The organism is Calothrix sp. CBUCES-K 9914 (assembly GCF_059640475.1).
Genome location: NZ_JBXXZH010000008.1, coordinates 1 through 57,671, shown reverse-complemented (window position 1 = coordinate 57,671; position 57,671 = coordinate 1). Strand labels below are relative to the sequence as shown.

Below are 57,671 nucleotides of genomic sequence, written 5' to 3'. Positions count from 1 at the left end.
GTTAAAGGGAGATTCTAAACTTGTTTGAAACTTTATAATTCCACCCTGAGTAGTTGCTTGCTTCTGAGTTATAGTACCTACCTTCAAATTATTAAGACTAAAGTTATGGATTGTTTCTAAATGCTTTAAATTTAGTAAATGGTATACTTGACACAAATATGGAAATGGTAATATATACTCTTGACTAATTAGATGCGATGAACGTAAGTAAAGGGGCGCCTCTTGAATTGTCTCCGGTTTCAAGAAAAGCCATGCAGAAAACAGAAAACAAGTAATCACAGTAGAAAATAATTCTTGACTGTGAGCGGATTTAATTGCAAATAATACCACAATTCTTTCTAATACAGCAAATAACCACGCTGTCGTGCCAAATAACCAAACTCCATTTTTGAATTGATTGATAAACATTACTTTTTCTTCAGCTACCAACTTTCTTTGTAACTTATTCATATAGTTTTATTTAAAATCTTTAAACTTTATAAAATTTCAATACTGGTTATTGATCAATAAAACATTACTTGTTCACATTTTTACTTCATACCATTTTCACTGATGATCTTCTTTGATTGCAAGTCAAAAAATATACATTTGACTCTAGTACTATATGTTCTATATATAGAGTCAAAGCGCTATTATCAAACCTTGAGAGCGATTTTTATATATGAATAGGTATCATTACTTCATTAACAATTTACAAAAATATTGCCAAGATTACAATTTTTGCTATTTGTCTAATATGAATCGATAACGTATAATAAACTACATCACAAGTAGAATAAAAAGCAATTCTGCCAAACTTTATCCGCAACTATCTTTATCTCGGTATCAAGCTAAAGATAGCGCGCAAATAGTTATAACGGATATTTCAGATAATTAGCTTATCGGGTGTCATCACATACCTAAATATTGCATCTACATAACTAAAACTCATCTTTTTGACAATGTAAGTATTTACTTACTATCTTATCTGGCGCTAGCAGATGCATATCTATCTAGCGACCTATATTTTGTTGTATCTTATGATAGTTTTTTAATTGTTTAAAATTCTGTGCTAACTTGATACTAGGCGTCAAATTCAGTTTGCTTAACTTATTTTTTACACTAATAAAATTAATTTATCCAATTTTTTTGAGTTTTTTATTCTAGACATTTAATAGTGATGTGTTCCTATTTTTTGAAATTGTCATATTAATCACTACTTAAATCTATGTCTAAATTACTATTTGATGATTGGAGAATTTATGAATGTATTGACTATCACAGAATGAGTCGAGCGCTACTTGTGTAGATTAATAAGGGGACAGTACCCCATTAGCAATGCACGGAAAAGAAAACTATTATAGCTAACATACGGACTTGTAATAGGGATGGAGTTTTAGGACAATTGCTTTTTGGCGATCGCTTACCACTACTGTCAGTTGGAGGATGTGAAAATATGCTTAATTGTCATATATTCTATTTCAGTACTTGTGACGTTGCTTTCTTCAAAACACCTCTATTGTCAACAAACTAAGCTTGTTGACATCTTACTGCGCCTATGTTTCATATACGACATTAAAAAGGTTGTATTGCATACGGAAGTAAAACTCACATAAGCTAGACTATTGTTCTATAACTTTAACTGACTCGTTGTATGGCAATATAGCTATATATTTGCTGTTTGTACACAGCCCGTGTAAATCTTATATATTACATCTACTAATGACTCAGGAATCTCAACCAAATCTCATAAAAATACTCGAATTACCGACTAACTGGCAGTCTCAGGACGGTAACGCACGAATGCATGACTTGAGTCTCCTAGCTGCTGCTCGTGAAAGCTCTTTTGATTTTGCGGGAGCGCTCTCGTACCACCAGTTAATCTTAGAGCTTGCTCTTCAGAGAGACGATAAAAGCCATCAAGAAGTTTCTTTGTATAATATTGCAAATTGTTATCGTCAGTTAAGTAAATTTAATTTGTCGATTAGTCACTTTTCACGTGTTGTAGAAATTACGCGCGCAACAGGAAACCGTGTACTACAAGTAGCTGGGTTCTGGGGACAGGGTACTTGTTACCAAAATCTAGGGGAGTATCAAAAAGCAATTGAGTATTTTAAGCTACAATTAGCGATTGCTTGCGAGATGAACGCGCGTAACTGGGAAAAAAGCGCACTCTCGTCACTAGGTAATGCTTATCAGTTTTTAGGGGATTTTGAAAAAGCTCTTGACTACGAGCAAAAAGCGCTGTCTATCGCGCGGTGTTTGAGAGATACCAAAGCAATTGGTGATTCACTCGTTAACCTAGGCAGTATTTATCTTCAGTTACGTGCTTGGGAAATGGCTATTGGTTTTTGCTCTGAAGCACACTCAATAGCTAGTGAGAATGATAATAAAGACTTAATGATGGTAAGTCTTCACAGTCTTGGGCAAGCTTACAAAGGGCTAAACTTATATCAAAAGGCATCACATTTCTTATCGTCTGCGTTAGAACTATCAATATTGATTGGTGAAAAACGTGTCCGCAGCGCTATTTTACAAGGATTGAGCGATGTTTGCAGTCAAACTAATCAGTTCGAGCAGGCAATTAAGTACAATTCTGAGTCTTTAGATATTAGCCGTGAGATAGGTAATCGATTTGGCGAAGCTGCGGCTCTGTCAAGAATTGCAATTACGTATCAGCATCTCGGTAATATCAATAAAGCTTTGACTTATTACGAACAGTCGTTGGCTATTTTACAAGATATTGGTGCCAAACAGAGTCAGCAGCAGTTATATTTTAATATTGGCACTATCTACTACCGCGAACGCATGTACGTTAAAGCTGTAGGATTTCTACGTACTGCGTCAACCCTTGCCCAAGAACTGAAAATGAATGCTGAACAAGCAAAAAGTGAATTTGTGCTTGGTATTGTTTTCCACAAGCTACGTCAACATCGCGATGCAATTCATCATTATCGCCAAGCTTACCAAATTTATAAAGGCTTAGGAGATGAAAGCCAAGCTCAACAGATGCTGCAAACGATGCATAAATTAGGCGCCGAACCTTCTGCTTGAACACACGTCCCGTAGCATAGGCGTCCCGCCTGTGCGATTGGGCGCGTATGTAATTAGTCAGGCGGGACGCCTAACCTACAGACGAGGGGTATACTTAATGATTTAATGACTAATTCAGTTTATGTATACTGAAATTCATTCAGAAGCTTAATAAATATTATATTTTATACAAATACGACTTTTAAATTTTAATTTATGCTGAAGACAGTTTTAATCTAGTAATGGGTGATACGACTTTTATGATACTGTTAAGAAATTTAAAAAGTGCCAAACTGGCAACAGTGAATGGTCAGATTTGTTATTGATTGACTAACCAGGTATTTTGAGTAATGTGTCTACTTACTGAAAGTAGTAAAAAAGCTCTCTGAAGTCATGAAGCATTCTTTCACATAATCAAACCACACTAGTTTAAATTCGCGTTTTATGATTTGTTCTGCGACCTCTGATTAGCTCACCGCAGTGGACAAACGAAGTGGATTTAAAATAAAGTCACAGTTAGTTAACTACAGTAACGTTTATAATTTCCGTGTTTAACATGATAGGTCAGTTACTCGCAGGGCATTACAAGGTTCTGAAAGTGTTGGGTGAGGGAGGATTTGGAACGACCTACATCGTTGAGGATATTCATCTACCTGGTCATCCACAGTGTGTCCTCAAGCATCTCAAACCTACATGTACAGACCCACAAGTTCTAGAAATGTCAAGGAAGCTATTTCAGCGTGAAGCTGATAGCTTACAGCAGTTGGGTAATTATGACCAGATACCTCGACTGTTAGCTTATTTTGAACAAAATCAAGAATTTTACCTTGTGATTGAGCTAATTCTTGGACATACTCTTGCCCATGAATTAATTCCAGGGCAAAAGTGGACTGAGGGTCAAGTTATCTCGATGCTTACCGAGGTTCTAAATATTCTTGAAGTTGTTCATGAGCAAGGTGTGATACATCGCGATATCAAACCTGATAATATTATTCGGCGATCAGTTGACCAAAAATTGGTGCTGATTGATTTTGGCGCCATCAAACAGTTGCGGCAAGCGACGGTATCAAATCAGCAGCGAGCTACGATTACTGTAGGTACTCCAGGTTACATGCCTTCAGAGCAAATTAGGCGTTTACCGCGTCCAAGCAGTGATATTTATGCTTTGGGAATGATGGGTATCCAGGCTTTAACAGGAGTTAATCCCCGCGAATTACAAGATGACCCAAGTACTGGGGAAATTTTGTGGCAGCATTTAGTACCCGTAACACCTGGTTTGGCTGAAGTGTTAACGAAAATGACGCGCTATCACTTCAAAGACCGCTACCAGTCGGTTAAAGAAGTAAGTTCTGTACTCCTTGAGCTACGCAATATTGTTTCGGCGCCAACAGTCACACCAATGGCTTCTTTAACAACGCCAACCGCAGCAACTCATGAAACTATACACGAGTTGACATTGGAGTGGCACGAAAACGGAGAAATCAGAACTTGCACGATTGAAGAAAATCAGCACTGCAAAAATCCAGGTAGAATCAGAATTGGGCGTGACCCGCAGGTTTGCGATATAATTATACCTGATGTTTCTGTATCTGGGTTGCACGCTGAAATATTTTTCAATACGGCAAAGCAAAGATTTTACCTAAGAAATTTACGCCAGCAAAATCCTCCCATAGTCGATGGAAAATTGCTTTTAGCTGGTGAAATGCCTTTGACTAATAAAAGTAGTATACGTTTGGGTCGGCAGCAGATTAAAGTTAGCGCTATTAACATCAAACGAGTTGAAATTGATTATTCCTCAGATGAAAATTTCGGTAACACTGCCCAAAAAAATGCCCAAGCTTACAAAACAAATTCTCAAATATCCGAAATAGCAAGCAAACCGCTATCAGAACCAGTAACAAAAACTGCACCACCGCAAAAACTCCTGACTCCACAGCGTAACAAAAACGCATCTGCACCCCCGATGATTTCGTCAATTCCACAACGAAAACCTTTAATATTGGGGATGAGCATGGCAGCGGTTATTAGTACAGTTGGTGGTTTGGTTTGTCTCCAAACTGGTAACGCAGGCAAAAATTATTCAGAACAGAGTTTTGTTTCACAACAGCCAAAACTTTGTCGAGTAATTGCTCCTACCGGAGGTAATTATGTCGCAAAGCTCCGTCCAGAACCGCAGACCGAAGTCGGCGCCCTCAAGCAACTCAATCCTGGTGATAAAGTCTTATTTATGCAGGTTAAAGGGGATTTTGTCCAGGTTCGATTAGCTGACGGTACTCAAGGGTGGGTATTTAGCGACCAAATACAACGCTGTGATACATTACACGGTAAGCGTTAGATATGGGTTGCCTTTCTTGGTTCGGATTTTTAGGTGCGATTGAATACTGAGTAGGTCGCACCAAAAACCTTATATGCGTATTCATGTCAAGTATCTTGAGTAAGTTTTCAAGACGTGGCTTTTTTACTAGTATTGTTTTTATCTTAAATTTTTATTAATTACTGAAATTGCAGTAAGCAAAAATACTTAGAGTGTGGTTAAAATTGTAAAGGTTTATACAATCTTAACTGTAGGAACAAAAAATTATCGCTTACTTCTGGATTTTTATCCTCGGCGCGCGTTTTTGCATTGGATAATAAGTTAGACTCAGGGATTACGCTGAGTGCTAATGTAGCTTATAGTAAGCAGAAGATAGCAAACAATGGGAGATAGGGTATGCACTTAGAACAGGTTAACGCTTTTTACGACTACGTTGCTTCCGACCAGGCAGTTTACGAGCAGTACTATAACAGTTGCTGCATTCGTGGTGTATTTGGGGTTTGGAGTTGGGATAAGAAAAAAATCGTTGATTTTGCAGCAACACTTGGCTATGAATTTACTCAAAGCGAGCTTGATTACGTTTTATTCGACAGCGGTGCTGGTGCTGTTCAACATTCGTCTGCCTATTAACCAAAGGACTTGCGTCTCAAGAAGGCGCCAATCCAAATCATAAAATATTTTTATAACAAGCAGTATTAGATTTTGATGATATAGCTTAAAGTGTAGAGATATTACATTGTGATGTCTCTACTTTGCCATCAAAACCCAATCCAAAATCCAAAATCGAATGGGCGACTTTTTTCTATTTAAATACGGTTCAGAAATATTGCAGCGCACGGGTGAGCATTTACTTTTGGTAGGGATATCGATTGGGTTGGCAACTAGTATTGGTATTCCCTTGGGTATTTTAATTACTCGTAAAGCTGTATTGCGGCAACCGATTTTGGGCATAGCCAACATCCTGCAAACAATTCCAAGCTTGGCCTTATTCGGTCTACTAATTCCTGTTCCTATCATCGGTGGTATCGGCGCCACTCCTGCAATTGTGGCATTAACGTTATATTCATTTTTACCTATAATCAGAAATACTTACACGGGAATAATTGGAGTTGATAGTGCTATAACCGAAGCTGGACGAGGAATGGGGATGAGTGATAGGCAATTATTAATGCAGGTAGAATTACCGTTAGCAATGAGTGTAATTTTAGCGGGAGTACGGGTAGCGACGGTTATCGCCATAGGAATCGCGACAATTGCCGCAGCAATTGGTGCAGGTGGGTTAGGAGTATTTATTTTTCGGGGAATTGCAGTAGTCAATAACCAGCTAATTTTAGCAGGCGCCGTTCCCGCCGCAGTAATTGCTTTTCTGGCGGATTTAGGAATCGGTTTAGTCGAAAAGCGGTCAAAGCTAGATTGACTCGAATTTTAACCTCGTCACTCGCACAGCGAGAATTCAAAATTCATTCATGTCCCTATACCGGGAAAATTCAAAATTCGCCACTTTTAAAGCGCGCTTCTCGTTGCGACCAAGAGTATAAATAGTACCCCTGTGGGTACTGATTTATTCAGTAAAACACTGGTATTTTTTAAAAGTCACTTGTTTTTAAAGCAAATTAATTACATAGGAAAAGCTTTATGCCTGTAAACCCTGCGATTTCACCAAATTTATACCAACTTCAAGGTCAACAGATTCACATCACTTATTCGACCTCAAGTTTCGACGGAAAACCTCGTTTCGACTATCAGGATGCTTACAATTCATTACACTTTGTGGGCGATGAGATTCGTACTGCAATCTCAGAAATTGGTACGCTAGTGAGCGTTAGCATCCGCAAAACGATAGATACTGGTTCTACCTCTTTTACTCTCCTATTGCCCAATATAAATCTAGAACACACGAAGCAAGCTTTTATCACAACAGAGGGGATAACTACGATACATCGCTTTTCCGTAGTCCCGATGTTTAGACAGGGACAAACACAATTGTATGATGTGACCCAGCTTTCTGGGACAGCTCAGGCTGTAGACTTTTAAAAGTGAGCAACGCGATTTTTTGGACTTTGGGGCTTGGTATCTGCGGACAGATTTCTGAACCGAAGCTTAGATTAAAATGGAAAAGCAGGGGCACATAGCCTTATATAAATATCTCTTTTGTCATCGGAAAAATTCCTCCTACCATGAAGTATTCGTGTATTGTCAATCATTAAAATATCTCCTTTTTGCCAATTAACTTCTGTAGTTATTCTTTCAGCAATTTCATTAAGCTCAGACATAATATCATCAGAAATTTCTGAATTATCCTCAAACTTAATATTGTTTGGGTTTAACTGCTTGGCTGGCAATAAACTATTAATAAAGACTTGATATTTTCCACATCTACTCGTAACTTCGCGCTGGAATCCGACGGGCTTGCGTGCGACGGTCAGACTCTCGATTGCGGTTCGGCAAAACGCAAGCGGTGGTAAATACATTTCATGAATGCGACTTCATACCACCATTTTTGTTGCGCTGCTGTCCAGACTTCTTTGCTACCACATCCTGCACAAGTAAACGGTTTATCTATATAGTATCGGCGCCAAAAGAATTCTGGCTTACCGTAACTGTTATGTGGCGCCAGGGCTGTGCAATCAACAGAAAGTCCTCCATGTAATGCCTGGGCGCCTATATTTTCTTGAAGAAACTGGATCAATTTGGTTTGGCGAGCACATAAGCGCGCTTTGAGTTCCTGACGACGTTTTTTACCACTTTTCATTTTATTCAGATTAATTAAGCTATCTACTGCATTCAGATAGAGTAAGCTTCTTGCCTTGGTTTATAAAGTACAAGCTTCTCCTGTTCATCTGGGTCATTGATAAATTCAACAGTATTTCTACCTTGACACTTATAGCTGAATTTGATACAGATATTTTTATCAGTACCATCGGAATAAAAACCGCCCAACTTCCATGAGAAATTTAACTTTGCTATCTGCCACAACTCTAGTTGCCACATCTGGCTTACTTTTTGGTACAATGGATTGTGCCTCTGCTCTGAATTGGAACTGGAATTATTCGGGTACTGGCATCACGGCAAGTGGTACTTTTATCACCAATGATACACTCAATAATTTAGGTTTTTACCAAATTTCTGGAATTACAGGTACACGAAACGGTGAAACAATAACTGGTTTGCAAGCTACTGGAACTCCAATACCAGGAAACGAACCTTTTGGTGTTGACAATTTAATTAGTCTTAATAGCCAGCAATTAACAGGTAACGGTTTTGGTTACTCTACATCTGGAGGAAACTTTGCTAGCCCATTTTTTGCTGATTTTCTATCAACACCAGGTTACTTGGAAGTTTTTTCTGCACCACCATTGATACCAGGTTTTGAAAACCTTGGACTAGAAGATAGTGAGTTACCTATTCGTTTTTCTGCATCTATAGTAACTGTTCCTGAACCTACCTCTATCCTCAGTTTACTTGCTCTTGGCGCCCTTGGTGCTAGTTCTACGCTCTTAAGTAAACGTAAAGCTTAATACGCAAATCACGTATAATATAAAAAGTAAAGAGGCACCTGCAAACGATTCCCAAAGGGAAGTAACAGGCGCCAATTAGAAAAAAAGCTACCAGTATGATTACACAAAACCAGGGAATTAACATCACTAGTTCAAATACACCTTCTGTACCAGTTGTCTTGAACTACAATTTTGATTACGAGCGCTTTAAGAATCTTGACTTATACTCCAAGCTAGAAATCAACAACTAGAACAGCGTGTAGCAGACTTAGAGAAAGTTCTAGAATACTCGAATAAGGGTAGTTTGGCGCCATTACATAAAGTTGATGAGAAAGTCAAACCAGACTTTGTTCTACTGTTACCTGTATTAATGTCCGAAGTTAAAGAATTAAAGAGTGTAATGAAAACTCAAAACCAGGAGTTAGAGCAACTTAAGGCTGTCAATGCTTTTCAACTGGAGGAAATTAATAATGGTCACCAGTCCTTAGCAATAGATACTGGTATAGAAGAAATCATCAAAGAATTTGGTTATGTCGGAGAGAGTTTAGGATGGAATGGCTGGAATCGTTATGGCTACGGCACGGTTGATGGTAGGCTATACAAGGGTATTAGTGGAATGAAAAGTTTTGTTGCTGACTTGAAGCAGGAGTATTGTGAGGCACCAGAAGTTGTGTTTCAAAATTGATAGAACGGCGGCTAATACATAAACTTGGCGCACGTTATGAAACGCTGTGTACCGGAGGTAAATTTGCTGTTTGTTGAATGCGCGTTCATGTCTCGCTTGTGAAATTGTCCGGTCAGCTTATAAATTCTCCCGTAAGGTCGTAGAGTGGCGCCACCTAAAGTAAATAATTATTGCCATAAAGTAAACATCGTCTATACAATAAAGAAATTCCGTAACAATTGTAAATTAATTTCGTAACTCAACTGTGTCAACATGGCGAAAAAGAAAATAACCAAGTCCCCAGAACCCAAGGTTTCAGCTAAAAAAACTAAACAAAGTAAACCCTCTCCTAGTGAGGTGCCTGCCCAGAAAGTAAAACAAGTTTTGCCCGAAGTTGAAGAGGCGCCAGCTAAAAAAGCTAAACAAATCGAGGCTCTAGAAGGTAAGGCATTAACTGATAAAGTTAAAGAAATGCCCAATAGTAGCAAAGAAGAAAAAGCTAAAGCATGTGGCTACTATAGCGTCACCAAAGACGGCGTAGAGCGAGTTAACATGATGAAATTTCTCAATGCTCTACTTGATGCCGAAGAGATATCATTTGATACCCCCTCGGATAAACAAAGTCGCGGACGTAGTGCTAGTTACCGAATTTCAGTACAGTCTAACGGCGCTCTGCTAATAGGTTCTACTTATACAAAACAATTAGGCTTGAAGCCAGGAGATGAATTTTCTCTCAATATAGGTAGAAAACACATTAAGTTGATAGCAATTTCTGAGCAAGAAAATGAAGACGAAGTAGCTGCTTAACAGTAAATGTCAATCAATGGTTCCGTGGCGCCTGAGAGTTATGTATTTTAGGGCGCCTAAAAGTCATGTCCATCCTACAAAGACAATGCAAAGCCATTACTTACCTAGGTATCGATAAGTTTAGAGGTAGTGTTCCTGCATGGTAGGTGATTAATTTCAGGCACATTTGCTTTTCGTGGAAACGCTTTAGAGATTGACAGAGTGCAGCTACTTCAACAAGCACTAACAGGTTTTGATGCGTCCGTTGGAACTAAACTTACGTCTTTAGGAAGCGGTTCTTTACGCGGTTATGCTGGGTTGTACTATTATACTGGAGTTTAGACTAAATAATCTAAAACCCTTGTGTAGTATGTAAAATTAACGCAGCAAAAACCTTTCTTATTAGTCCAACAAACAATTAATGAATTCATCCAAAATCTTTATAGAAAGGCGCCTGTATCAGTCGTAGTTACAACATAAATTCATATAGGCGCCAGTGTTGTTTCGACAAGATCACTGAGTAGGTATTTGGACAAGTCTTGCATCTGTAATGCTAATTCCAGATGCCCTTTCAATTGCCCAGAAGATAGTCTGTCCAGTTAAAATTCGGATGCGTTTTGGTGTAACTGTCTTTTCACAAATGGTAATCAACGTCCCCTTTTCTAAAGTCTCTAACCAATTTTCACACTCTCCTCTATTTTTCGAGTCGAGGGAGTAAACTTCAATTACACCCGATACTTCTCCATTATTGGCATCCACCCATTCGTACTCACCAGGCATACCAAAAGCATGAGTAAAAACAGCTTCTTTCATAAGTGCCGAACTGTTGAATGTATCACATTCGTTAGAACCGCGTACTGTAAAGCCAGGAGTAGATGAGTCAGAAGCACGCCACAACACAAAGTCACCTGCTTCAATCTCTAAGTGAGGAGGGTCTGCTACAAACTTTTGCCCTTCTCGTCGAACCGTAACATTGTGTTGCTGACCTTTTTGCTTACCAAAAACGCACCTATTAACTTCAATGATGAAGACTTCTCCATTTACGGGTAAGCAAGCTCCGGCAGTAGTTGTAATGTGATACCGGATTTGACCTGGTGAAGAGAACTTCTGCAAGTAGCAATCAGTATATCGTAGTGAGCGGCTGTCTAAAGTATTCATAGTAAATCTCCTGTTAGGGTGAAATTTCAGCCGTTAATACGAGTTCATCTTCGTCGCTGCCTATAACAGCAGCAGTAATAGCGTCCAATGTAATATTGACTGCGGGATTAAGAGGAGGCTCTTCTTCTAAGACTTCAAATAGTTTTGGACGCTGGTAGATATTGAAAGTTAAACCTGAAATAAACGGTGTCAGGATAGCTCCCAAAAATCCGATGACACCAGCGACACCAATAGTTGCTACGATTGCTGCAACTACAGCAGCTAAGAAAGGACCAATAAAGGGTATGGCTAAGAGAATAGGAGTAATTGCTGCTGTAATGGCTGCTAAAATTGCTGCTGCTGCTGGACTGATTTGCAAAAAAGGAATGCCAACAATAACAATGTCCACTTTCCAATCACTTCCATCTAAGTAGACCTTCAGTCTAAAGTCACCAGTAAATTTTAAAACATCAGAGTAAGTAATTGTTGGTGTACTAATCGTTGGCCATTCAATACATATTTTTGGTGTGCAGACATCGCCAATAAAGGGAATTGGGATGCAAACTTGTGGTAAACAAAATTCTGGTAGGAAGTCGCCTAAGTCAATGGAAAAACCAAAGCTGAGAGAGTAGTTCAACTCGCAGTCAACAATCCTAATGATATCCGGAGGGATGAGGTCTACAGTTCCGTTTGATAAAGACACACTTGCACCCCATGATGCCGTAAAAGGTCCAAGGGTGCTTGATCCACTGTCTGAGAGGGTTCCCAGAGTTACTTCGGCATCATGCACAATTTTTGTTGCAGCCGATTCATCTGCTGCTACAGTAATATCTGGCATGGTTCCTCCTATACATTTCCGTACAATTTCTCTTGGTTGTCTTCGGTTTCTGGTCCACGTGTGAGAGTTAGGGAGAAAGCTCCTGCTCTTAAAGCTTCAAAGGGAAGTTGCACATTTGCCAAGACTGCCCGCAACAACATCAGAATAAGACACTCTAACACCGACTCCAAGGATAATGGTGTAACATCTACAATCTCGACAGCATCAACCGCAATACCAATTACCCCTGTGCCCACTCCAGAAATGGTAACTGTGGGTCTGCCAACAGCCCAAACATCAAGAGATGTAGATATGGGAACTACAGATACAGATGGGACGTGAGTCCTAGGAATATCAGGGTCGTTAACCCGTCGGATGCATCCAATTGCTAATTGAACTGTTGTGCGAATGCTAAACTGCCCAGGATTGATGGTTACAGGCGCCGTTCCACCGGTGCTATCAGGAAAAAGGTCTATTTTAGGGATGGTAAAGCTAACTATGTAAGAAATACCGCCTGGAACTCCAGGAAAATCAATTGCTGAAACTTGCGTAACAGATGCTGTTGTTGCTGTTACAAAAGGTAGCGAACCATAGTTAAGATAACGAGGTCTGGCTGAAAAGAATGCCACTAGAAAATCATTAATACCATTCTCATCGACTCCAGCAAAAATTTGCTCAATTTCTGTTAAACTCACTACAACCTCCTGATTGTGAAGGTATAATTCAATAAAGTTTCTACCTAACCGTAGACTAAATTCTTTTCAATACCGATACAGAGTAGATGCACTCATGACTTACTACTTTAGAGCGTATATTCAATTTACCTGTGCTTAATACTCATAAAAGCACCTTAAGACAAGCGGGAGCAATGTTATTAAATATAGTGGTAGTAAAAAATATTTATAGACTACCAAAGCGCAAGACTTCACTCACCGTTAACCGCACAACAGACACCAGCATATTAAAGATAGTCAGAATAATTCAAAAATTCAACTTACATGTTTTATTTTTGATTTAATTCTAAACAAAGAGTTTCTACTACCCATTTAAACAGCTTTTACACAAGGTAGTATATGTCTAAAGGCTGATATTATCTAAATTTTAATACATTGTAATATTTACATACATTTGCTCATAGAAACACCATAAAGGATAGAATGGTGCCAGCAATTAGAACAACATTATAACTTGTAACGTATTTATAACTATTTCACAGGCGCCGACACTTATAAATACCCAAGTACTTGGTAACAGGTGCCTTTAATTCTTTTGTTCGGAAATATTGGTATATGGAAACATAAAACTATCTGTACAACGTATGAAGTCTTTATTTTTGTGTTTCAGCACATGGGAACGTTTAACACTGACTGCCACAAGCGTCGAACCCTCTGCCTTGAATCCACAGACACCATCTTTACTTGAAAGTGATTAATCAATAAGCAAGCGCGCGTTCTTTTCATTGTTCCATCTGGTTGAAGAAGGCGCCGACTCCATAAGCTCAAAGAAAGCTTACAGGCGCCTACCTCCATCAACATGCAAAATTTCACCTGTCATAAAACCATTGGTCATCATAAATACTACAGATTGAGCGACTTCTGGAGCGCTTCCAACACGTTTAGCAGGAAGAGTTGCAGCTTGAGATTGAATAACTTGTTGATAACTTTCACTCCTCTGCATTGGCAAGCAGAGGAGTATCAATATAACCAGGGCAAACTGCATTTACACGAATTGAAGATAATTCTAGAGCCAAAGTTCTTGCCAACGTTATCTCTTTTTAGCGCTTATCGACATAAAATTCGAGCAACAGATTTTTGAAAGAGTAAAACTTCTCCTTATCTTGAGTGCCATAATACCCAGTTGATCCAGAAGTCGTGTTTTTAGTTAGGGTGACTTGAAAGATCGGGTTATGCTCGTAGGTCTCTCCATAAGTGGAGATGGAGCGACTATCGAATAAATCGTCAGCAACTTTTATCAACTCGCGCTCTTTTGAGCGATGATTATTGTCGGGGCTGCTCAAGATGTCTCGACTAGGAGACTTGGCTTGGTCATAGTGTTCTAAACCTGTCAAGGGAGATTTCCATCTGGCAATAGAGGCGGTCATCGTTAAGGGGTTGTATTGGTCGCCAAGAGTCAAGTAAGTATATTTGACCCCACATACTCTCCAATAATCGATATCGGCACGGGTACAAGCACCACTCGTTTGACTAGCGTCTTTAAGGTCAAAAATATTGACTCCTCCTTGTCCGACTACAGACATTTTGACGTTGGGGGTGTCAACATCGGTGACCACTAAGGCTGTATTCTCGTCTGGTGCGTAAGCATCATCAATCGAATTGTTTGAGGCCAATCGGACGAACCGCCCCTGCCGACCTCGTTCGGCAAAGTGGGTATCAAGAATGCCATATTTAAAGAAGCCAAAGCCCCCTTCTGGATAATAGGAGAGGTCATCCTGGTGGGGGCAGTAGTTTGCTTTAGAGAGAGCTTCTCTGTTCTGTTCGCATAGTTTTTTATCTGCGAGAGCTTCATAGCTTTCACCACCAGTAATCATGGGTAGCTTAACTGCGTTATTCCTGACGTAGCTGCCACCTACTTGAATCGCCGTCCCAGCACTAGTCCCAAAAATTGCTGCTCCCGAATCATAACTTTTGCGAATGGCTGCCAGTACAGGGCTATCAGTGTTGTCTTTATTAAGGAAAGCATCAATAAGGCGGGATTGGTCGCCACCACCGAAGAAAAAGCCTGTCATGTTGTTAATTTGTTTAACTACTTCTGGGCTATTTTTGTTAGAAATATGGTCTATATCAATAGGGATCACAGTCGCATCGATAGCTCCCAATTTTTTGAAAGCTTTAACGTAGTAAATCCCGTTATCTCGGTAATTACTAGCTTTACAGGGGTCGCCAGCATTTTTGTCATCGATAGGAGAGCCAGATGCTGCTGTAATCACCCCAATTTTTGCCACGGATGAACCCCCTGCCAGTTCAATCATTTTCTGATAAATAGCTTGAGTATGAATAAAGCCGGGATCGTTCGTACTTGGGTCATCGGTACAACTTTGTAGAACCGGCTTCAAACCACCTCCGATGAGAACGAGAGATTTAGCTGAAGCAGGCAGGCAAGTTCCCAGACTAAAACCCTCAAACATTAATAAGAGAAGAGATAATAGTAGAAATTTTCGGAGTTTTTTCATATCGCGCTCCTTGCTAAAGTTTTAGCGATTTTTGTCTATATTCTTGAATCACTCGTAGTTCGTCGTGATATTTCCGCACACGGAACTATTTCTTAGCATACAAATAAACATATAAGTTAGGGGTAAACACCCACTACCCTCCTACGGCAAAACTGCGTTTACGCTCAAATTCCCTATCACAAGCGGATATCTTTCGGATAACAAAAAAACTATTAACACTCGTGGCGCCGAACTTCAAAGCTAATTAACTTTTATCCATCAGTATATTGAGGAAGCAATATTACAATACTAGGTTTCTCGGTTTAACTTAGGCGCCGTGGTTTTATACTATAAACAAATACATAAATACTGATATTACTCCTTGTAGGGAATGTAACTAATACGTTAACTATCACTGTGGAACAGGTATATCCAATGGCGCCACTCTCTGCGTTGGAGCTTTTAGAAAACCTTACGCTTAATAGTACAGACCCTACTGCTCCTACAACGGGTATGCCTTTAATCAGAAGTTCAATCCTTACACCTTAAACAATACCAGAACCATCTTTATTAGCAGCACTTGTTGCTATCAGTACAATTGGAGTTGCTTGTTATGGGCGCCGGAAAATATATAGTACTAATCAATAGGCGCCACACCATTCGTGTCAAGTTAAGGTTGGCACCCATGCGTCAACGATAGGTTGTGTGATGAACGAGGTATAAACATGAACTTTTTGCAAAATTTTATACTTAAACTGCAATTGATGCAGATAAACAAAGTACTAATAGCCGCTGAAAAAGTTCATTTTTTGTTCCTTTCAAACGCAAATTTTAAGCATAAATTCAAAGATAGCAACCCGAATACAACTCTCCATAACAGTCGTTTCCATTTAAAAATAACCACAGAGTTTTAATTTATACTAGCATTCTTAAGAATTGTACAACGCTATTAAAAAATATAAGTATGATAAAAACCATTATCGCTATGGCTCTATTTTATCAATATGAGCATCTATCTTTTTTTTCAAGTCTGATTCAATAAATGTTCCAACACATGTACATTACCGAACCTTCCCTGACACAGACAGCAATGACAAAGCAAGCAAGGTTACTTGTTTTGACAAAAATCTTACTGCTCGCTGGCAATTGCCCAGATTACGCGTAGGTCTAGTGAACCCGGTTGAATGTTAACGGCAAACGTTGATCTTATGTTTGGCTGCGCCATTACAGCAGGTATTTTGGAATTTGTTATCAAACTCTATCAAATTTACACCCCAAGGTGGTAACGTTGAAGTTAGGCTCTTTGCGTGTTGGCACAAAAGCTTTAATCCAAGTCGCGATACTGGTAAAGGTATTGGCACCGATTTTCTGCGGTTTATTTTCTACACATAACAGCTAGTATAACTCCACTCCTGGTAGTGTCGAAGCTTATAGTGCAGGAGAAGAACGTTTGCGCCACGTTTACAGTCAAACATTCCATTAATACCCATTACCCAGGAAATGAGTCAAATTCCCCCAACTACCTCAGATTTATCAAATTTACAGGGAAGAAGAATTTTAGTCGTTGATGACGATAAAGATTCGCAAGAACTGCTTGCTTTTATGTTAGAGCAAGAAGGTGCAGAAATACAAACAGTATCGAGTGCAACAGAAGCATTACAAGTTTTGGTTCAATGGCAACCAGATATATTATTAAGTGATATTGGAATGCCGCAAATCGACGGTTACACACTTATCCGTGAAGTAAGAAATTTGCCACAGGAACAGGGGGGTAAAATTCCAGCTATTGCCCTGACCGCTTATGCCGGTGAGTCAGACAGAGAAACTGCACTTTCTTCAGGGTTTCAACAGCATATCGCAAAACCTATTGACCCTGTTGAATGTATTGGCGCCATTGTTCAACTACTTGAAAAAACCTGATTTTACATAACACTTTGATATTAATGTTCAACATCCTAATAGTCGGCACCAGTTAAGATACATTTTTGTAGCACAGGTGTCCTGCCTGTACTACAAATAATACGATTGTATGAAATAGAACATGTTTATATTTTAACTTAAATCAAGGTCAGCTTTTGGGTAAATTTGAAGAAGGAATTTTCAAACTCTCAGGATTGGCACCTAAATTGAGGAGGCAAGTTCAACACCTAAATCCAGTTTTCTTTCTTTTGCATGAGTGACTTTTTACTTTTGCCTTGTTGCACTAGTGAAAGTAGCTGTTCAGTATCAATGGGTTTGGTTATGTAATAGTCGGCGCTGACTGGGATAGATTTTTTGCGGTCGCCTGATAAAAAATCTTAAAAATCAACTTCTCCAAGTTAATAGTAGAAATACCATCCGGAAAAAATCACAAAATCTATCAGAGTTTTACAAATTATACATATAACTACGTGATTCTTATTTTTGATTAAGCCAAGCTACATAAGCAATTCAGCATTTTTTATACTCATGACCCACATTAACAACTATTTAAAGATATACACACATAATTTGAATACGGTTATTAAAGTATGACCAAATGATGTAAAATTTACACTTAGTAAAAATATTATGTAATTAATTATACAGTTTATTAACTTGGAAATTCAAAAATGCCGAAATAGAGAAATTAATGTATAATATGCATCATACTAGTGCAGTAAATATCCGGACAAGGCAATGATTTAGTGGAGTTATTAATTAACACAATAACTAGGAGCAATTATTTGATTTGTAAAATTTACAGGTAGCTAACATCATATTCAAATGCGACATAATACCAAGACTTACGCGAGTGGCACCCTTATTGCGTCACTAAAATTGCGCTTTTTTGTTCTTAAGTCTTCTCCCGTCGGGATGCAATGGATAGTTAACTAGTATACAAAATTCTAATACTTAAAATGGTAACTAAGGTAATAAAATCTCCTACGCTGATATCTGTAGCTTTTGTTAAATCCTGTAGCATTGTATTCATTAGTACTTGTATGGGGGATTGGGGAGGAAGTGAAGAACTATGGTGGGCAACAGCTAAATTTCTAAAACAGCAAGGACATACAGTTAATGTCTTTAAGACTAATGTTGCTCAGACTCATACTCGTATTACCGAACTACAAGCTGCGGGGATTAAAGTGTCAGATATTTATCATCTGTCCAGTAAAACTAAAAAGTTTTTGAACAAGATAATAATTAAGCTTGGTAGATGGGGACGTTATATGAATCGGCTTCTACCTGAACAATGGTCTTTACTGCATCACAACTACAGTGAAGTATCCTTAAGGCAAGAATTAGAACGTTTACAACCATCGCTAATTGTTATTTCTCAGGGAGATAATTTTGATGGATTTTGGGTTGCACCGGTTTGCCAACAAATAGGCTTGCCTTACGTTGTAGTGTCTCACAAAGCCCATGACCATTTCTGGCCTATCGATGAGATGCGTCCTCTCATTAAAAATTTTTTCCAGCAAGCAAAACGCTGTTTTTTTGTTTCGCAACACAATTTATCTTTAACGGAAGCACAAATATGCCAAAAATTAGTCTATGCAGAAGTCGTAAGAAATCCTTATTTTGCGCCTGTTTCGGCTCCTCTTGCTTGGGTTGAACAAAAAGATAATTGTTTGAAACTTGCTTGTGTAGGTCGTCTTTACATCGCAGATAAAGGGCAAGATATATTATTAAAAGTACTTGCCCAGAAGAAGTGGAAATCTCGCAATCTACACGTTTCATTTTTTGGTGAGGGACCGCATCGAGAGGCACTGATTGGTTTAGCAAGTATTTTAGGTGTGGAAAATGTCAGTTTTCCTGGTTTTGTTGACAATATCGTCGATGTTTGGCGCGACTTTCATGCATTAATTATGCCATCGCGCGCTGAAGGTTTACCGTTGACACTCGTTGAAGCGATGATGTGTGGTAGACCAGGAATAGTCACCGATGTTGGAGGAATGCCAGAAGTTGTTGAGGATAATATTACAGGTTTTATTGCCAAAGGCGCCTGTGTCGATGCTGTTGATGAAGCACTAGAACGTGCTTGGGAGCGGCGCCATGAGTGGGAACAAATTGGTCAGCTAGCAGCTACATCAATTCGGGAAATGGTGCCACCTGAGCCAGCAAGTGTGTTTGCACAGAAAATACTCCAACTATGCCAAGATTCTACCACTCAAGCCCAGATAAATCAATAACTTCTTGTAATTCTAAATGATTGACATGACCTTACTTTCTTCTTTTTCCATAACATCTAAAATACAAACTGAGATAGTAAAACCTGATGTCACCAATCCGACAAATGCAGTTCAGCCCAGTCGTTTTGTCTTTATTAGCTCTTGCCGTGCAGACTGGGGTGGTAGTGAAGAACTTTGGTGGGCAACAGCAAAATGTTTAAAAAAACAAGGACATGCAGTTCATGTGTTTAAAACGAATGTTCTTAAAACTCATTCTCGCTTTGCTGAACTAGAAAATGCTGGAGTTGAGGTAGTAGACATTAATGGTCTATTTGATAAATTAAATAAACTCTCTAAAAAGAGAATTTATCTAAATAGATTTGTAAAATATATCAATAGTTTCTTACCTGTAAAGATAGCTTTGCTTGATGTTGACTGTGCTGATATGTCACATGATAATCATCACAAAAAAATCGAGGCGTTAGTATTACGAGAACTACTGGAGTTACAACCATCGTTGGTAATAATTTCTCAGGGAGATAATTATGATGGATTACATTTTGCCAGTATTGCTAGGCATATCGATTTGCCTTACGTTATACTTTCTCAAAAGGCGCATGATAATTTCTGGCACGCTGATGAGGAACGTTGTTACATGAGGGAAACTTTTAGGTATGCAAAACGCTGCTTTTTTGTTTCTCAGCACAATTTATTGTTAACTGAAGCGCAAATCGGTCAAAAGTTACAAAATGCTGAAGTTGTGAGAAATCCCTATCTTACTAATGTTTCAAGTCCTCTAGCTTTTACTGCATCAAACAATGACTGTTTCAAACTAGCTTGTGTAGGTCGCTTATACTTTTTTGATAAAGGGCAAGATATCTTGTTAAAGGTGCTTGCAAAGAAGAAGTGGCAATCTCGTAATTTGCACATTGCATTTTTCGGTGAGGGCGCAAATCTCGAAGCACTGATTGATTTAGCAAAGATTTTAGATGTGACAAATGTCAGTTTTCCCGGCTTTGTTGACAATATTATCGATATCTGGAGGGACTTTCACGGATTGATTATGCCATCGCGCGCTGAAGGTTTACCGTTGACACTCGTCGAAGCGATGATGTGCGGCAGACCTGGAGTTGTTACTGATGTTGGAGGAATGCCAGAAGTTATTGAGGATAATATTACAGGTTTTATTGCCAAAGGCGCCTGTGTCGATGCTGTTGATGAAGCCCTCGAACGTGCTTGGCAACGGCGCCATGAGTGGGAACAAATAGGTCAGTTAGCAGCAAAATCTATTCGGGAATTGATCCCACCAGACCCAGCGAGTGTATTTGCCCAAAAACTGCTGCAATTGTGCCAAACACCTACCACGAAGAGTCAAGATGACTTGAATACAATAAGCATTTCGAGTTAATTAATATGTCTTCATCTTCTTCTAAATCAAAACAAACCGACCAAATATCAACACAACAACACTTACCAATTAAAATTACTAGTGCTGGCAGCCAGTTACAAAACCCTCGCGCATTTATTTTAGATGCCCTACAGAATTTAAATTCCTCGTGGGGAATCGCCAAGCGCTTGTTTTTTCAGAGTGTGGCACAACGGTATCGTTACTCAACATTAGGACTGTTTTGGGCATTTGTTCCCCCAGCAATTATGGGAGTACTTTTGACGCTAGGGCAACGGGCAAAAATAGCTGGTCTGAGTACAGGCACGATTCCTCCACAAGTTTATGGCATCTTCGGTCTAGTGATGGCACAGACTTTTCTAGAGGCACTCAACGGTCAGCGTTTGTTCTTGACTCAGCACAACCACTTGCTGGCTCGTCAAAAAGTTCCGATTGAAGGGCTAATGCTAGCAAGTGTTGCCGAAGCTACATTTGCATTTTTAGTACGGTTCCCTGTACTAATTGTTATCCTTTTAGTCTTTAACATTACACCTTCTGTTACCTCTCCTCTATCTTTATTCGGGTTTGCTACGATTATCGGTTTGGGAACAGGACTGGGTTTGCTGCTAGCTCCCTGGAATGTCCTCAGTCGTGATTTGGATAGTTTAATGCAATTGTTTCCCTGGCTGTTGTTTGCTGTCACTCCCGCGTTTGTTGCTGTACAGCCAGGGAATTGGCTTTACTATATATATATGTTAAACCCACTAACTTATTTATTTGAAGCTACTCGTTGGTTGGCTTATGGTTATGGTGAGGTTAATTTAGTTGCATTGTTATTTTTAGTACCACTTACTCTAATACTGTTAGTGATTGGTTGGCTATTTTGTCGCTTATGCTTGCCTTACATCATTGAACGGTCGTTGATATAATTTATGAGTCATATTCTTTTAGAAACACAGTATTTATCTAAACGCTTTTGTCGGCGCCCAGAGCGAGCATTGCGATATACAGCCCAAGATATTCTACGAGAATTTCGCCGCCGTTCTGAAGGGGATGACCGCTTGCGTCCTGGTGAATTTTGGGCAGTGCGCGATGTCAATTTAGAATTACATGCTGGTGAAGTCGTTGGATTGGTTGGACACAATGGTGCGGGCAAAAGTACATTGCTTAATTTAATTACCGGGATTCTGCGCCCAACGTTAGGTCAAGTAAAATGGTACACAAATAATATAGTTTTAATAGATGATAGTTCGGGACTCAATCCAGTTCAAAGCGGGCGAGAAAATATTTATAATAAACTGTCACTACATGGGGTAAGTAATCGTCTCATACAGAAAAATATTGATGAGATTATTCACTACTCCGGGATTCATGAATTTATTGATTCACCCGTGGGTACTTACAGTACAGGCATGAGGTTACGATTGGCATTCTCAATTTACACTCAATTGCAGCCCGATGTATTTATCATCGATGAAGCTCTGGGTGGGGGAGATATTCGGTTTCGCCAAAAATTTGAGAATTTCCTTAGAGACTACATTGCCAAAGGTGGCGCCATCTTACTAATATCTCACGACCTTTTTATTATCCAGTCACTTTGCAATCGCTGCGTATTGTTAAATGAAGGACAGATGTACCAAACGGATTCTACAGATGTGATTCTTCACACCTACTATGAATTGATGCGAGCGCGGTCTGAACCTTACCAGCAAGCCTTAGTAAAGGCGCCAAAAGAGTCAGTATCTACCAAGCTAGCAACAGAAATAGAGGAAGTACCCTCATCAAGTCACCAGTTTGACGAAGTTCAAATTCAAGAGTTTGAAATTTGGTCAGCAGATGGAGGCGAAATTCGACCGGGATGTAAGGTACAGTTTCGGATTGTATGTTATTCCCGGATTACCGACGAACGAATTGTATGCGGTCTCTCGCTCGGACAAGCGGATTTATCTCCCTTAGCAATAATGGTTGGCGGTTATGGTAAACCTTCTTACAAACTACAAATCGGGCGTAATGAGTTTTGCGGCACCATCGATAACTTACCACTTATGCCCGGTCAATACCAATTGATTGTATCGGTGCTAGAACGAGACACACAAGCGATATTAGCGCTTAAAGGCTATGAAGATGCTCCATTTATCTTTGAAGTCAACAGTTATCTCGATCCAACGCTAAATCTCGCTCAAAGTCAAAAAGCCATTTTCCATATTCCAGTTAATTGGGAATAGAGTTTTGTTTCACGAATTAAGCAACGAGGTCATAACCATGACAAGCCTTGTGATGAATCAACTTAAACAAGTTGTAACGCTGATTCGAGCTGGAGAGTGGTGGTCTTTCAAAGGGGCGCCCGTCTTGGGAACTGCCTATGCTACCACAATGATTCTTGGCGCGCCTGTAACTTCAGTTTGGGCTTTTTTATTGTTTCTTCTGTTTGCTCTGGTAGTAGCAGCAAGTTATGCGAACCTGTTAAATGACTTGTGCGACCAAGAAGAAGATAAAATTAGCGGCAAAACTAACCGGATGTTAGGACGCTCATCCCTCTTCAAAGTAATGGCACTAGTTGTCTGCATTGTGCCAGGTTTACTAGCAGCGAAATTTTTAATTCAGGCGCCTATAGCTCTGGGAATTTATCTAGGTATTTGGGGTGTTTTTACAGCTTACTCAGTTTCACCTGTACGCTTAAAACAGCGGGGTTTTTGGGGCGTACTCGCAGATGCATTAGGGGCACATGTACTACCACAACTGTTTGCTGTAGCTTTGATAACTCATGCAACAGGTAAAACAATGCCAATACTATGGGTTACTGTTATCAGCATTTGGGCTTTAACATCAGGGTTACGAGGCATTTTTTGGCATCAATTGATTGATTTTGAAAACGATCGCAACGCTAACGTGAATACGTTCGCAGTTGCATCTTCTCCCATAACGTTGGAACTTTTAGGTAAATGGGTCGTTTTTCCAGTCGAAGTTGTTACGCTTGTAGCGCTATTAGTACTTACTAACAACATTTTGGTTTGGGCTTTTTTAGTTCTGTACTTAGTAACTGAATGCTTACGGCATTATTTTTGGCAAATCAATACAGTTATCGTTAAACCCCGCCAAAATAATTGGCATACCTTGAGGGATAGGCTTGCTTTGATGGAATACTACGATGTGTTTTATCCTTTGGCATTTTTGGGCGTAGCTGTTTGGCAAAATTCAGTAGTTATGTTTATTTTTGGAGTACATGCATTGCTTTACACAGGAAATATTTGGTTTTTGATTAGAGATATCTGGGTATTATTAAGATGGGAAATTCCAAGCAAGGTTAAAAATAATACTCCAAAACAAAAAGTTTTGGTTAAAAATTTCCCTGAGTAAATAGATTGCTGTCTACTTTATTATTTTCGTCCGCATTTTCCACGCATTTACACAACTGAGAAAAATTTACAGGAGAAATCATTTATGAATATTGAACAAGTGCTACAAACTTATGATGCAAACTACGCTGAAGCTTATAATGAGAAGTTTTTGCTTAACGGTGACTCTCAAGAAAAAGCTAATACTGAATTTGAAATACTAACGAAAATTTTGGGTGAAAAGGGTAGAACAGTACGTTGGTTGGATGTTGCTTGCGGTACAGGTTACTTTCTCAGCCGTTTTCCAGAAATACAGCGAGCAGGTTTAGATATTTCTCCAGCGATGCTTAACATTGCAAGAAGCAAAAATTCAGATATTCCTCTAATTGAAGGCGACTTTAGAAATAAATCACTTGTTGGCAAAGGACAATGGGATGTCATTTCTTCAATGTGGTGGGCATATAGCCTTGTCGAATCTATCTCAGATACCAAGAAGCTGATTGAAAACATTGCATATTGGCTGGCTGATGATGGTATCTGCTTCATGCCCATCGGTGACGCTTCTAAACTTCTTTTAAGTGGAAAAATACAGATTCCCCATGTTGCAACTGAAGATGCAGGAGTGTATGGTGGAAAAATTTTAATTACTGGAGTGATATGGTCTTGGATTGAACCGAATGGAAAACGTCACGACCACATGGTACTTCCTCAAGTAGAGCAAATGGTTGAGATGTTTAAAGAATATTTTGAGGTCGTAGAGACAATTGCATATCATGGAGGGTGGTACAGCGCCATTATTGCCAGAAAAAAGAAAAGCCAAAGATAGCTTGAGGTAAAAAGCATACTTACCGAAAAGTGGGAATTAAGTAGAGACGCTTCACTGTTGAGTGTCTCACTTCAAATTTTAGTAAAGAATACGGGCGCAATCACCAAATTTATAGAGCTTGAAATTTGACCGCGTAACACAAACTTTCATTCAGCAATAACTGTAATTTATGATTGCAACATTAATGCCATTTGACCTTACAACATACCTCAAAGCGCGTCAACAGCTTTGGGAAACTGCGCTAGATAAAGCACTTCCCGTGCAATATCCAGATAAAATTTACGAAGCAATGCGCTATTCGCTGTTAGCTCCCGGTAAACGCTTGCGTCCAATTTTGTGCCTTGCTGCATGTGAAATGCTTGGCGGTACAATTGAAATGGCGATGCCTACTGCCTGTGCTATCGAAATGCTCCATACGATGTCCTTGATTCACGATGACCTTCCGGCGATGGATAATGATGATTATCGACGCGGGAAGTTGACAAATCACAAGGTTTATGGCGAAGATATTGCAATTTTAGCTGGAGACGGATTACTCGCTTATACCTTTGAACATATTACAAACTCTGTCCATAATGTACCAGCCGAACTAATTTTACAAGTTATTAACCGCATTGCACGCGCGGCAGGCGCCACTGGGTTAGTTGCCGGTCAAGTTGTTGATTTAGAATCAGAAGGTAAAACAGATATAACCTTAGAAACACTCAATTTTATCCACAAACATAAAACAGCAGCACTTCTCGAAGCTAGCGTTGTTTGCGGCGGTATTATCGCAGGCGCCGAGTCAAAAGATATACAAAAATTAACGGGGTATTCGCAGAATATTGGTTTAGCGTTCCAAATTATTGATGACATCTTGGATATAACAGCTACTCAAGAACAACTAGGTAAAACTCCAGGTAAAGATTTGAAAGCGAAGAAAGTAACTTATCCTAGCCTTTGGGGTATTGAAGAGTCACGTAAGCGCGCGGATAAATTGATTGTCGATGCTTGTGCAGAACTCGAATCTTATGGAGAAAAAGCACAACCACTTATTGCCATAGCACACTTTATCATCAATCGTAAGCATTAAAGTGATAGTGGTTGATAAAACCCTTTTACTTTTACCCAATCATATGCTATCACATGTTGAAGCTAATCGTACAACCATACTCTTAGTAGTGAAAGTAGCTGTTCAGTATCAACGGGTTTGGTAATGTAATCTGAGGCGCCTGCTGAGATACATTTTTCGCGGTCGCCTTGCATAGCTTTAGCGGTAAGGGCAATAATAGGTAGAGATTTAAATTGATTATTTTGACGAATTTGCTGAGTTGTTTCGTAACCATCCATTTCAGGCATCATCACGTCCATAAGTATGATATTAATATCGGGGTTTTGTTGCAATACTTCGATGCCTTCTCTACCATTTTCAGCATACATTACCTGCATACTGTGCTTTTCAAGTAAGCCAGTTAAAGCAAAAATATTACGAACATCGTCATCGACAATCAAAACTTTTTTCTGAGCAAGGATACTATCGCTTGATTGTAGTTTTTCTAGCATTTTTTGCTTAGTAGCAGGTAGTGAAGCTTGAACTCGATGCAAAAATAATGATGTTTCGGCAAGTAGTCGTTCTGGAGAATTTACATCTTTAATAATGATTGTTTCTGCTATTCGTCTTAGCTCAACTTCTTCAGCTTTGGTAATTTCTCTACCTGTATAGATAATGATGGGTAAAGCTTCGCCGTTTTCTTGCTTTTTAATTTGCTCAATCATTTCAAACCCATTCATATCGGGAAGTCCTAAATCGAGAACCACACAATCAAAGCGTCGCGAATGTATTGCAGCTAAACCTTCTTCGGCTGTGCCAGCACCAGTAATATTTATACTACTATCACCATCACCAATAAGTTCGATAATACTTTGACGCTGTATTACATCATCCTCGACAACGAGTAAATATTTAAGTGGTCGCTCCACAAAAAGTTTAATTTTATTCAAAGCCTCGTTTATCTCTTCTCTAGTAACGGGTTTTTGTAAATACGCCATTGCACCTTGCTGCAAACTCCGCTGTTTTCCATCTTCAACTGTCATTACATGTACAGGGATATGGCGTGTGTTTACATCGTGCTTTAATCTATCCAAAACCATCCATCCGTCAATTCCTGGCAAATCAATGTCTAATAAAATTGCTGAAGGTTTAATTTGACGCGCGAGTGATATTCCGCTATTACCATTTTGAGCAATAACGCTCTTAAAACCTTTCTGTTGTGCCATCTCGTATATAATGCGCGCGAAAGTTATATCATCTTCAACTATTAATAAAACATGTTCACCAGGTTGAATATTTTTTCTGTCATCAAAAAGTTCTGAGTAATTATTATTGAGTGCTGAGTTGAAAGTGCTGAGTGCTGAGTGTTGAGTGTTGAGTGTAGAGACGCGATTAATCACGTCTGTACGAGTGTTGAGTGTTGAGCTTGTGGCGCCATCATCTAACTTAGCACTCTTCTCAGCACTCAGCACTTTTAACTCAGCACTGCTTAAAGGATTATTTACAGGTAGATACAATGTAAATGTACTACCTTCGCCTAAATGGCTTGATAAAGTAATTTCGCCACCGAATAGACGCGCGATTTCCCGACTAATTGATAAGCCTAAGCCAGTACCTCCATGTTTACGGTTGGTGCTACCATCGGCTTGTTGGAATGCTTCAAAAATTATCTTTTGCTTTTCCGGTGCTATTCCAATACCCGTATCACTTACACTAAAAGCAATAACTGAACTAGATTGATTTAAAGTTTTGTTTTGAGGATTCCAACCATGCGAAGCAAAATTTACACTGAGACGCACTTCTCCTTGTTCTGTAAATTTGAAGGCATTAGCAAGTAAGTTTTTGAGAACTTGTTGTAGTCGTTTGGCATCAGTATCAATTGTAGATGGGAGATTTGATGCAAAATCAAGAACAAAGTTTAAGCCTTTATTTTGTGCAAGCTGTTTAAATGTACGTTCTAAGTAGTGTTTTAGTTCTACTAATGGTAAAGGATAATAATCAAACGACATTGTGCCAGATTCGATTTTCGCCAAGTCCAAAATGTCATTGATTAATCCTAATAAATCGTTTCCTGCTCCATGTATAGTAGTGCAATATTCGATTTGTTTTGAGGTGAGATTTCCTTCGCTATTTTCAGATAAAAGTTTAGCTAGAATCAGTAAGCTATTAAGAGGAGTTCGCAATTCATGCGACATATTAGCAAGAAACTGAGATTTATACTTAGAAGAAAGCTCTAATTCATTAGCTTGCGCTTCTAATGATTGACGTGCTTCTTCAAGTTGCTTATTTTTTGTTTCTACTTCTTGCTTTTGTAGTTCCAGCAGTTCGGCTTTTTTCTCTAACTCGGTGTTAAGTTCCTGTAATTCTTCATTCGACTGTTGTAACTCTTGCTGCTGTTGTTGTAAAAGTTCTTCAGATGCTTGTAGTGTTTCTGTTTGTTCTGCTAACCTTTCATTACTTTCTTGAAGTTCTGCTTGCTGGTTTTGCAGCAACTCTGCTAATGCTTGTGACTGATTGAGCAATTCAACTGTACGAATATCTGATGCTATGGCATTTAAAACAGCACCTAAAGTCTCACACAATTCATCTAATAATGTTATATGTATTGTTTTAAATTTCTGAAACGATGCTAATTCAATTACTGCCATTATTTCTTTTTCAAATAATATAGGCAGTACTAGAATGTTTTTTGGTTTTGCTTCTCCTAACCCTGAACTAATTTGAATATAGTCATCAGGAACATTTGTTAGTAATATTCTTTGCTTTTCTAACGCGCATTGTCCTACCAGTCCTTCTCCTAATTGGTATCTATTCGAGAGATTCTTACGTTGCTGGTACGCATAGCTACCTAGCAGAACTAATACAGGTGGTTCGCTATCACTATCTTTTAAATATAAAACACCTTGCTGGGCGTTGACAAGTGGCGCCAGTTCGCTAAGGATAATTTTAGCAACAGTTACTAAATTGCGCTGTCCTTGTAGCATTTGGGAAAACTTAGCTAAATTAGACTTTAACCAATTTTGTTGTTCGCTATATTCTGCTTTTTCCCGTAGATTAATAACCATGCGGTTGAATGCTTTTACCAGCGTCCCTACTTCGTCTTCACGTTTTCTATCATGAATACTTACAGATAAATCTCCATCTGCAAGTGCAGCTGTTTGATTAGAAAGTTCCCCTAAAGGATGAGAAATTTCCCGACTTAGATAGATTGTAATTAAAATTATTAGTAAAATTATAGAAGGTATACCTATATAAATAGCATTAAATGCTTGGTATGTAGATTTATTTGTATTCCTAGAACGCAAATTTAACAAAGTTCTTTCATCTTTTTCTATTTCAGATACTGTATTTATAATTTGGGTTGTTATTTCTCTACCTTTATCAGAAATAATCTCCTGTCTTGCTGGCTCAAACCCTTGATTTTTACGTAATGACACTCGATTTCTAATAATATCTATTCTTTGAGGTATTAATAATTCTAACTTATTAATTAGGGCTTGTTGCTGAAGATTATCTGATGTTAACTTACGTAGATTGACTAAACTTTTTTCTAAATTACCAACGGCGCCATCAAAAGGTTCTAAGGAACGTTGTTCACCAGTAACAATAAATGCACGCTGTGATGCTTCTGCGGACTGTAAGTGTAAATTTAAATTTTTTAATTCACCTAGCACCTCATAACTATGAGCTTGCCAGCTTGCATTTGAAACTAAACTATTCGTAGTTCGATATGTAACATAACCAATTCCAACCACAACAGCTAATATTGCTCCGAATCCGGCGCCAATTTTTGTACCAATTTTGATTTTTCTGAACATTGCTAAGAATTAATATATTTGTCAATACGATAAAGCTAATTAAATATAAATTATTTTCATCATGCCATCGGTATAATTATTTTGTCTACTAACTAAGGGATTAATCTAAATTCAACCACAAGATAGATAAAAAACCGGGCTTCACAGGAAACCCGGTTTGTCCGATTAATTACAGAGATGTTACATTTTAGTCTCTACACGCCTACTGGTTGCTCAAATGGTGCCTGAAACATAGCAGGGTCGATATTAATTCCTAAACCTTTGGCAACTCGCATACCATAAGAAACATCCGCGCGGAAGAAGTGACATAACTGCCGCATCTGAATATCTTGTCGTGCTTCGCTAAGACTATTAACAATGTTGTTAACTAAACGTTCCTGCTCATCAGGAGTCATCAACCGATACAAATCGCCTGCTTGAGTATAATCATCATTACCTTTACGGTGATCATAGCGGTCAACGGCAACATTACCCAAATTTAACGGTGGTTCAGCATATGCCGAATTTTGTTTAGGCGCCTCTTGGTAACTATTAGGCTCATAATTAGGCGCATTACCACCATTATTTCCTAATGCCATTAACCCATCTCTTTGATAGTGCATAACTGGGCACTTAGGTTGGTTGACTGGCAACTGCTGGTAGTTGGCGCCGAGACGATAACGTTGAGCATCGGGATAAGACATAATCCGAGCTTGCAACATCTTATCTGGTGAGAAGCTAATTCCCGGAACCACGTTAGAAGGAGAAAAGGCAGCTTGCTCGACTTGGGCAAAGTAATTTTCGGGGTTACAGTTTAATTCTAAAATTCCCACTTCAATAAGTGGATAATCTTTGTGCTTCCAAACCTTTGTAATATCAAACGGGTCATCAGGATGATTTGCCGCTTGCTCCTCAGTCATCACTTGAATGCATAGGCGCCATTTTGGATATTCACCGCGTTCAATTGCTTCAAACAAATCGCGGGTTGAATGGTCGGGGTCTTCACCCTTCATCCGTGTCGCTTCTTCTGCTGTGAAATTTTGAATACCTTGTAAAGTTTTAAAGTGGAACTTACACCAAACCCGGTTTCCTTGGGCATTAATAAGGCTGAAAGTATGGCTACCAAAACCATCCATGTGTCGATTGGTCTTTGGAGTCCCACGGTCAGAGAACAATATTGTTACCTGGTGTAAAGACTCTGGACTAAGTGACCAAAAATCCCATTTAGCATTCGCATCTTTAGTATGCGTTTGGGGGTTACGTTTTTGAGTATGAATAAAATCAGGGAACTTAAGGGGGTCACGAATAAAGAAAACAGGTGTGTTATTACCCGTCAAATCCCAGTTACCTTCCTCAGTATAGAACTTTACAGCAAAACCTCTGGGATCACGTTCTGCATCGGCGGAACCGCTCTCACCACCAACTGTAGAGAAACGCAGCAAAACTTCAGTTTTCTTACCAACTTCAGAAAATAATTTCGCTCTACTATATTGAGTAACGTCATTTGTCACCGTAAAAGTACCGAACGCTGCGGCGCCTTTAGCATGAACTACACGCTCTGGAACCCTTTCGCGGTTGAAGTGAGCTAGCTTCTCTAGTAAATGGAAATCTTGTATCAGAACAGGACCCCTTGAACCTGCTGTTAGCGAATTTTGATTGTCAGAAACAGGGGTACCGTTAGCCGTTGTCAGCGTATTATGATCTGTCATCGTGCTTATCTGTAGTCGTCATGAGTTCAATAAGTAAATCATAGTCGATATGAGTTCGTTTGACAACTATTGCGGAAGATTGCAACAAATTGTAATACTGGATTAGGTTTTTAGCGTGAGGTACATAAATAATGCCCAAACCTTTGTAGAGACGCGACATGTCACGTCTCTACATGTGCCTTATGCACACGAAATCTGCTGTATAAATGATGATTTTGCGTAGAAACCCGGTTTCTCGAATTTTTCGCGTCACTCATATTTTCATTTACGAAGAGGTATTTTAATCACAAATTTAGTTCCTTGATTGACTTGTGAAAAACATTCCAATTTACCACCGTGTCTTTCGCTAATAATTTGATAGCTAATTGACATACCCATTCCTGTACCTTTTCCGACAGGCTTAGTAGTAAAAAATGGGTCAAAAATTTGTTTTTGTACTTGTTCAGACATTCCACTACCATTATCAGAGATTTTAATTTCAATCCAATTAGTATCAACTATTTCGGTTTGAATAGTAATTTGATTGGGATTGGCTTGAATATCTTCTAAAGTGCGTTTACTGTTTTGCTCCTCCATTGCATCAATGGCATTTGCCAAAATATTCATAAATACTTGATTTAATTGTCCGGCATAGCATTTTACAGAGGGTAGGTTCCCATAGCGTTTGATAATTTGAATGGCTGGAAGCTCTCCTTTTTCTTTAAGACGATGTTGAAGAATCATTAATGTACTCTCAATACCCTCATGAATATTTACCTCTTTAAACTCTGCTTCGTCCATGCGGGAGAAGGTGCGTAGAGATAAGACAATTTCACGGATGCGTTGAGTACCCACTTTCATCGATTGAATAGTTTTAGGTAAATCATCTTGAATGAAATTTAAGTCCAGTTCTTCTAAGCAATCTTGAATTTTTTGATGACTAATTGTATCATATTGCTGATATAATTCAACCAATTTCAGCAAATCATTGGTATATTGCTCTACATAGCTCAGATTTCCGTGAATAAAGTTCACAGGATTATTAATTTCATGGGCAACTCCAGCAACTAACTGTCCCAAGCTAGACATTTTTTCTGATTGAACCATTTGTGCTTGGGTGCGTTTTAGTTCTTGAAGGGTAGCTTCTAAGTCTTCTGTTTGTTGGCGCAATTGGGCTTCAATCTGTTTGCGAACAACTTCGTTGCGTTTTGCTTCGCGAATATCTCGCATAATTGATGAAAAAAATTCCACTTCTCCCCTATCGTTTTTATGGACTACAATTACTTGGGAGATAGGAATTTCCTGCCCGTTGCGCGATCTCATAATTGACTCACCTGACCAACTCCCTGTTTGCATTGCTGTGGGTAAAGCTTCGTTGACAGTTTTTTCCAACATTGACGGCGCCACTGTTTCCGAAATATGAAACTTATCGGTTTCTTCGGGGGGAATACCCAAAATCTCCTGTCCAGCTTGATTAAGGTAAAGATTATTACCTTGAACATCAGCAATACCGATGATGTCATTTGCTGATTCTAAAATTGCTAGCAACCGTGCTTGTGCATGTTCAATTTTTTTACGATCGCTAATATCAAAAATAAACCCATCCCAAATAATTGCACCATCATCCCGTAATTGAGGACGAGATACAGCTTGTAGCCATTTGATATTTCCTGATGGTGTAATAATGCGCCATTCGTGAATGAACGGTGTGAGGTTTTGGGCAGATTCCATCATTGCTTGGTCAATACCTGCAATGTCATCTGGATGTTCGACTGCTCTAATATTTTGAGTTCCTGCAACTATTTCTTCTGCTGTGAACCCATAGAGGTTATAACTACCCGAACTAGCATAGGGGATAAAAACCGAACCGTCAGTGGTCAAGCATAATTGATAAATCATACCAGGAACGTTATCTGCAAGACCCTGGAAACGGGCTTTACTCTCCTGAAGATTTGCATAAAGTCGAGCATTTTCTAGCGAAATTGCGGCTTGGGTACAGAGAAGGTTGATAACAAGCAAGCGATCGTTAGTGAATACCCCTTGAGTTAACCGATTTTCCAAGTACAGAATACCAAGCAAGTTTCCTTGATTCAAAATTGGCATACACAACACACTTTTGGGTTGGTGTTGCTGAATATATTCATCAATAAGAGTCTCGATATTGTTTTGGCAATTATCAATTGTTACGCTTTTTAGTGTGTGTTTGACATAGCGAATCAGCTTCAGGGGTATTTCTTGGCTATCATCTAGAGCTTGGGAAGTCAGTACTGTTGTTGATGTATTTTTTTCAGAACTAAGTGATGTAATTGCTCGTATGTACCATTGATTCTTGTTGGGTAAAATCAACACACATTTTTTCGCACCTGCATTTTCAAGAATAATTTTGCTAAGAGTGGAAATTAACTCATCTAGGTCAATAATGCTAGAAATTGCTTGCGAGGTTTTGAGAATCGAAGTAATATCAAGGTTATTCAGACAGGTTGTAGCTGTAACATTAGCAAGTGTTTCCAAGGAGTTGAAGCTTGGTTGCTGATAATTGAGCAAAATTGGCTTGAGTAGATGGGGATAGGTATTTTCTAAATTCTCAATTTTTGTCTTACACTCCCAACGAGTATAGGCATAGTATGCTTCTTGCATATAGCCTGTGGCAACTTTTTCTTTGTTCCATTCGAGGTAAAATTTGCCTGCGAGTTCGTTGGCTAAAGCTTCTTCTTGAACATAGCCGTTTTCTTTGGCGCCATTGATCGCTCGATCGTAAAATTCTAAAGCAGTAGCTTTTTGTCCCAAGATACGATATTTTTCTGCTTCGACTAATTCAAATTTGTGTAAGTAATTCATTGGTGCATAATTTGCCCAATTAGCCAGTTTTTCTTGATTAGCAGCGACTTGAGTTAGAATCTGCTGTTGTTTCTGGGGATTGACTTGTGGGTAAATTGCCAATTTTGCTAAGGAATCATAAGTATGAAACACCGGAACCATCAGCGAACCAACTCCCGCATCCAAATAGCGTTCTGTCTCAATTGCACAATCAACCGCGATAGTATAGTTAGAAAATAAATATGAGAGAAATAATTTGTGTAGATACAAATAAAATAAAGCTCCTCGATGATTTGCCGCTAAGTGCAGCCTCACCATTTGCTCTTCGTCATAAACTTGACCGATAATCCGACTGGGATTTTCTGCTTGTCCCAATAAATTAAGTACAGCTTGCAAATTAATTTGCTGGATTTGCAAAACAGTTTCCTGCTTGACTTGGGCAATGAAATCTCGATAGGTTTGCATTTGCTCTGCAAGAGCTGGTAGAGCGATTGCACCACTAAAATAGGCAAGATGGCTGTAATATTGGAGCGAAAAGCTTACATGTTCCAAATCGCCAGTATTCAACGCCGAATTATAGGCATCTAACAGAGGTTGGAGACAAGTTTGGGCATTTTGTTTCCAATGTTGGGTAAAACAAGTTGCCACTAAAATTCCTGGCGCACGAAAAATTTCGCTATTTAACTTATCCATCAAACTGAATGCCAACTGTCCGTACTCATAACCTGCATCGATATCACCAAATAATCCACACAGCATCATCCCACAAGTTGCATAGCCATGAGCATGGGCAGGTGCATTACCATAATTTAATGCTAACTCTACTTGCTTGGCGCCAATTATAGGTAAAAGTTGTGGCAAAGCCATATGTGCCGTTGGACTCAAACTTACAAGAATACGAGTTGCAGCCAATTTCAGTCCATCTGTCATATCTGGAAGATCAATCAAATTTGGAATTTGCTTCCCTTGCAAACCTGTTCGCACCTCTATCATTACTTGCTCAATCTGCTCTGGTGTCGGTTGGTGTGGTAACTCCACACCCAAGAGTTCAAGAAGCTCTAACCCGAAGGATATAGCTTCTTTGAGTTGATTTTGAGCCTTGAAACCTTGTAACTTTATTTCGTAAGCCCTGAGTTTATCTTGCAGCGATTTACCATTATCCAAGACTTGGGCAACATACAACTCCATTTCCGCAAATTTACCATTGAGATATGCTAATTCTGCGGCATTTTCGTACAACGATAATGTGATTTTATACTGACTTTGCCAACTATCCTCAGTTAATAACGAAATACTAGTCAAAAAATATTGCCTTGCATCTGCATAAGCCGTAGAAAGCTGCGCTTTTTTTCCGGCTATCATATTTAAACGTAGCAACTGTAATTTATCTGATGATTTCACCAGTAGTTCCTTTGCAAAATTCAAGTGATTGACAATTTCAAAAATTCTTTCTTCTTGCTTTTTTTCAGGTATTTTTTTTAACAGCAGTTGTCCAATTTCTAAGTGAGTAGCTTGCCTTTGGTCTTCAGGAATAAGAAAATAAGCGGCTTGTTGAATGCGATCATGCAAAAATTGATAGGTGGCAGTTTCGGAAATATCTTGAGCAAAAGCTTGGTTGTCTCCATCTATATAAATTTTATAAATATCACTTTTTGGTAAAATTAAACCTTCTTCCAAAGCATTCCACAAATCAGCAGCTGATTCTACTTGAGATTGCTCACCAATAATTGCTAATGTTTCTAAATCAAACTCATTACCAATACAAGCAGCTAACTTTAAAACCTGTTGAGTTGATTCAGGTAATCTACGTAATTGAAATAGCATAAACTCAACAACATCATCTGTGAGTACTTGCTGATTAATTTCAACAATATTATATTGCCAATATTCTTCATCTGAATTAAATTTTATAAATTTATCTTGGTATAATGATTTTAAAAATTGTGTGATAAAAAATGGATTACCTTGAGTTTTTAGATAAACTAGCTGTGAAAGTGGAAAAGCCTCATATTCTTGACATTTTAAAGTATCAACCACTAGCTCATTCAATACTAAGTGGCTGAATTGTTGTAAATTAATTGTTTGAATTTTTGAATATTTTTTTTGAATTTCTTCCAACATGAACATTAAAGGATGGACATTTGAAACCTCATTATCTCGATAAGCTCCAACTAATAATAAATAACTAAAACTATTATTAGTAAGTAAAAAATTTATCAATTGTAAAGAAGCCGTATCCGCCCATTGTAAATCATCCAAAAAGATAACTAAGGGATGCTCCTGAGACGTAAATACTTGTATAAATTTCTGCAATAAAAAATTAAATCTATTTTGGCTGGCTGCACCGAATAATTCTAATACAGGTGCTTGTTTGCCAATGATTGTTTCTAATTCGGGAATAATTTCAATAATAACCTGTCCATTTTCACCTAATCCTTGTAAAATTTCTTTTTGCCATTGTTGTAATTGTTTGTCGCTCTCTGTGAGTAACTGCTCGATCAAACCTCGAAGAGCTTCGATAAATCCCGACAAAGGAATATTCCGATTAAATTGGTCGAATTTCCCCTTAATAAAATATCCTCGTTTTTTTACAATAACTTTGTGAACTTCGTTAACTACCGCAGTTTTGCCAATCCCCGAAAACCCAGTCACTAAAATCATTTCGCTATTAGATTGGGAAACTCGTTCAAATGCTGCAAGCAGTTCTTTTACTTCATTGTCTCGACCATATAATTTATCAGGAAGAATAAATCTATCACAAATATCTCTACAAGCAATGTCAAAATCTTCAATATAACCTTTTTCTTGCAGTTGTAAAAGACATTTTTCCAAATCAGCTTTTAATCCTGTAGCACTCTGATAGCGGTCTTCAGCATTTTTTGCCATCAGCTTATGAATAATTTTTGTAATTACAAAAGGAATTTCTGAGTTGATATCTGATAAATTTGGAGGAAATTTAGCGATATGAAGATGAATCAACTCCATTGGGTCATCAGAGTCAAAAGGTAACTGTCCAGTTAATAATTCAAAAAATGTTATACCTAAAGCGTAAAAATCACTACGATAATCAATTCCTCGATTCATACGTCCGGTTTGTTCCGGGGAAATGTAAGCAAGGGTTCCTTCTAAAACATTTGGACTGATAATGGTTTGAGTCTCTTTGGGAAGCCAAGATGCAATACTGAAGTCTATGAGTTTAACCTGCTTTGTCGCTGGGTTAATAAGAATATTTGCAGGTTTAATATCTTTATGTATGACGCAATTTTGAGATAAATCGTATAATATATCAGTGATTTGCACTGCTATGATTAAAAAATCTAATAAATTTAATGGTTCATTTCTAGTATATTGTCGCAAGGAAATCCCGCCAAAATCTTCCATTACTAGCATGTAGCTATTATGATAATTTTCTAGGCTGTAAGGGCGAACAACACCAGGAATATGTAAATTTTTACTAATATTATACTGATTGCGAAATTGCAAAATTTGACTAAAATTAGGATATTCCTGTTGCAATAATTTGATAACAACATTCTGGTGATCGCTCAATCGAATAGCTCGGTATACCTCTGTTTTATAACCCTGGTAAATTCTTTCCTTTACTGAGTATCTATTTGTACTAAAAAAAATATCTGTTGGTGTTGTCATAGCACTTTTCCTCAAGCCACAAAACTAATCTTCCAGGGTTGGCTTCGATTCACCCTCAAAATTATTGTTCCCAAATTAGAACTAAATATTGACTAAGAGTAAAAATCAATATCAATACTGCTCAGTTCAGCCTAAAAACCTTTAGACGTAGGTTGGGTTAACTTGCAACGGATGAACACGGATGTAACGGATAATTTATTGGTTACAAACAAATTTTTCTTAGGTTCGTTTTTTATTCGTTTCAAACCTAATTTTTAAGCATAATTACTTATTGACATAACCAGTTTAGGCTTAACTTGACGCCAATGGCGTCCTCACCCGTCCTATATATATATATTGAGGTGCGCAAGGATGCTACCCCTGTTAAGGTGTAATAAAAATTGTACCCAGCTTATTTCCATGATTCAAGGCTACATACAGAGTACAATTTTTGCTAGCTTCATAACTGGCGTGAAAATCAGTATTTACTCTGATGGCAATAGTAAAAAACATAGCCACTATATTTATAGTTATATCTTGATAATTACATTTATTAATCAAGATTAACTGAATAAACAGAATAAAAATTATTTGCTTTATTTAGTATACGCAGGTCAAGCAAATAATTTTCTAACTTCACAAAAAAAATGAGCAGTTGCTAGAGCAAATGGCAGAAAGATTAATATATACCAGGTAAAAAATTATATAAATTCAGTAAAAGGGGTGACAGTGGAACAAATTATTCTTAAAAACTCAATTATAAAAGAAATATTTTATATAAACACATTAAGCAATTGTCTAAGTGTTTTAACTGCTATAGTACCTCTAACATTCAGCTTTATTGTTGCAACAGTATTATGTGATTATCAGCAGGCAATTGCACAAACTTCCAATCCCACTTCTTTGCCACCTGATCGCTTAGAAGATATTCCTGTAACTCCATTACCCTCGGATATTTTACCGCAGCCATCAGAACAGAATCAATTACTTCCTCCTCCTCAACTACCAGAAACGCAAACTCCTGGGCAGGATGATATAGGTGCCAAATTCCAGGTAGATCGCATTGAAGTTGTTGGTAGTACCGTTTTCAAATCAGAAGATTTTACCCCTGTAACATCTCCTTATGTGGGAAGGGAAGTTTCATTTGCAGAACTGTTGCAAGTCAAAGATGCTATTACTAAGCTCTACACTGATAAAGGCTATGTAACTACGGGAACATTGATCCCACCACAGACATTAGAAGCAGGAGTTATTAAAATTCAAGTTGTCGAAGGTAGTTTGCAAGAAATCAAAATCGTTGGTAACAGACGGTTGCATAGTGAGTATATTCGTGAGCGTATCCGACTGGGTGCAGGTAAACCCCTAAATGTGCCGCGTTTATTAGAAAAGCTGCAACTACTTCGTCTTGATCCGCGCATTCAAAACCTCAATGCCGAATTGCAAACAGGCGCCCGTCCAGGAACCAATATATTACAAGTTGAGGTGAAAGAAGCGGATACCTTTAGACTAACAACAACTTTAGATAATGGGCGATCGCCAAGTGTGGGTAGTTTTCGTCGGGGAATAGATTTACAAGAAGCTAATTTGTTGGGTTTAGGTGATACCCTCAGTGTTGGCTATGCGAATACTGATGGTAGTAATACAATCAATGCCAACTATACGCTGCCAGTCAATGCCCGTAATGGCACTATATCGTTTGGTTTTAACCAAGGATGGAATAACGTAATTGAAAAACCATTCAGTGTCCTTGATATTCAGTCAAACAGTAAGTCTTACGAATTTGGCTATCGTCAACCACTAATACAAAAGCCAACTCAGGAATTTGCAGTGGGGATATCTTTCTCGCGTCAAGAAAGCCAAACAGAATTAGGTCTTGATAATATTGGAGGTTTTCCTTTATCACCCGGCGCCGATGCAAACGGAAAAACCAATATTTCAGCCCTGCGCTTTACCCAAGAGTATACCCAACGCAGTAATCAGCAAGTTTTTGCCGCACGATCGCAATTTAGCGTTGGTGTAGATTGGTTCGGTGCGAATATCAATAAAGATGCACCAGATAGCCGCTTTTTTAGCTGGCGAGGACAGGCACAATGGGTACGGCAATTAAAGCCAGACACTCTGTTTTTAGTAAGGGGTGATTTACAAGCAGCAGCAGATTCCCTAGTACCCTTAGAGCAATTTGGTCTGGGTGGTCAATTAAGCGTGCGTGGCTATCGTCAAGATGCATTACTTACAGACAACGGTCTGTTATTATCCGCAGAATTTCGCTTGCCCATCCTGCGTGCCCCCAAAATGGAAGGATTACTGCAATTGACACCTTTCATTGATATTGGTAAAGGCTGGAATAACGATAGCAAAAACCCATCACCAAGTATGCTTGCAGGTACTGGTTTAGGACTGCTGTGGAAACAAGGTAATAACTTTTCAGCTCGTCTGGATTGGGGTATTCCATTAGTATCAGTGGAAGGAGAAAAGCGCTCGCTTCAGGAAAATGGGCTATACTTCTCCGTCAGCTATTCGCCGTTTTGATGGAATAATACTATGATGAGAGTAAAGCATAATTCGGTTAATAAAAAAATTATTTAGGGAACTATAAGTATAGAGTTTGAATGGAGATTGAGTGATGAAGGTTGCTTCCATGTACTTGGGTTTAATTTGTGGAATCTTGACAAGTGAGATATTGCTACCAGTAAAGGCTCAAGTAACATCGGATGGTACTACTAACACTATAGTCAATCAAAGTGGCAATAATTTTAATATTATTAATGGAATTGAAAAAGGTAGTAATTTATTTCACAGTTTCAGTAATTTCTCTGTGCCTACAGGTGGTTCAGCAACGTTTGATTTAGTTAATACGCCAAATATTATAATTATATTTAATCGGGTTACAGGTGGCAATGTTTCTCATATTGATGGCTTAATTCAAACGATAAATAGTAATAACTCGGTAAATTTGTTTTTAATGAATCCCAACGGAATTCTATTTGGGCAAAATGCCAAATTGGATATTAGTGGCTCGTTTATAGCCACAACAGCTAATAGCATCAAATTCGCTGATGGGACTGAGTTTAGTGCCGTTAATCCCCAAGAGGCATTACTCAGTATTAATGTTCCTATCGGGCTGCAAATGGGTAGTAATCCTGCAACAATACAAGTCCAAGGTACGGGACATTTAAATATCCAGCGCGATTTTGCGCCGGTAATTCGCAATCCTAGCCCGACAAAATTGCAAGTACAGTCGGGAAAAACTTTGGCGTTGGTTGGTGGTAATCTAAATTTGAATGGAGCTAACTTGATTGCCGAAACAGGGCATATAGAATTAGGTAGCCTGGGAGGTGCAGGATTAGTTAATTTAGTTCCTACCATCCAGGGTTATAAATTGGAGTATGAAAACGGTCAAAGCTTTGGTGATATTCAACTAGCACAAAAGTCAGTGTTAGATATTAGTGGGGTAAATGCGGGTTCTGTTCAGCTTCAGGGACGCAATATTCTGTTTACCGATGGTTCGTTCGTTTTAGCGCAGAATTATGGCAATCTTCCAGGTGGAGACATTCGTTTGCAAGCATCAGCAGCGATCGGTTTCATTAGTGGAACACCCAACACCACAGTTAGGAGTGGAATTCGCACTGAAGCCTTAAGCATTGGCAACACTGGGAATATCAATATCATCACTCCCCAGTTAACACTCCAGCAAGGTTCAGCGATCGGTAACTTAACATACGGAGTAGCTGACAGCGGCAACGTTCAAATTGCAGCTTCAACAATAGAAATATCCGGCTTTTCACCTTTTATTCCCACTAGCGTCAGCAGCCTTGGTACTAGCACATATGGTAAAGGTTCCGCAGGTAATGTCTTCGTGAATGGAGATAGTTTGACAGTATCAGGTGGAGCTTCATTGTATTCGGCGACATTTGGTAGTGGTTCCAGTGGTAAAGTGACGATTCAAAATCAAAATACCACCGTCATGGGCGAAAGCCCTTCTGGACTTTATAGCAGTATGGGTATCATTAGCTTGGGGACAGGCAATACCAAAGATTTGACGCTAAATACTGGCAAATTACAAATCTTAAATGGCGGAACAGTTGGTTCATCCTCGCTTTTTGCTGGGAATGGGGGAAATGTCAACATCAATGCTAATGAATCCATTGCCATCAGTGGTAGCAGTCCTAACAATAACAGTAGCATCAACTCATCTGTCGTTCGTTTAAGTCCACAATTGCGTCGATTATTGCGTTTACCAGATACACTGACAGCAAATGCAGGTAATGTTAACGTGACCACACCCAGCCTGATACTGACAGATGGTGGAACTGTGAGCGTGACTAGTCAAGGTATCGGTAATAGTGGCAATCTCAACATTACCGCAGACCACATCCAATTAAAAAATCAAGGCTTAATTCAAGCACAAACAGAATCTGGTAACGGTGGTAACATCAGCTTACAAGTACGAAGTTTGTTGCTAACGCGCGATCGCAGTAACATTACTGGCACAGCAGGCGGTAACGGTAATGGAGGTAACATCAATATTAATGCACCTATTATCGTCGGATTAGAAAATAGCGATATTATTGCTAATGCTATACAAGGACGTGGGGGTAATATTCAAATCGCCACACAAGGAATTATTGGCTTACAATATCGTCCGCAAATTACAAATGAAAACGATATTACTGCCAGTTCGCAATTTGGTCTTAACGGTACAGTTGATATTAATAATATTGGAGTTGACCCCAATTCTGGTTTAGTTGAATTACCTGCAAATGTAGCTGACTCATCACAGCAAATTGCTACAGGTTGTGCCAATACAAATGGTAGTAGTTTTGTGGCTACAGGACGGGGTGGAATACCACAAAATCCAACACAGGAAATTGGGAGCGATGTCTACGACGGGCTACGCCTACGCACTTGGTCTGATATCCGCAATCTGACTGCATACCGCAATACTGGCACAGTTACGGCACAAATCCCCGAATCACCAAAGGTTCTTGTCCAAGCTACTTCTTGGCGCCGTAACGCTCAAGGACAAATTGAGTTAGTTGCAGATAAATCTTCTGCCCAGGTAAAACAAGCATTAACTTGTGCTGCGGTTCCCAAGGGTTAATTAATTTAAATAGCATAGTTGTGTTAATAAAAAATTATTTAGGGAACCATAAGTATAAAGTTTTAATGGAGATAGAGTGATGAAGGCGCCTTCCGTGTGCTTGGTTTTAATTTGTGGAATCTTGACAGGTGGGATGTTTGTACCAGCAATTGCTCAGGTGACATCGGATGGTACTACCAACACAACTGTCAATCACAGTGGTAATAATTTTAATATTATTAACGGTATAAATAAAGGTAATAATTTATTTCATAGTTTCAGTAATTTCTCTGTGCCTATGGGTGGTTCGGCTAGCTTTGATTTAACTAATACGCCAAATATTACAACTATATTTAGCCGGGTTACAGGTGGAAATGTTTCTAATATTGATGGGTTGATTGGCAGCATAAATAGTAGTAACCCGGTAAGTCTGTTTTTGATGAATCCTGCGGGAATTGTGTTTGGTAAAAATGCTTCGTTGAATATTGGCGGTTCGTTTGTGGGGACGACAGCGAATAGTATTAAGTTTGCCGATGGGGTTGAGTTTAGTGCCGTAAATTCAGCGACACCACCATTATTAACCATGAGCGTACCCATTGGTTTGCAAATGGGTAGCAATCCTGCATCAATCGCCGTTCAAGGTACAGGACATACCTTAATACTTATCAATAGTCGGACTCCTATCACTCGCACTCCTAGTCCTACACAACTGCGGATACAGCCTGGAAAAACCGTGGCTTTGGTGGGTGGTACTCTAAATTTGTATGGGGCAACTCTGACTGCCGAACAAGGACGGATTGAATTGGGTAGTTTGGGTGACGCAGGGTTAGTTAGCCTCGTCCCAACCACTCAGGGTTATACACTGGCGTATAGCAACGGGCAAAGCTTTGGTGACATTCAACTTGCCCAGAAATCTCTACTAGATGTCAGTGGGGTAAATGCAGGTTCCGTGCAGGTACAGGGTAAAGAGATTAAATTTCGCGATAGCTCCCTAATATTGGCACAAAATCTCGGTAATCTTCCTGGTGGCAACGTACATCTTCAGGCATCAGCAGGAATCGATCTGACTGGCACACTCACCGGCATTCGCAGTGAAACATTAGGCATGGGAACAAGTGGAAACATCAGTGTTATTACTCCCCGATTCAGCCTTCAGCAGGGAGCAGCATTAAATAACATTACTTTTGAAACAGCTACCAGTGGCAATGTCCAGGTTGATGCCTCAGTGCTGGAGATATCCGGCTTCTCGCCCATCAGTTCAACTGGCAGCGTGATTAACACTAGTACCTTCGGTTCTGGAAGCGCAGGTAATGTCTTCGTGAATGGCGATAGTTTACTAGTATCCGATGGTGCTGGGCTGTCTTCAATATCCCGTGGTAGCGGTGACAGTGGTCAAGTTGTCATTCGCAACGTGGATACTACCGTCAGGGGAAGCAACTCGGCACCTATGGGTACTAGGATTAGCTCAACTGCTTTCAGTACAGGAAACGCCAAAACCATCACACTGGATACAGCCAGGTTGCATCTACAAGATGGGGGAGCAGTTACCACAAGTTCGTTTGCTGTCGGTCATGGCGGAGATATCAGGATAAATGCCACAGAATTCATCCAAATTATTGGCAGTAATCAGGTAATAAATAATAGCGGCATCAGCAATAGCGGCATCACCTCGTCTGTCCTGAACCTAACCCCAGCATTACAGAAACGATTTAATGTATCCTATGGTACACTTATAGGTAATGCAGGTACGGTGAGCATCACGACACCAAACCTGACACTCAAGGATGGCGGGGCTGTGAGCGTTATCAATGAAGGTAGTGGCAATGGTGGTAGTATCAACCTCACCGCAGATAGTATCGAATTAAAGAATCAAGCTTTAATCCAGGCAAAGACCGCATCTGGTGATGGAGGTAACATCAGCTTAGGAGTTGGCAAGTTATTGCAGCTGCGCGACAACAGCCAAATCACCGCCACCGCAAGCGGTAATGGTAATGGTGGTAATGTTAACATCAATTCACCAATCATTGTGGGACTAGAAAACAGCGACATTGTTGCCAACGCAGTCCAAGGGCGTGGAGGTAATATTCAAATCACCACACAAGGAATTATCGGCTTACAATATCGTCCACAACTGACTGCTCTTAACGATATTACTGCTAGTTCGCAATTTGGTGTTAGTGGTATAGTCGAAGTTAACAATATCGGTATTGACCCCAATTCTGGCTTGATAAAATTGCCTACCAATCTTACAGACTCATCCCAACAAATTGCCACAGGCTGTTCTGCCAACAACGGTAGTAGTTTTGTCGCCACAGGACACGGTGGTGTGCCGCAAAATCCCACACAAGAAGTGAGGAGCGATCGCACTTGGTCTGATATCCGTGATATCTCTAAATATCGCCAAACCAGCACAGCCAAAGCACAAATACTCAAATCGAGCGAATTGCTAATTCAAGCGACTTCCTGGCGCCGTAACGCTCAAGGAAAAATTGAGTTAGTTGCAGATCAATCATCTGCCCAGATAAAACGAGCATTAACTTGTGCTGCGGTTCCCAAGAGTTAATTAATTTAAACAGCATAGTTGTGTTAATAAAAAATTATTTAGGGAACCATAAGTATAAAGTTTTAATGGAAATAGAGTCATGAAGGTGCCTTCCGTGTGCTTGGTTTTAATTTGTGGAATCTTTACAGGTGGGATGTTTCTACCAGCAATTGCTCAGGTGACATCCGATGGTACTACCAACACAACTGTCAACCAAAGTGGGAATAATTTTAATATTATTAATGGTCTAGAAAAAGGTAATAATTTATTTCATAGTTTCAGTAATTTCTCTGTGCCTACGGGTAGTTCAGCGAGTTTTGATTTAACTAACACACCAAATATTACAACTATATTTAGTCGGGTGACAGGTGGAAGTGTTTCCGATATTAACGGATTAATTCAAACTCTCAACGCTAATAATCCGGTAAGTTTGTTTTTGATGAATCCTCATGGGATTGTGTTTGGTCAAAATGCCTCGTTAAATATTGGCGGCTCGTTTGTGGGAACGACGGCGAATAGCATTAAGTTTGCTGATGGGGGAGAGTTTAGCGCCATCAACTCAGTGACACCACCATTATTAACCATGAGTGTACCCATTGGTTTGCAACTGGGCAGCAATCCCGCACCCATCAACGTTGAAGGTACGGGACACTCCTTGAGTAACCCCGGTGGAGGACTTCCTGTAATTCCTGTGACTCGGATTCCCAGTGCTACAAAACTAGGCGTACAGCCGGGAAATACCTTAGCTTTGCTGGGTGGCGACCTCAATCTCAATGGGGCAATCTTGATCGCCGAAGGAGGGCAAGTTGAATTGGGTAGTGTCAACAGTGGAGGATTGGTCAACCTGATACCAAACCCACAGGGTTATACATTGGGATATGGCGATGTCCAAAGCTTTAGCGATATTCAGCTAAGAGGGCGATCGCTATTAGATGTCAGTGGAGTGAATGCAGGTTCGGTGCAAATTCAGGGTAGACACATTCAATTCACCGATGGCTCTCTGGTGCTGGTGCAAAATTTCGGCAATTTTGCCAGTGGTGATATTCGCCTCCAGGCGACGGAGGGCATTGATCTGATTGGCACAACGACTGATGGTATAATTCCCGCTGGGGCGCGTAGTGAAGCTCTGGGTATGGGAACTAGTGGCAATATCAGCGTCATTACTCCCAGGCTCACCCTCAAAGAGGGAGCGCTTTTGTATACCACAACTTTTAGCTCTGCTCTCGGTGGCAATATCCACATCGATGCAACCGCGATCGATCTGTCTGGCTTCCAACCCACTAATCCTGGTTACGTTAGCGCCATTAGTACTAACACACAAAGCACTGGGAATGCTGGTGATGTTTTAACCAATGGTAATAGTTTACTGCTATCAAACGGGGCTTCACTATCTTCGACTACCTTTGGCAGTGCCTCTAGCGGTCAAGTGACGATTCACAACACCAACACCACAGTGATGGGAGAAAGTCCCTCTGGGCTTTATAGCAACATTGCCTCAACTACATTTGCCACTGGAAGTGCCAAAACCTTGATGCTGAATACTGCCAAATTGCAAATTCTGGATGGTGGAGCAGTTGGTACCACCGCATTTTTTGTCGGTAATGGGGGAGATTTGAGCATCAATGCTACTGAATCAATTGTCATCAGAGGTCAAGGGCGGGCAAATAACAGCAGCATTAATGCCTCCACTATCCGACTTAATCCGTCATTGCGGCAGCTATTCGGCTTGCCAGATATACTCACAGCGAATGCTGGCACTCTCAGCATTATCACACCAAAGTTAACACTGACAGATGGCGGGACAGTCAGTGTCACTAGTCAAGGCAGTGGAAATAGTGGCAACATTAACATCAGTGCAAATGCCATCCAATTAAAGAATCAAGGGTTGATTCAGGCACAAACAGAATCCGGTAATGGTGGCAATGTTACACTATCCGCCAGAAACCTCTTGCTGGTGCGGGATAATAGCTTAATTACTTCAACAGCTGGTGGCTCAGGGAATGGAGGTAATATTAGCATCAATGCACCCATCATCTTTGGCTTAGAAAACAGTGACATTATTGCTAATGCTATTCAAGGTCGGGGTGGCAATATTCAAATCACCACCCAAGGAATCTTTGGACTTAAATTCCGTGACCACCTCACCCCTGACAATGATATTACGGCGAGTTCACAGTTAGGTGTGAATGGTATTGTACAAATCAATACCATCGGTATTGACCCCAATTCAGGTTTAGTTGAACTACCAGCAAATATCACCGATCCATCACAGCAAATTGCCACAGGCTGCGCGAGAAATCAAGGCAGTAGTTTTGTGGTAACGGGACGAGGTGGCATGCCGCAAAATCCTAGTCAGGGAGTGAGTAGCGATCTCCCTTGGTCTGATATCCGCAATCTGACTGCATACCCTCAAACAAAAGTTTTACAAACACAAATACGCCCATCACCAGAGCTTCCTGTCCAAGCAACTTCCTGGCGCCGTAACCTACAGGGAAAAATTGAATTAATTGCAGATAAATCTTCTTCTCAGGTGCAACAACCATTAGCCTGTACTGCTGTTCCCAAAAATTAGTCATGTTATCAACAACGTTTGATTTAGTCAATACACCAAATATTACAACAATATTTAGTCGGGTTACGGGTGGAAATATTTCTAATATTGATGGCTTAATTCAAACTCTCAACGGTAATAATCCTGTAAGTTTGTTTTTGATGAATCCGGCGGGGATTGTGTTTGGAAAAAATGCCTCGTTGAATATTGGCGCCTCGTTTGTGGGAACAACTGCCAATAGCATTAAGTTTGCTGATGGAATAGAGTTTAGTGCGACTAATCCCGGTGCGGCGCCGTTGTTGACGATGAGTGTGCCAATTGGCTTGCAAATGGGTCAAAATCCGGGAGATATTACCGTCCAAAATACCGGACACCGTTTAAGTAAGATAAGTAATCCTATAGTTTCTACTCTGGATCGAAGTAACAATCCTGTAGGATTAAGCGTTACTTCTGGTAATAACTTGGCATTGATAGGGGGAGAATTAGCCTTAGATGGTGGAGTGTTAAATGCACCTTCTGGACATATTGAACTTGGTAGCGGCAGTAATGGCACAGTTAATCTCAACACCTCTTCTCCTCATTGGATTTTTGATTATGGCAATATAAAGCAATTTGGGAATATTCATCTGTCCCACCAATCCCTTGCCGATGCCAGTGGCGCCCAGAAATACCTGAATCACCAAAGGTTTTTGTCCAGGCTACTTCCTGGCGCCGTAATGCCCAAGGAAAAGTTGAGTTAGTAGCAGATAAATCTTCTGCCCAGGTGCAACAAGCATTAACCTGTGCTGCTGTCCCCAAGGGTTAATTAATTTAAATAGCATAGTTGTGTTAATAAAAAATGATTTAGGGAACCATAAGTATAAAGTTTTAATAGAGATAGAGTTATGAAGGCACCTTCCATATTAATTAAATATATTAATTTAATTTAACCTTGGTTGTTGAATAGGAATTTTAATATTAAGTTCTGTCCCTTGACCGATAGATGAAAAACAATCTAGCTTACCATTATGTTTTTCACAAATAATTTGATAGCTAATTGCTAAACCCATTCCAGTTCCTTTTCCAACTGGCTTTGTTGTAAAAAATGGGTTAAATATCTCTGTTTGAATTGATTCAGATATACCAACTCCATTATCTGCTATCACTATTTCTATCCAATTACTATTCATAACTGATGTGCGAATAGTAATTTTTGCGACAGTTTTTTGAAGATTTATTTCCTCAAGTGCATCAATTGCATTAGCTAAGATATTCATAAAAACTTGATTTAATTGACCGGCATAACATTCAATACTTGGCAACTCTCCATAGTCTTTAAACACTAAAATTTCTGAACGCTTTAAAGTTGCTTGTAAACGATGCTGCAAAATTAATAACGTACTATCAATACCTTCATGAATATTAACTAATTTGAGTTCAGCCTCATCAAGACGAGAAAAATTGCGTAATGACAAAACTATTTCCTGAATGCGCTCACTTCCCAAAGTCATAGAGTTTAGTATTTTTGTAAAATCAGCTTTTATGAATTCTATATCGATATCATTTTTTAGGACTTGAATTTCGGTCGGTGCATTAGGAAAATATCTGCCATAAAGTTCAATTAAATGCAGCATACTTTGGTTATACTCTTCTAAGTGTTTGATATTTCCATGAATAAAGTTTACTGGATTATTTATTTCGTGAGCTACACCAGCAACTATTTGTCCTAAAGCTGACATTTTTTCGCTTTGAAGCATTTGTGCTTGCAGATTTTGCAAATTTTTCAAGGTAATTTGTAATTCTTCGCTTCTGCTTGCTAAGGCTTGCTGCGAACACTGCAATTCGCTAATAACTTGCTTGAGCAAAAACTCTTTAGCTGCAATATCCGTTTCTATCTGCTTGCGATCTCTTTCACAGCGATCTAGTTTTTTTTGCAGAATACGGTTTGCTTTTTCTAGTTCTCGATTTATTTCTGAATCATTGATACTATTCATAAATAATATTCATAAATACTTTAGTTTGTTCCCATTAACAGTGTCACAAATGTTTTATTATGAAATCGAGTTTTTCCTTTAGCTGTTAAAGGAGCTATTTCACCATAGGCATAAAATCCACAACAAGGTAATGTTGGTGGTAAATGCTTTTTGACAAGCTGATATTCCTGGCTGGTGAAAGTTCCGAGAATTCGGCGCCGAGCGGCACAAGAAATTAATAAGGCTGTGGCTGGATTTATGCCAGGAAAATCAGTTAAAGCTTTTTTAAGGGATATCTCAGAAGCTTGTAAAATATTTTCGCGAGATGTATCTGTAATCTGAACCATTGCTCCTGAAGGAATATCAGAGAAGAAAGTTACACTCCCTGATTCCACATCATAACTATTTGGCGCCCGCATATAAAAGCGTTCTCTCTCTTCAAACACTGCAAGCGCATGAATCGCATAATTTGTAACAAACGTTTCTGCACCGAGATAATACTGATAAAAGTCGAGAGCGCGTTGCCCATCGATTTCGTAAACCACATTACCATCAACTTTCGTGACACGGCTGCGTTTACCAATGGGAGTCCACCCACTTGCAACTCCATAAGAAACTTGTAAATTGCCACAAAATAATAGTACTGGAACTGCATCGCAAACAACTTCATTTTGAAAAAATTGATATGTTTGAGAAAACATATAGTCATCAGCTGCCATCCCACCAATAATTGGGATTTGCTCTCCCAAACCTTTCTTTAACCCTTCTAAAATCAGAACACCATTACTAGTTAAGCTATCTGGGAAAGTGAGGCATAATTGAGGTTTCGCTGAACTTTTGAGCTTTGCCATCTCTACAGCTTGTTGAGCAATCAGTATTGGATTTTTTGATACTGAGCGTCCGACACCAGCTATAATTTCTACCTCATCTGAGGCGAACACCATCAAAGTCAGTGAGTCTTGTTGAAATCCCATAGCTGAGGAAACTTCTCCATTTGTTGTCCCACCAATCAGCTCGATCTCACCGAAAGCATCCTGAATATGCTGTAGAATCAAGGCATGGTCAAAATCTATCGCCGCAAACAAAATACCAGCTTGGGGTATTTCTCCATCTAGAACTAGTTTACATTCCTTAATAACATCGGCGATCGCAGATGCCGAATCTGGGTCAATACTATGACCAATCGCGACTCTAAACATAATTTTCTCCAAGCAAATTTAAATGTGTTGTATATTTGAGTCAAGTGTAAGATTGAATCAGACACAGCATGAATTCTTTATATACTCATTATTCCCAATAAATGCAAATAAATCCCAATCAAACAAGTTTGTGTAAAGATTATATCAAATCCAAATTTCCTTCTTGCACCACGTTCCTTAAGAAACCCGCTTCGTAATTGAGGTGCAAGATGCAAGCTACAAGCTTGTCATGGGAGCAAATTGCCCATCAACTGATAGATCGCATCATAAGTTGGGCACTATATATATAACGTATAGTGATTTCCTAAATAGTTGTGCTTTTATCAATCTTTCAGCAAATTGCTCAATAATAAATGAATTATGGCTTTTAGAATTAAACAAACTTCTTGGCTATATCTCAGCCTCAGTATTATAAGTTTGTGTTTAGCATTTACCATCACACCTGTAAAGGCATCTCCACCCGTAACAACAACTCCTGTTGTCTCGACTTCCCAAGTCAATAACGGATTAGAACAAGGACGAAACCTCTACCAATCTGGTCGTTTTGCGGAAGCTGTTACGGCTTGGCAAACGGCTGCACAACAGTATCAGGCTCAAGGCGATCGCATTAATCAAGCCCTAAGTTTAAGTTACCTGTCGCTGGCACAACAGGAACTTAATCAGTGGGAAGCAGCTAAACAATCGATCGAGCAAAGTGTAAAAATTTTGCAAACAGCTAAACCCTCTGGGGATGCGATTATCTGGGCGCAAATACTGAACACTCAAGCAAATTTACAACTACGTAACGGAAAAGCCGAAACTGCCATCGAAAACTGGCAACAAGCCCAAAAATATTACGAGCAGGCAGGGGATAAAACCGGAAGTCTCGGTAGTCAAATTAACCAGGCGCAAGCTTTACAAAGTTTGGGATTCTATCGTCGCTCTAGACAACAATTAGAAGAAATAGCCCAGAAAATGACCGGAATGCCGGATTCGGAAGTTAAAGTTAATGGGTTGCGATCGCTTGGTTTAGCTCTGCGCGCAATTGGCGATAGCAAAAGCCAGCAAGTATTGGAACAAAGTTTAGCTCTAGCGAATAAAATTGCAGCCAAAACCCAGTTAAGTTCTATCTTGTCAAGTCTGGGGAAAAATGCCTCAGATTTGCAAGATCCAGAAGCGGCATTAAATTACTTTGAAGATGCAGAAAAAGCCGCTACTAATGCAAATGAAGCGTTGCAAGCACGTTTAGCTCGTTTCAAGTTGTTGGTCGATTACGACAAACTTGAATATGCTATGGAACTCGCACCTCAGTTAAAACAACAACTGGAAGAACTACCACCCAGCCACAATTCTCTTTATGCAACAATTAATTTTGTTGCTACCCTGAATAAATTGGAAAAACCCGACCAAGGTATACCAAGGAAAGACCTAGCGCAACTTATGGCAGTTACAGTTAAATCTGCCCAAAAAATTCAGGATGCTTCCGCAGAAGCTCATGCACTGTATCAGTGGGGACAACTTTACAGCCGCACTTCTCAGTGGTCTGAGGCAAAGCAATTAGCAGATAAATCCCTCGATATTGCCCGTCAACTTCAAGCTGACGATATCATTGCTCAATCGGCATGGCAGGTTGGAAAATTATATAAGCAACAGGGTAATAGACCGGAAGCAATTTCAGCCTATACCGAAGCAGTTAACTCATTAAAGGCACTACGTTCCGATCTAGCTGGCATTAACCCTGATGTCCAATTCTCTTTCCGCGAAAGTGTCGAGCCTGTTTACCGGGAACTGGTGGGTTTACTTCTTGATGAGCAACCGAGTCAGACAGAACTGATGCAAGCTCGGGAATTGATTGAATCTCTACAAATGGCCGAACTCGATAACTTTTTCCGCGAAGCATGTTTAGATAAAGCGCGGCAGATAGACAAAGTTGACCCCACGGCAGCAGTTATTTACCCGATTATCCTGCCCGATCGCCTTGCAACGATTGTCTCTCAAACCGGACAACCTCTGCGTTATTATGTAACACGCAAACTAAGAGCAGAAATTGAACAAACTCTCGATAATTTCTTGATTGCCCTTAACCCTGTTTCCGATTCTAAAGACCGGGAACGATTTAGCCAGCAAATTTATGATTGGCTGATTCGTCCTGCGGAGCAGGAACAAGCCTTTAAAAATAGCACGACATTGGTATTTGTTTTAGATGGGAAGTTACGGAACATTCCAATGGCAGCTCTACATGACGGTAAGCAATATCTGATTGAAAAATATGGTGTGGCACTCTCACCAGGGTTGCAACTAATGGCTGCTCAATCGTTCCAGCAAAACAAAATTAATGCGATTGTTGGTGGTATTAGTGAATCTCGCTCTGGTTTTTCTGCTTTGCCTGCTGTCGAATCAGAAGTGAAGCAAATTTCCCAAACAGTATCGTCTAAGCTGTTACTAAACCAGCAATTTACCAGTAAAGCTCTGGGAGAGCGCGTTAAATTTGGTAATACCGATGTTGTACACTTAGCAACCCACGGACAGTTTAGCTCCCGTCTCGAAGATACTTACTTACTAACATGGGATGGACAAGTTAATGTCAAGGAATTGTCTGAACTTCTCAAAAATCGTGGTGGAAATTCATCGAAAGCGATTGAATTGTTGGTATTAAGTGCTTGCGATACTGCAACAGGAGACGATCGCGCGGTTCTGGGACTAGCTGGTTTAGCCGTCAAATCCGGCGCCCGTTCCACCATAGCAACTCTCTGGCCTGTCAAAGATAAGGCAGCAGAAATTCTCATGACTCGCTTCTACGAACAACTGCTACAACCCAAAATTACTAAAGCCGAAGCTCTGCGTCAGGCACAAATTAACCTAATTCGCCAGACTGATTTTCGCGACCCATTCTTTTGGTCTGCTTTTGTTTTAGTTGGAAACTGGATTTAGTTACGTAATATTACTGAGAAATTCTGTTTTTAAAAATGTATCTAATTTGTAGTATTTATCTCTAGATTAGTTTATAACAGCTAATAGAGACCTTATTGAGCTTGGATTTAGAGTTAAGAAAAAAACTTTGTAGTTAGGTTCCATCAACGTATTTTATATCACGACTTAGTAAGAATGGGTGAAACATCATGAAACGCCGATATTTAATCAGTACATTGAGCGCCATCGCTCTAATTGCTAGCAGCGCCTGGAGTATTGCTTACGCTGTAACATTCACGCCACCTGCCAAAAATGGCGCCCCCACTCAAACCACTGGAGGGGCTTCCCGTGGTAGTTTCTTTACACCAAAGAAAGGAAATGGCGCCCCTAGACAAGCAACAGGAGGAGCTTCCCGTAGTAGTTTCTTTACACCAAAGAAAGGAAATGGCGCCCCTAGACAAGCAACGGGAGGAGCTTCCAGAGGCAATTTATTTACCCCAACCAGAGGTAATGGCGCCCCTAAACAGGCGAGTGGTGGGGCTTCCCGTGGAAATATATTTACTCCAGCTAAAAGTAACAGCGCTCCCCAGGAGGCGAGTGGTGGGGCTTCTCGCGTTGGTACTTCCTATTTGAATCCTTCGACTGTCGCAGCATCTGGTCCAGCAGCACTCATTGCTGTTTTACCCCAAAGTTTCTATGGTACAACGCTGTCCGAACGTCCCACTGTGATGGTGTATCTTCCTGCTTCTAATGCAGAAGAAGCTGTGTTTAGTTTGAAAGATGAAGCTGGCAACATGCAGCACCAGATGACCATTCCTGTTGCTGGAAAATCTGGGTTAATTGCGGTCAAACTGCCTGCTGATGCACCCGCTTTAGCTGTTGACAAAAACTACCAATGGTTCCTGGCATTGAAATTGGATGGACAACTCAGTCCCAGTACGCCTTATGTTGATGGCTGGATTCAACGTATCCAGCCCAGCGCTGCATTAGCAACGGCTTTACAGCAAAAAGACTTACTGAAACAAGCAGAAGCTTTGGGTAAAAACGGGGTGTGGTATGACTGCGTAGCAACAATGGCTGCACTACGTACTGCCGAACCTGCGAATATAACTATTATTAAGCAATGGGAAGAACTTCTTTCCTCTGTTAGCTTAGGTGATATTGTCACAGCCCCGTTACTAGCATCTACAAATTAAAAAACTTGTACCTAATAGATTTCCGACTTATTAAAAAAGTTGGGAATCTTAAAACAGAAATATTGATTAGCTGTGTGGCACAATTATGTGGGGCAAATTCCAAGCTTTTATCCAAAACAATCGTAGCGTTTTGATTATTACTCCTACTGTTGCTCTGACAGTTGTTGTAGGGCAGTCTTTGGGACTTTTTAACTTGCCTGAGTGGAAATTTCGGGATGAATTGGTGCGACTGCGTTCTTCTCCCACGATCGCTGACGAAATCACAATCGTTACCATTGATGAACGCGATATCCAATCGGTGGGTAAATGGCCTATTCCAGATTGGTCATTAGCACAATTACTCGAAAAAATTCGAGCGCACCAACCCCGTTCTATCGGACTCGACCTTTATCGGGATTTACCCGAAGGAAGTGGGTATGAGCAACTCACGGAAATTTTTCGTACTACTCCCAATTTGATTGGAGTTGAGAAAATTACTGGTGAGCGCGTTAATCCACCACCGGAATTGAAAAAAAAAGATCAAGTAGGATTAGCTGATTTGGTGCTAGATGGCGATCGCCATGTGCGTCGTGTCCTACTCACAGCCGAAGATGCCAAAGAAAATGGCAAAATCAAAGCGGGACTGGCAACCCTTGTAGCGCTCAAGTATCTCGAAGCTGAAAAAATAACTTTAGAATCTGTTGACTCTAAGCAGCAAAAGTTTCAATTGGGCAAGGCAATTTACGAGCCACTCAAAAATCAAGAAGCTGGTTATACTGATGCTGATGTTGGAGGTTATCAAATTTTGCTCAACTGGCATGGTTCAGAAACTAAATTTCGTACAGTTTCTATGCGCGATGTCTTAGCGGGGAAAATTCCGGCGAATTTGATGCGCGATCACATGGTATTTATTGGCTCAACAGCTGCTAGTACTAATGATGTTTTTAACACACCCTTTAGTTCCTCGTTAGTTTCTGCCAAAAAACCGACTCCTGGTGTTGTTATTCATGCCAATATTGCCCATCAACTAGTACAGGCAGCAAAAACAGGAAAAGGTAACCTTCGCGGAATTTCGGGTATATCTTTGTTGCTCTGGATTGTTGTTTGGTCTATTCTTGGTTCTTCCGGTAGTTGGTGGTTAGCCAATCTGCCTACTAAACGAACGGTTCCAGGTGGTAAGATTCTCTGGACAACTGTAGGTATTAGTGTGGCATTGATAGCAGGCGCCTATGGGCTTTTTTTGAATGGTATTTTGATTCCGGTAACACCAGCATTGACTGTATTTATTGCCAGTGTTATTGCCACAACAAATGCTTACAAGCAAGATCAATTGGAATATACCAACCGTCTCTTGGAAGCAACAAACGAACAACTATTAAATTATTCCAAAACCTTGGAGGAAAAAGTTGAAGAGCGAACTCACGATTTGAAACAGGCAAAACAAGCTGCCGATGCTGCTAACCAAGCAAAAAGTGAGTTTCTTGCCAATATGAGCCACGAGCTACGCACACCACTTAATGGTATCTTGGGTTTTGCTCAGGTGCTAGAATGTTCACCAAACTTGACAGAGAAAAACCGAGAAGGAGTTAGTATCATCTATCAATGCGGTTCGCACCTGTTGACGCTAATTAATGACATTCTCGATCTATCAAAAATTGAAGCTCGGAGATTAGAATTAGTCACTGCTAGCGTAGATTTACCTAGTTTTTTACATGGTGTGACTGAAATTTGCGGTATCCGAGCCGAGCAGAAAGGAATTAGCTTTAATGTTTTAATTGGCGATCGCCTACCACTGGCTATTGAAACAGATGAAAAACGACTGCGGCAAGTGTTAATTAACTTGTTGGGTAATGCCATCAAGTTTACAGACAATGGTAGTGTGTCGTTGAAAGTAGAGGTACTAGATGAGCAATCTGAGCAATCGTCAACTGCAAAAATTCGCTTCCAAATAGAAGATACGGGTGTAGGAATGTCATCAGATCAAGTGGAAAAAATCTTTTTGCCCTTTGAACAAGCGGGTTCAGTAGGACAACGTTCTGAAGGTACTGGTTTGGGATTAGCCATCAGTCAAAGAATAGCTGCATTGATGGGGAGCCAAATTCAGGTGCAAAGTCACTTAGGTGAAGGCAGTATATTTTGGTTGGATTTGACAGTACCAGTAACCCTTGCCCATAACTGGCATGGAGGGGGAATAACTTCAACCCAGCAAAACGTCACTGAGATTCAAGGTAATGCACCTCTAATTCTCAT

The 57,671-nt window shown here is 39.7% G+C and carries 38 protein-coding genes and 1 pseudogene (1 of these 39 running past the window's edge); 25 read left to right on the top strand and 14 right to left on the bottom strand.

Annotated features, from left to right (window positions below; all coding sequences use genetic code 11):
• On the bottom strand, nt 1–450 hold the 5' portion of the coding sequence (locus AC2JBO_RS03195; protein WP_496952172.1) for a hypothetical protein. 369 nt of this gene lie to the left of the window's left edge; the window shows 450 of its 819 coding nt (coding positions 1–450); its start codon is at nt 448–450; its stop codon lies beyond the left edge, outside the window.
• A gap of 1,251 nt (nt 451–1,701) precedes the next feature.
• On the opposite strand from AC2JBO_RS03195, the gene AC2JBO_RS03190 reads away from it, so the two are divergent.
• The 5 genes from AC2JBO_RS03190 to AC2JBO_RS03170 all read left to right on the top strand — a co-directional run bounded on the left by AC2JBO_RS03190 (nt 1,702) and on the right by AC2JBO_RS03170 (nt 7,360).
• A complete protein-coding gene (locus AC2JBO_RS03190) occupies nt 1,702–3,033 on the top strand; it encodes a tetratricopeptide repeat protein (RefSeq protein ID WP_496952171.1) in 1,332 nt (443 codons plus the stop codon).
• Between the two features lie 535 nt (nt 3,034–3,568).
• Nucleotides 3,569–5,347, top strand: coding sequence for a protein kinase domain-containing protein (locus tag AC2JBO_RS03185; RefSeq protein ID WP_496952170.1), 1,779 nt, complete (start codon nt 3,569–3,571; stop codon nt 5,345–5,347).
• A 375-nt stretch (nt 5,348–5,722) separates the two neighbouring features.
• Nucleotides 5,723–5,956: a Nif11-like leader peptide family natural product precursor gene (locus AC2JBO_RS03180; protein ID WP_496952169.1), complete on the top strand. Its 234-nt coding sequence runs from the start codon at nt 5,723–5,725 to the stop codon at nt 5,954–5,956.
• 157 nt (nt 5,957–6,113) lie between these two features.
• Nucleotides 6,114–6,743, top strand: a complete 630-nt coding sequence (locus tag AC2JBO_RS03175; RefSeq protein ID WP_496952168.1) for an ABC transporter permease — start codon at nt 6,114–6,116, stop codon at nt 6,741–6,743.
• Nucleotides 6,744–6,961: 218 nt separating this feature from the next.
• A complete protein-coding gene (locus tag AC2JBO_RS03170) occupies nt 6,962–7,360 on the top strand; it encodes a hypothetical protein (RefSeq protein ID WP_496952167.1) in 399 nt (132 codons plus the stop codon).
• A gap of 71 nt (nt 7,361–7,431) precedes the next feature.
• On the opposite strand, the gene AC2JBO_RS03165 is transcribed toward AC2JBO_RS03170, so the two are convergent.
• Both AC2JBO_RS03165 and AC2JBO_RS03160 read right to left on the bottom strand, forming a co-directional pair.
• Nucleotides 7,432–7,797 (bottom strand): TauD/TfdA family dioxygenase, encoded by a 366-nt coding sequence (locus tag AC2JBO_RS03165; RefSeq protein ID WP_496952166.1) that lies wholly within the window; start codon nt 7,795–7,797, stop codon nt 7,432–7,434.
• Entirely contained in the window at nt 7,749–8,078 is a 330-nt protein-coding gene (locus tag AC2JBO_RS03160; protein ID WP_496952165.1) for a zinc-ribbon domain containing protein, read from the bottom strand. The genes AC2JBO_RS03165 and AC2JBO_RS03160 overlap by 49 nt, the downstream gene beginning before the upstream one ends.
• A gap of 193 nt (nt 8,079–8,271) precedes the next feature.
• On the opposite strand from AC2JBO_RS03160, the gene AC2JBO_RS03155 reads away from it, so the two are divergent.
• The 3 genes from AC2JBO_RS03155 to AC2JBO_RS03145 all read left to right on the top strand — a co-directional run bounded on the left by AC2JBO_RS03155 (nt 8,272) and on the right by AC2JBO_RS03145 (nt 10,294).
• Entirely contained in the window at nt 8,272–8,844 is a 573-nt protein-coding gene (locus AC2JBO_RS03155) for a PEP-CTERM sorting domain-containing protein (protein ID WP_496952164.1), read from the top strand.
• Between the two features lie 283 nt (nt 8,845–9,127).
• Complete coding sequence (locus AC2JBO_RS03150; protein WP_496952163.1) at nt 9,128–9,508, top strand: hypothetical protein; 381 nt, start codon at nt 9,128–9,130, stop codon at nt 9,506–9,508.
• A 363-nt stretch (nt 9,509–9,871) separates the two neighbouring features.
• Nucleotides 9,872–10,294, top strand: coding sequence for an AbrB family transcriptional regulator (locus AC2JBO_RS03145; protein ID WP_496952201.1), 423 nt, complete (start codon nt 9,872–9,874; stop codon nt 10,292–10,294).
• Between the two features lie 492 nt (nt 10,295–10,786).
• Here AC2JBO_RS03145 and AC2JBO_RS03140 read toward each other — a convergent pair whose 3' ends face one another.
• From AC2JBO_RS03140 to AC2JBO_RS03115, 6 genes are all read right to left on the bottom strand, one after another.
• Nucleotides 10,787–11,431 carry a cupredoxin domain-containing protein gene (locus tag AC2JBO_RS03140; RefSeq protein ID WP_496952162.1) on the bottom strand — a complete coding sequence of 215 codons (645 nt, stop codon included), beginning with the start codon at nt 11,429–11,431 and terminating at the stop codon, nt 10,787–10,789.
• 13 nt (nt 11,432–11,444) lie between these two features.
• Entirely contained in the window at nt 11,445–12,248 is an 804-nt protein-coding gene (locus AC2JBO_RS03135; RefSeq protein WP_496952161.1) for a hypothetical protein, read from the bottom strand.
• 8 nt (nt 12,249–12,256) lie between these two features.
• Nucleotides 12,257–12,922 (bottom strand): hypothetical protein, encoded by a 666-nt coding sequence (locus AC2JBO_RS03130; protein ID WP_496952160.1) that lies wholly within the window; start codon nt 12,920–12,922, stop codon nt 12,257–12,259.
• Between the two features lie 814 nt (nt 12,923–13,736).
• A complete protein-coding gene (locus tag AC2JBO_RS03125; protein WP_496952159.1) occupies nt 13,737–13,904 on the bottom strand; it encodes an SDR family oxidoreductase in 168 nt (55 codons plus the stop codon).
• Complete coding sequence (locus AC2JBO_RS03120; protein WP_496952200.1) at nt 13,891–13,977, bottom strand: hypothetical protein; 87 nt, start codon at nt 13,975–13,977, stop codon at nt 13,891–13,893. Before AC2JBO_RS03120 ends, AC2JBO_RS03125 begins: the two co-directional genes overlap by 14 nt.
• 24 nt (nt 13,978–14,001) lie before the next feature.
• Nucleotides 14,002–15,417: a cyanophycinase gene (locus AC2JBO_RS03115; protein ID WP_496952158.1), complete on the bottom strand. Its 1,416-nt coding sequence runs from the start codon at nt 15,415–15,417 to the stop codon at nt 14,002–14,004.
• Nucleotides 15,418–16,608: 1,191 nt separating this feature from the next.
• Here AC2JBO_RS03115 and AC2JBO_RS03110 point away from each other — a divergent pair.
• From AC2JBO_RS03110 to crtE, 9 genes are all read left to right on the top strand, one after another.
• Nucleotides 16,609–16,788, top strand: coding sequence for a sensor histidine kinase (locus AC2JBO_RS03110; protein WP_496952157.1), 180 nt, complete (start codon nt 16,609–16,611; stop codon nt 16,786–16,788).
• A gap of 108 nt (nt 16,789–16,896) precedes the next feature.
• Entirely contained in the window at nt 16,897–17,316 is a 420-nt protein-coding gene (locus AC2JBO_RS03105) for a response regulator (protein ID WP_496952156.1), read from the top strand.
• Between the two features lie 959 nt (nt 17,317–18,275).
• Nucleotides 18,276–19,550: a glycosyltransferase family 4 protein gene (locus AC2JBO_RS03100; RefSeq protein WP_496952155.1), complete on the top strand. Its 1,275-nt coding sequence runs from the start codon at nt 18,276–18,278 to the stop codon at nt 19,548–19,550.
• A gap of 16 nt (nt 19,551–19,566) precedes the next feature.
• Nucleotides 19,567–20,937 carry a glycosyltransferase family 4 protein gene (locus tag AC2JBO_RS03095; RefSeq protein WP_496952154.1) on the top strand — a complete coding sequence of 457 codons (1,371 nt, stop codon included), beginning with the start codon at nt 19,567–19,569 and terminating at the stop codon, nt 20,935–20,937.
• 5 nt (nt 20,938–20,942) lie between these two features.
• On the top strand, nt 20,943–21,842 hold the full coding sequence (locus tag AC2JBO_RS03090; RefSeq protein WP_496952153.1) for an ABC transporter permease: 900 nt from the start codon (nt 20,943–20,945) through the stop codon (nt 21,840–21,842).
• Nucleotides 21,843–21,845: 3 nt separating this feature from the next.
• On the top strand, nt 21,846–23,138 hold the full coding sequence (locus tag AC2JBO_RS03085; RefSeq protein ID WP_496952152.1) for an ABC transporter ATP-binding protein: 1,293 nt from the start codon (nt 21,846–21,848) through the stop codon (nt 23,136–23,138).
• Nucleotides 23,139–23,175: 37 nt separating this feature from the next.
• Complete coding sequence (locus AC2JBO_RS03080; protein ID WP_496952151.1) at nt 23,176–24,270, top strand: UbiA family prenyltransferase; 1,095 nt, start codon at nt 23,176–23,178, stop codon at nt 24,268–24,270.
• Between the two features lie 84 nt (nt 24,271–24,354).
• Nucleotides 24,355–25,074 (top strand): class I SAM-dependent DNA methyltransferase, encoded by a 720-nt coding sequence (locus tag AC2JBO_RS03075; RefSeq protein WP_496952150.1) that lies wholly within the window; start codon nt 24,355–24,357, stop codon nt 25,072–25,074.
• A 169-nt stretch (nt 25,075–25,243) separates the two neighbouring features.
• Nucleotides 25,244–26,146 carry a geranylgeranyl diphosphate synthase CrtE gene (gene crtE / locus AC2JBO_RS03070; RefSeq protein WP_496952149.1) on the top strand — a complete coding sequence of 301 codons (903 nt, stop codon included), beginning with the start codon at nt 25,244–25,246 and terminating at the stop codon, nt 26,144–26,146.
• A 62-nt stretch (nt 26,147–26,208) separates the two neighbouring features.
• Here the strand turns inward: crtE and AC2JBO_RS03065 are convergent, their stop codons facing one another.
• The 3 genes from AC2JBO_RS03065 to AC2JBO_RS03055 all read right to left on the bottom strand — a co-directional run bounded on the left by AC2JBO_RS03065 (nt 26,209) and on the right by AC2JBO_RS03055 (nt 38,054).
• The gene (locus AC2JBO_RS03065; RefSeq protein WP_496952148.1) at nt 26,209–29,922 is read right to left on the bottom strand and encodes a response regulator; all 3,714 of its coding nucleotides are present in this window, start codon (nt 29,920–29,922) and stop codon (nt 26,209–26,211) included.
• A gap of 194 nt (nt 29,923–30,116) precedes the next feature.
• Entirely contained in the window at nt 30,117–31,610 is a 1,494-nt protein-coding gene (locus AC2JBO_RS03060; protein ID WP_496952147.1) for a catalase, read from the bottom strand.
• 261 nt (nt 31,611–31,871) lie between these two features.
• On the bottom strand, nt 31,872–38,054 hold the full coding sequence (locus tag AC2JBO_RS03055) for an AAA family ATPase (protein WP_496952146.1): 6,183 nt from the start codon (nt 38,052–38,054) through the stop codon (nt 31,872–31,874).
• 708 nt (nt 38,055–38,762) lie between these two features.
• Here AC2JBO_RS03055 and AC2JBO_RS03050 point away from each other — a divergent pair.
• The 5 genes and pseudogenes from AC2JBO_RS03050 to AC2JBO_RS03030 form a co-directional block, all read left to right on the top strand.
• Nucleotides 38,763–40,562 (top strand): ShlB/FhaC/HecB family hemolysin secretion/activation protein, encoded by a 1,800-nt coding sequence (locus AC2JBO_RS03050; RefSeq protein ID WP_496952145.1) that lies wholly within the window; start codon nt 38,763–38,765, stop codon nt 40,560–40,562.
• A gap of 94 nt (nt 40,563–40,656) precedes the next feature.
• Nucleotides 40,657–43,134: a two-partner secretion domain-containing protein gene (locus AC2JBO_RS03045; protein ID WP_496952144.1), complete on the top strand. Its 2,478-nt coding sequence runs from the start codon at nt 40,657–40,659 to the stop codon at nt 43,132–43,134.
• Nucleotides 43,135–43,213: 79 nt separating this feature from the next.
• Nucleotides 43,214–45,676, top strand: coding sequence for a two-partner secretion domain-containing protein (locus AC2JBO_RS03040; protein WP_496952143.1), 2,463 nt, complete (start codon nt 43,214–43,216; stop codon nt 45,674–45,676).
• A gap of 79 nt (nt 45,677–45,755) precedes the next feature.
• Nucleotides 45,756–48,227, top strand: a complete 2,472-nt coding sequence (locus AC2JBO_RS03035) for a two-partner secretion domain-containing protein (protein WP_496952142.1) — start codon at nt 45,756–45,758, stop codon at nt 48,225–48,227.
• Between the two features lie 8 nt (nt 48,228–48,235).
• A pseudogene (locus tag AC2JBO_RS03030) lies at nt 48,236–48,865 on the top strand (two-partner secretion domain-containing protein); the annotation flags it as partial.
• 261 nt (nt 48,866–49,126) lie between these two features.
• Here AC2JBO_RS03030 and AC2JBO_RS03025 read toward each other — a convergent pair.
• Both AC2JBO_RS03025 and AC2JBO_RS03020 read right to left on the bottom strand, forming a co-directional pair.
• Entirely contained in the window at nt 49,127–50,179 is a 1,053-nt protein-coding gene (locus AC2JBO_RS03025) for a sensor histidine kinase (RefSeq protein WP_496952141.1), read from the bottom strand.
• Nucleotides 50,180–50,199: 20 nt separating this feature from the next.
• A complete protein-coding gene (locus AC2JBO_RS03020) occupies nt 50,200–51,357 on the bottom strand; it encodes an FIST signal transduction protein (RefSeq protein ID WP_496952140.1) in 1,158 nt (385 codons plus the stop codon).
• A gap of 360 nt (nt 51,358–51,717) precedes the next feature.
• Here AC2JBO_RS03020 and AC2JBO_RS03015 point away from each other — a divergent pair, with 360 nt between their 5' ends.
• From AC2JBO_RS03015 to AC2JBO_RS03005, 3 genes are all read left to right on the top strand, one after another.
• Nucleotides 51,718–54,267: a CHAT domain-containing protein gene (locus AC2JBO_RS03015; RefSeq protein WP_496952139.1), complete on the top strand. Its 2,550-nt coding sequence runs from the start codon at nt 51,718–51,720 to the stop codon at nt 54,265–54,267.
• Between the two features lie 188 nt (nt 54,268–54,455).
• On the top strand, nt 54,456–55,442 hold the full coding sequence (locus AC2JBO_RS03010) for a DUF928 domain-containing protein (RefSeq protein WP_496952138.1): 987 nt from the start codon (nt 54,456–54,458) through the stop codon (nt 55,440–55,442).
• Nucleotides 55,443–55,527: 85 nt separating this feature from the next.
• On the top strand, nt 55,528–57,671 hold a 2,144-nt coding region (locus AC2JBO_RS03005; RefSeq protein WP_496952137.1), incomplete at its 3' end, for a CHASE2 domain-containing protein.

Bases quoted from the DNA above. Each gene is read 5' to 3' on its own strand.
- AC2JBO_RS03190 (WP_496952171.1), top strand. From the start codon at position 1,702: ATGACTCAGGAATCTCAACCAAATCTCATAAAAATACTCGAATTACCG.
- AC2JBO_RS03185 (WP_496952170.1), top strand. From the start codon at position 3,569: ATGATAGGTCAGTTACTCGCAGGGCATTACAAGGTTCTGAAAGTGTTG.
- AC2JBO_RS03180 (WP_496952169.1), top strand. From the start codon at position 5,723: ATGCACTTAGAACAGGTTAACGCTTTTTACGACTACGTTGCTTCCGAC.
- AC2JBO_RS03175 (WP_496952168.1), top strand. From the start codon at position 6,114: ATGGGCGACTTTTTTCTATTTAAATACGGTTCAGAAATATTGCAGCGC.
- AC2JBO_RS03170 (WP_496952167.1), top strand. From the start codon at position 6,962: ATGCCTGTAAACCCTGCGATTTCACCAAATTTATACCAACTTCAAGGT.
- AC2JBO_RS03165 (WP_496952166.1), bottom strand. From the start codon at position 7,797: ATGTATTTACCACCGCTTGCGTTTTGCCGAACCGCAATCGAGAGTCTG.
- AC2JBO_RS03160 (WP_496952165.1), bottom strand. From the start codon at position 8,078: ATGAAAAGTGGTAAAAAACGTCGTCAGGAACTCAAAGCGCGCTTATGT.
- AC2JBO_RS03155 (WP_496952164.1), top strand. From the start codon at position 8,272: ATGAGAAATTTAACTTTGCTATCTGCCACAACTCTAGTTGCCACATCT.
- AC2JBO_RS03140 (WP_496952162.1), bottom strand. From the start codon at position 11,431: ATGAATACTTTAGACAGCCGCTCACTACGATATACTGATTGCTACTTG.
- AC2JBO_RS03135 (WP_496952161.1), bottom strand. From the start codon at position 12,248: ATGCCAGATATTACTGTAGCAGCAGATGAATCGGCTGCAACAAAAATT.
- AC2JBO_RS03125 (WP_496952159.1), bottom strand. From the start codon at position 13,904: ATGCAGAGGAGTGAAAGTTATCAACAAGTTATTCAATCTCAAGCTGCA.
- AC2JBO_RS03115 (WP_496952158.1), bottom strand. From the start codon at position 15,417: ATGAAAAAACTCCGAAAATTTCTACTATTATCTCTTCTCTTATTAATG.
- AC2JBO_RS03105 (WP_496952156.1), top strand. From the start codon at position 16,897: ATGAGTCAAATTCCCCCAACTACCTCAGATTTATCAAATTTACAGGGA.
- AC2JBO_RS03100 (WP_496952155.1), top strand. From the start codon at position 18,276: ATGGTAACTAAGGTAATAAAATCTCCTACGCTGATATCTGTAGCTTTT.
- AC2JBO_RS03095 (WP_496952154.1), top strand. From the start codon at position 19,567: ATGATTGACATGACCTTACTTTCTTCTTTTTCCATAACATCTAAAATA.
- AC2JBO_RS03090 (WP_496952153.1), top strand. From the start codon at position 20,943: ATGTCTTCATCTTCTTCTAAATCAAAACAAACCGACCAAATATCAACA.
- AC2JBO_RS03085 (WP_496952152.1), top strand. From the start codon at position 21,846: ATGAGTCATATTCTTTTAGAAACACAGTATTTATCTAAACGCTTTTGT.
- AC2JBO_RS03080 (WP_496952151.1), top strand. From the start codon at position 23,176: ATGACAAGCCTTGTGATGAATCAACTTAAACAAGTTGTAACGCTGATT.
- AC2JBO_RS03075 (WP_496952150.1), top strand. From the start codon at position 24,355: ATGAATATTGAACAAGTGCTACAAACTTATGATGCAAACTACGCTGAA.
- crtE (WP_496952149.1), top strand. From the start codon at position 25,244: ATGATTGCAACATTAATGCCATTTGACCTTACAACATACCTCAAAGCG.
- AC2JBO_RS03065 (WP_496952148.1), bottom strand. From the start codon at position 29,922: ATGTTCAGAAAAATCAAAATTGGTACAAAAATTGGCGCCGGATTCGGA.
- AC2JBO_RS03060 (WP_496952147.1), bottom strand. From the start codon at position 31,610: ATGACAGATCATAATACGCTGACAACGGCTAACGGTACCCCTGTTTCT.
- AC2JBO_RS03055 (WP_496952146.1), bottom strand. From the start codon at position 38,054: ATGACAACACCAACAGATATTTTTTTTAGTACAAATAGATACTCAGTA.
- AC2JBO_RS03045 (WP_496952144.1), top strand. From the start codon at position 40,657: ATGAAGGTTGCTTCCATGTACTTGGGTTTAATTTGTGGAATCTTGACA.
- AC2JBO_RS03040 (WP_496952143.1), top strand. From the start codon at position 43,214: ATGAAGGCGCCTTCCGTGTGCTTGGTTTTAATTTGTGGAATCTTGACA.
- AC2JBO_RS03035 (WP_496952142.1), top strand. From the start codon at position 45,756: ATGAAGGTGCCTTCCGTGTGCTTGGTTTTAATTTGTGGAATCTTTACA.
- AC2JBO_RS03025 (WP_496952141.1), bottom strand. From the start codon at position 50,179: ATGAATAGTATCAATGATTCAGAAATAAATCGAGAACTAGAAAAAGCA.
- AC2JBO_RS03020 (WP_496952140.1), bottom strand. From the start codon at position 51,357: ATGTTTAGAGTCGCGATTGGTCATAGTATTGACCCAGATTCGGCATCT.
- AC2JBO_RS03015 (WP_496952139.1), top strand. From the start codon at position 51,718: ATGGCTTTTAGAATTAAACAAACTTCTTGGCTATATCTCAGCCTCAGT.
- AC2JBO_RS03010 (WP_496952138.1), top strand. From the start codon at position 54,456: ATGAAACGCCGATATTTAATCAGTACATTGAGCGCCATCGCTCTAATT.